This is a genomic window from Niabella sp. CPT15-335-S11, from assembly GCF_058792415.1.
The window spans coordinates 946,666-1,004,336 of record NZ_JBYTEI010000001.1; the positions used below are offsets into that span (position 1 = coordinate 946,666).

At 43.4% G+C, this 57,671-nt stretch carries 46 protein-coding genes, 1 tRNA gene and 1 CRISPR repeat array (2 of these 48 only partly in view); of the genes, 20 read left to right on the top strand and 27 right to left on the bottom strand.

What is annotated here, in order from left to right:
• The 4 genes from AC3WS5_RS03770 to AC3WS5_RS03785 form a co-directional block, all read left to right on the top strand.
• Nucleotides 1-826 carry the 3' portion of a TlpA family protein disulfide reductase gene (locus AC3WS5_RS03770; protein WP_492465889.1) on the top strand. Its footprint begins 329 nt before the window's first position, so the window shows 826 of its 1,155 coding nt (coding positions 330-1,155); the start codon falls outside the window, past its left edge; it ends in the stop codon at nt 824-826.
• 411 nt (nt 827-1,237) lie between these two features.
• Nucleotides 1,238-1,360, top strand: coding sequence for a hypothetical protein (locus AC3WS5_RS03775; protein WP_492465891.1), 123 nt, complete (start codon nt 1,238-1,240; stop codon nt 1,358-1,360).
• Nucleotides 1,361-1,480: 120 nt separating this feature from the next.
• On the top strand, nt 1,481-1,756 hold the full coding sequence (locus tag AC3WS5_RS03780; RefSeq protein WP_492465892.1) for a hypothetical protein: 276 nt from the start codon (nt 1,481-1,483) through the stop codon (nt 1,754-1,756).
• Nucleotides 1,753-2,505, top strand: a complete 753-nt coding sequence (locus AC3WS5_RS03785; protein WP_492465893.1) for an ATPase — start codon at nt 1,753-1,755, stop codon at nt 2,503-2,505. Before AC3WS5_RS03780 ends, AC3WS5_RS03785 begins: the two co-directional genes overlap by 4 nt.
• A 931-nt stretch (nt 2,506-3,436) precedes the next feature.
• Here AC3WS5_RS03785 and AC3WS5_RS03790 read toward each other — a convergent pair.
• Nucleotides 3,437-3,622 carry a hypothetical protein gene (locus AC3WS5_RS03790; protein ID WP_492465894.1) on the bottom strand — a complete coding sequence of 62 codons (186 nt, stop codon included), beginning with the start codon at nt 3,620-3,622 and terminating at the stop codon, nt 3,437-3,439.
• 593 nt (nt 3,623-4,215) lie between these two features.
• Here AC3WS5_RS03790 and AC3WS5_RS03795 point away from each other — a divergent pair.
• Genes AC3WS5_RS03795 through AC3WS5_RS03805 form a run of 3 tightly spaced genes read left to right on the top strand, consistent with a single transcriptional unit; the run spans nt 4,216 to nt 9,447 of the window.
• Entirely contained in the window at nt 4,216-4,815 is a 600-nt protein-coding gene (locus AC3WS5_RS03795; protein ID WP_492465896.1) for a TlpA family protein disulfide reductase, read from the top strand.
• Between the two features lie 19 nt (nt 4,816-4,834).
• Nucleotides 4,835-8,041 (top strand): SusC/RagA family TonB-linked outer membrane protein, encoded by a 3,207-nt coding sequence (locus AC3WS5_RS03800; protein ID WP_492465898.1) that lies wholly within the window; start codon nt 4,835-4,837, stop codon nt 8,039-8,041.
• Nucleotides 8,042-8,058: 17 nt separating this feature from the next.
• Complete coding sequence (locus AC3WS5_RS03805) at nt 8,059-9,447, top strand: RagB/SusD family nutrient uptake outer membrane protein (protein WP_492465899.1); 1,389 nt, start codon at nt 8,059-8,061, stop codon at nt 9,445-9,447.
• A 54-nt stretch (nt 9,448-9,501) separates the two neighbouring features.
• Here AC3WS5_RS03805 and AC3WS5_RS03810 read toward each other — a convergent pair whose 3' ends face one another.
• From AC3WS5_RS03810 to AC3WS5_RS03820, 3 genes are all read right to left on the bottom strand, one after another.
• The gene (locus AC3WS5_RS03810; protein WP_492465901.1) at nt 9,502-9,897 is read right to left on the bottom strand and encodes a hypothetical protein; all 396 of its coding nucleotides are present in this window, start codon (nt 9,895-9,897) and stop codon (nt 9,502-9,504) included.
• Between the two features lie 12 nt (nt 9,898-9,909).
• Nucleotides 9,910-10,071, bottom strand: coding sequence for a hypothetical protein (locus AC3WS5_RS03815; RefSeq protein ID WP_492465902.1), 162 nt, complete (start codon nt 10,069-10,071; stop codon nt 9,910-9,912).
• A gap of 359 nt (nt 10,072-10,430) precedes the next feature.
• Complete coding sequence (locus tag AC3WS5_RS03820) at nt 10,431-11,378, bottom strand: AraC family transcriptional regulator (RefSeq protein WP_492465903.1); 948 nt, start codon at nt 11,376-11,378, stop codon at nt 10,431-10,433.
• Nucleotides 11,379-11,778: 400 nt separating this feature from the next.
• Between AC3WS5_RS03820 and AC3WS5_RS03825 the strand changes: the two genes are divergently transcribed.
• The gene (locus AC3WS5_RS03825; RefSeq protein WP_492465905.1) at nt 11,779-12,858 is read left to right on the top strand and encodes a helix-turn-helix domain-containing protein; all 1,080 of its coding nucleotides are present in this window, start codon (nt 11,779-11,781) and stop codon (nt 12,856-12,858) included.
• A 31-nt stretch (nt 12,859-12,889) separates the two neighbouring features.
• The gene (locus tag AC3WS5_RS03830; protein ID WP_492465906.1) at nt 12,890-13,405 is read left to right on the top strand and encodes a PIN domain-containing protein; all 516 of its coding nucleotides are present in this window, start codon (nt 12,890-12,892) and stop codon (nt 13,403-13,405) included.
• Nucleotides 13,406-13,461: 56 nt separating this feature from the next.
• Nucleotides 13,462-19,159: a CRISPR direct-repeat array (repeat unit 30 nt; unit sequence ATTTCAATTCCTGTATGGTGCGATTAAAAG).
• Nucleotides 19,160-19,365: 206 nt separating this feature from the next.
• Here AC3WS5_RS03830 and cas2 read toward each other — a convergent pair.
• The 9 genes from cas2 to cas6 form a co-directional block, all read right to left on the bottom strand.
• Nucleotides 19,366-19,629, bottom strand: coding sequence for a CRISPR-associated endonuclease Cas2 (gene cas2, locus AC3WS5_RS03835; RefSeq protein WP_492465907.1), 264 nt, complete (start codon nt 19,627-19,629; stop codon nt 19,366-19,368).
• 1 nt (nt 19,630) lies between these two features.
• The gene (gene cas1b / locus AC3WS5_RS03840) at nt 19,631-20,635 is read right to left on the bottom strand and encodes a type I-B CRISPR-associated endonuclease Cas1b (protein WP_492465908.1); all 1,005 of its coding nucleotides are present in this window, start codon (nt 20,633-20,635) and stop codon (nt 19,631-19,633) included.
• Nucleotides 20,632-20,901: a hypothetical protein gene (locus AC3WS5_RS03845; RefSeq protein ID WP_492465909.1), complete on the bottom strand. Its 270-nt coding sequence runs from the start codon at nt 20,899-20,901 to the stop codon at nt 20,632-20,634. Before AC3WS5_RS03845 ends, cas1b begins: the two co-directional genes overlap by 4 nt.
• A 5-nt stretch (nt 20,902-20,906) precedes the next feature.
• A complete protein-coding gene (gene cas4, locus AC3WS5_RS03850) occupies nt 20,907-21,434 on the bottom strand; it encodes a CRISPR-associated protein Cas4 (RefSeq protein WP_492465910.1) in 528 nt (175 codons plus the stop codon).
• Nucleotides 21,431-24,208, bottom strand: a complete 2,778-nt coding sequence (gene cas3, locus AC3WS5_RS03855) for a CRISPR-associated helicase Cas3' (RefSeq protein WP_492465911.1) — start codon at nt 24,206-24,208, stop codon at nt 21,431-21,433. Before cas3 ends, cas4 begins: the two co-directional genes overlap by 4 nt.
• A complete protein-coding gene (cas5b, locus tag AC3WS5_RS03860) occupies nt 24,192-24,962 on the bottom strand; it encodes a type I-B CRISPR-associated protein Cas5b (protein WP_492465913.1) in 771 nt (256 codons plus the stop codon). The genes cas3 and cas5b overlap by 17 nt, the downstream gene beginning before the upstream one ends.
• Before the next feature lie 10 nt (nt 24,963-24,972).
• The gene (locus tag AC3WS5_RS03865) at nt 24,973-25,884 is read right to left on the bottom strand and encodes a type I CRISPR-associated protein Cas7 (RefSeq protein WP_492465914.1); all 912 of its coding nucleotides are present in this window, start codon (nt 25,882-25,884) and stop codon (nt 24,973-24,975) included.
• A gap of 6 nt (nt 25,885-25,890) precedes the next feature.
• The gene (locus tag AC3WS5_RS03870) at nt 25,891-27,834 is read right to left on the bottom strand and encodes a hypothetical protein (protein WP_492465915.1); all 1,944 of its coding nucleotides are present in this window, start codon (nt 27,832-27,834) and stop codon (nt 25,891-25,893) included.
• Between the two features lie 362 nt (nt 27,835-28,196).
• Nucleotides 28,197-28,973, bottom strand: a complete 777-nt coding sequence (cas6, locus tag AC3WS5_RS03875) for a CRISPR-associated endoribonuclease Cas6 (RefSeq protein WP_492465916.1) — start codon at nt 28,971-28,973, stop codon at nt 28,197-28,199.
• A 553-nt stretch (nt 28,974-29,526) separates the two neighbouring features.
• Here cas6 and AC3WS5_RS03880 point away from each other — a divergent pair.
• A complete protein-coding gene (locus AC3WS5_RS03880; protein WP_492465917.1) occupies nt 29,527-29,823 on the top strand; it encodes a hypothetical protein in 297 nt (98 codons plus the stop codon).
• 94 nt (nt 29,824-29,917) lie between these two features.
• On the opposite strand, the gene AC3WS5_RS03885 is transcribed toward AC3WS5_RS03880, so the two are convergent.
• A tRNA-Ile gene (locus tag AC3WS5_RS03885) sits at nt 29,918-29,991 on the bottom strand.
• Nucleotides 29,992-30,228: 237 nt separating this feature from the next.
• Here AC3WS5_RS03885 and AC3WS5_RS03890 point away from each other — a divergent pair.
• Together AC3WS5_RS03890 and AC3WS5_RS03895 are read left to right on the top strand one after the other, a co-directional pair.
• Complete coding sequence (locus tag AC3WS5_RS03890) at nt 30,229-30,990, top strand: outer membrane beta-barrel protein (RefSeq protein WP_492465918.1); 762 nt, start codon at nt 30,229-30,231, stop codon at nt 30,988-30,990.
• Between the two features lie 440 nt (nt 30,991-31,430).
• Complete coding sequence (locus tag AC3WS5_RS03895) at nt 31,431-33,881, top strand: glycoside hydrolase family 95 protein (RefSeq protein WP_492465919.1); 2,451 nt, start codon at nt 31,431-31,433, stop codon at nt 33,879-33,881.
• Between the two features lie 58 nt (nt 33,882-33,939).
• On the opposite strand, the gene AC3WS5_RS03900 is transcribed toward AC3WS5_RS03895, so the two are convergent.
• From AC3WS5_RS03900 to AC3WS5_RS03910, 3 genes are all read right to left on the bottom strand, one after another.
• Entirely contained in the window at nt 33,940-35,016 is a 1,077-nt protein-coding gene (locus tag AC3WS5_RS03900) for an ABC transporter permease (RefSeq protein ID WP_492465920.1), read from the bottom strand.
• 86 nt (nt 35,017-35,102) lie between these two features.
• On the bottom strand, nt 35,103-36,272 hold the full coding sequence (locus AC3WS5_RS03905; RefSeq protein WP_492465921.1) for a glycosyltransferase: 1,170 nt from the start codon (nt 36,270-36,272) through the stop codon (nt 35,103-35,105).
• Nucleotides 36,273-36,384: 112 nt separating this feature from the next.
• On the bottom strand, nt 36,385-37,203 hold the full coding sequence (locus tag AC3WS5_RS03910) for an alpha/beta fold hydrolase (RefSeq protein WP_492465922.1): 819 nt from the start codon (nt 37,201-37,203) through the stop codon (nt 36,385-36,387).
• A 164-nt stretch (nt 37,204-37,367) separates the two neighbouring features.
• Here AC3WS5_RS03910 and AC3WS5_RS03915 point away from each other — a divergent pair, with 164 nt between their 5' ends.
• Nucleotides 37,368-37,808: a MarR family winged helix-turn-helix transcriptional regulator gene (locus AC3WS5_RS03915; protein WP_492465923.1), complete on the top strand. Its 441-nt coding sequence runs from the start codon at nt 37,368-37,370 to the stop codon at nt 37,806-37,808.
• A gap of 101 nt (nt 37,809-37,909) precedes the next feature.
• Complete coding sequence (locus tag AC3WS5_RS03920; RefSeq protein WP_492465924.1) at nt 37,910-39,709, top strand: acyl-CoA dehydrogenase FadE; 1,800 nt, start codon at nt 37,910-37,912, stop codon at nt 39,707-39,709.
• 66 nt (nt 39,710-39,775) lie between these two features.
• Here AC3WS5_RS03920 and AC3WS5_RS03925 read toward each other — a convergent pair whose 3' ends face one another.
• A complete protein-coding gene (locus tag AC3WS5_RS03925; protein WP_492465925.1) occupies nt 39,776-40,162 on the bottom strand; it encodes a c-type cytochrome in 387 nt (128 codons plus the stop codon).
• A gap of 273 nt (nt 40,163-40,435) precedes the next feature.
• Here AC3WS5_RS03925 and AC3WS5_RS03930 point away from each other — a divergent pair, with 273 nt between their 5' ends.
• Entirely contained in the window at nt 40,436-41,464 is a 1,029-nt protein-coding gene (locus tag AC3WS5_RS03930; protein WP_492465926.1) for a 2-oxoacid:ferredoxin oxidoreductase subunit beta, read from the top strand.
• A gap of 59 nt (nt 41,465-41,523) precedes the next feature.
• A complete protein-coding gene (locus AC3WS5_RS03935) occupies nt 41,524-42,135 on the top strand; it encodes an L-threonylcarbamoyladenylate synthase (protein WP_492465927.1) in 612 nt (203 codons plus the stop codon).
• 111 nt (nt 42,136-42,246) lie between these two features.
• Here AC3WS5_RS03935 and AC3WS5_RS03940 read toward each other — a convergent pair whose 3' ends face one another.
• The 4 genes from AC3WS5_RS03940 to AC3WS5_RS03955 form a co-directional block, all read right to left on the bottom strand.
• A complete protein-coding gene (locus tag AC3WS5_RS03940; RefSeq protein WP_492465928.1) occupies nt 42,247-43,023 on the bottom strand; it encodes a glycoside hydrolase family 25 protein in 777 nt (258 codons plus the stop codon).
• Nucleotides 43,024-43,086: 63 nt separating this feature from the next.
• Entirely contained in the window at nt 43,087-43,710 is a 624-nt protein-coding gene (locus AC3WS5_RS03945) for a transposase (RefSeq protein ID WP_492465930.1), read from the bottom strand.
• A 198-nt stretch (nt 43,711-43,908) separates the two neighbouring features.
• On the bottom strand, nt 43,909-46,260 hold the full coding sequence (locus AC3WS5_RS03950; RefSeq protein ID WP_492465931.1) for an ATP-dependent helicase: 2,352 nt from the start codon (nt 46,258-46,260) through the stop codon (nt 43,909-43,911).
• Between the two features lie 24 nt (nt 46,261-46,284).
• Nucleotides 46,285-47,232: a UDP-3-O-(3-hydroxymyristoyl)glucosamine N-acyltransferase gene (locus tag AC3WS5_RS03955; protein ID WP_492465932.1), complete on the bottom strand. Its 948-nt coding sequence runs from the start codon at nt 47,230-47,232 to the stop codon at nt 46,285-46,287.
• 637 nt (nt 47,233-47,869) lie between these two features.
• On the opposite strand from AC3WS5_RS03955, the gene AC3WS5_RS03960 reads away from it, so the two are divergent.
• Nucleotides 47,870-48,745 carry a YicC/YloC family endoribonuclease gene (locus AC3WS5_RS03960; protein WP_492465933.1) on the top strand — a complete coding sequence of 292 codons (876 nt, stop codon included), beginning with the start codon at nt 47,870-47,872 and terminating at the stop codon, nt 48,743-48,745.
• A gap of 22 nt (nt 48,746-48,767) precedes the next feature.
• Complete coding sequence (locus tag AC3WS5_RS03965) at nt 48,768-49,418, top strand: tetratricopeptide repeat protein (RefSeq protein ID WP_492465934.1); 651 nt, start codon at nt 48,768-48,770, stop codon at nt 49,416-49,418.
• A 6-nt stretch (nt 49,419-49,424) separates the two neighbouring features.
• On the opposite strand, the gene AC3WS5_RS03970 is transcribed toward AC3WS5_RS03965, so the two are convergent.
• From AC3WS5_RS03970 to gnd, 5 genes are all read right to left on the bottom strand, one after another.
• Entirely contained in the window at nt 49,425-50,825 is a 1,401-nt protein-coding gene (locus AC3WS5_RS03970; RefSeq protein ID WP_492465935.1) for an Ig-like domain-containing domain, read from the bottom strand.
• A 97-nt stretch (nt 50,826-50,922) separates the two neighbouring features.
• Nucleotides 50,923-51,114, bottom strand: coding sequence for a hypothetical protein (locus AC3WS5_RS03975; protein ID WP_492465937.1), 192 nt, complete (start codon nt 51,112-51,114; stop codon nt 50,923-50,925).
• 75 nt (nt 51,115-51,189) lie between these two features.
• A complete protein-coding gene (gene pgl / locus AC3WS5_RS03980; RefSeq protein WP_492465938.1) occupies nt 51,190-51,930 on the bottom strand; it encodes a 6-phosphogluconolactonase in 741 nt (246 codons plus the stop codon).
• A complete protein-coding gene (gene zwf, locus AC3WS5_RS03985; RefSeq protein ID WP_492465939.1) occupies nt 51,881-53,458 on the bottom strand; it encodes a glucose-6-phosphate dehydrogenase in 1,578 nt (525 codons plus the stop codon). The genes pgl and zwf overlap by 50 nt, the downstream gene beginning before the upstream one ends.
• 2 nt (nt 53,459-53,460) lie before the next feature.
• The gene (gene gnd, locus AC3WS5_RS03990; RefSeq protein WP_492465940.1) at nt 53,461-54,948 is read right to left on the bottom strand and encodes an NADP-dependent phosphogluconate dehydrogenase; all 1,488 of its coding nucleotides are present in this window, start codon (nt 54,946-54,948) and stop codon (nt 53,461-53,463) included.
• A 119-nt stretch (nt 54,949-55,067) separates the two neighbouring features.
• Between gnd and AC3WS5_RS03995 the strand changes: the two genes are divergently transcribed.
• Both AC3WS5_RS03995 and AC3WS5_RS04000 read left to right on the top strand, forming a co-directional pair.
• Nucleotides 55,068-56,186: an N-acetylmuramoyl-L-alanine amidase gene (locus AC3WS5_RS03995; RefSeq protein ID WP_492465941.1), complete on the top strand. Its 1,119-nt coding sequence runs from the start codon at nt 55,068-55,070 to the stop codon at nt 56,184-56,186.
• An 813-nt stretch (nt 56,187-56,999) separates the two neighbouring features.
• Nucleotides 57,000-57,671 carry the start of a M13 family metallopeptidase gene (locus AC3WS5_RS04000; protein ID WP_492465942.1) on the top strand. It continues 1,374 nt past the right edge of the window, so 672 of the gene's 2,046 nt are visible here — the first part of the coding sequence; it begins with the start codon at nt 57,000-57,002; its stop codon lies beyond the right edge, outside the window.

A 57,671-nucleotide genomic window follows, 5' to 3' on the forward strand; every position in this document is an offset into this window, starting at 1 on the left:
TGAAGAGTTTGGATATTTGTCCGCCTTTCTCAACTCGTTATTGACTCTAAGGGGGGCGTTGCCGCTAGTAAGTTCAGATACTTCAGTAAAAAAGTCTCTATCTGACACGCTTATTTCCAATAAACAGTATTATTCGTTGTCCTTGACTCTAGTAAATAAGACCCTGGATGGGTTAGGGAGATTTATCCCCACTACAGTTAGCAGGAGCTTCGTGTACAAACTCATTATAGATAAACAAACACTGTTACCGTTTCAGATGATTCAAACAAATGATGCTGAACCTAAAGACTACATGGTTTCTACATTTACTGATATCAGAAACGAACGTCAAAAACATTTAACCGCCTCTTGGAACTATTCGTATTATGCGCGGGAATATCAGGCGATGGAGGAACGTAAATTGTCGGTTATTGATTTAGGTGAAACAGCGCCAGGATGGACCTTAAAATTGTATAGTGGAAACGAGCGCCTTTCGCTGGCAGATTTGAAGGGTCAGGTTGTCTTGTTGGATTTTTGGATGAGGGAATGTGTACCATGTATTGTTGCTATTCCCAAGCTAAACAGGCTCAGGGAAAATTATAAGGGTGAGGATTTCTGCATCTTAGGAGTAAACGGGACAGACGCAAGAGAAACGATAACTGCGGTTTATCGAAAACACAAACCGGACTACGAAACACTGATTGACGAAGGTGGCAAAATTACCTCCCTATATGGCGTTGATAAATTTCCCAGTGCAGTGCTTATCGATAAAAAGGGAAAAGTTGTGTACGCCGGGACGAATGATTTTGAGGCCATTGAAAGGATTTTAAGGACCTCCTTAAAATAGCTGGGAAGAGTATGCTTAAATGACTGGATCCTGTAGTTCCTGTTGGTCCCCGTGAGGATCTATTAATTTCTTCCCCGATATCTGGATCTATATTGTGGAGCATTTTGCCGGTAGAACCAATTATCATTATATCACCGGCATTATATTCCAGGGGCATCACAAGATTGCGATTCTTTAGATATTGTTTGAAGTGGGAATTTTCGAGAACAAATGGCCCACAAAAAGCTCTTGCAATTGCAATTAAAAAGCTCCTGTAACTAATAGTGTCCTCGATAAAAAAAAGACGTACCCCAAACTTCCTCTTTTAGATAACTGATTGAATAATAATCAAAATTTGTTTGAAAAGTAGCGTAAAGAAGTCCTCTATTCAAAGATATTGGTAGTGGCGGGAAGGCTTCAAAAAGGGGACTGGTGACCCATGTCATTGCAGAAACCTGCTATAATGGCTCCAGTCTGCGGCACCAGCTTGTACACCCCGAAACGGCACCCCATACCGGTGAACAGTATATCTCCAAAGGGGTGAACTTCAGGTAATATACTTTATTTGATTACTGCCATGATCCTATTTGTCTTCAAATTCGTCAACCTTGTAGCTTACATGGTTGTTAAACTAATTGTCATAAATTTTGTAAATTTGGGTAATATTCACGAACAATGAAACCCGATAGAACAACTAAAAGGAAAGGGCGGCCATCCCGGAGGAAAAATGACCATCTGAATGAAGAAGCGATTTTAATGCAGTCTGCACTCAAAGCTTCCTCAAAAGCATTCCGTAGCTCTAAGGCTTTGGGCCTAACGGTTCAGGTGATCAAGAATGGGGATATCATTTCTATTACTCCAGACGACAAGCGAACCGTATTAAGATCAATAGCTAAATCTAAAAATACATTACCCGGATTGAAAAAAGGGATGATTCTGAATAAAAAATGAGCCATCAGCCACGCCTTAGAGTCTTTGCCGGACCTAACGGTTCCGGGAAATCAACCCTTCTTGACGATTTTTCCAAAAACTACCCGACTGGCCATGTCTTAAATGCGGATTTATTTGAAGATCAGCTATCACAAAAAGGATATATAGACCTGGCTGATTTCAATTTAAATTTAACTCAGCATGATCTGAACACATTTCTTGCCACACATCAGGCGCAGTCCCTGCTAAATAGAGCGCAGATGGATAAGTATTTCATTGATATTGCAATTGCAGAAAATATCATCGTAGACCGTTCGAAGTCAACACATAGCTATGAAGGCGCATTAATATCTTCGTTTTTAAGGGATCAGCTAATGAAAGTCAGACAGGATTTTTCTTTTGAAACTGTAATGAGTTATAAACCGAAAATCGATGAGCTGCGTGATGCGGGAAAGATGGGCTACAAAGTATATTTATACTTCATTTGCATAGATGATCCTTCTGTAAATATTTCCAGGGTTGAAAACAGGGTTCAAAAGGGCGGGCATAATGTAGATAGTAGTAAAATTGTTAGTCGGTATGGAAGTACGCTCAATAACCTCATGGCGGCCATTGAAGTATGTAACAAATGCTATCTTTTTGACAATTCAGATGAAAAATACAGGTGGATTGCAAACATTTGCGAAAACAAGAAACTGGAATTACTGATCGAACCTGAGGACCTGCCCAATTGGTTTTCTGATTATGTGCTGCCGCACTATAAAGCGTAGTGAAGCGAAATTTGAATATCAAACAGGCATGCACAGCCTATGTACAAAAGAATAGATTATTACTCCTGCCAAAGGAATTTAGAAAAAAGCATGACTATTGCGAGCACGTTATAATGGAGGTTGAAGGATTAATTACCGATGGCACCTTTAAAGGGCTGAAGCGCCAGACTGTATGGTGCGATTAAAAGCGTGTCGGGGTCAGAAACTTCAACATAGCACTTTCCATATTTCAATTCCTGTATGGCGCGATTAAAGAGATACGATAAGACTTCGGGGTAAGTAGTCCAAGTTTCTTACTTAGAAACCTAATCAAGGCAGCAAAGTTTGATCAGGTTTTGTTTTTCATGTACGATTTGGATTCATTTTGTAGCATCCGCCATTTGTCAACCGGGGCCAAATACCTGCTTGAAACAAAACCGTTATTGGCAGCAGTAGTTTATTTTATTATTATTCCTGATCGTATTTTTTTATACTTTTTATAGTACCCTGGTGTGGAAAGTGTCTTACTAATCGGTACGGCACTCTTATTTGGGGAGCAGGGGGTGGCACTAATGTGATGGACTCTGCTTTAAAACGAAATTGTCTCCCCAAATCAAAAAGTCTACGCTGAATCCGTTAATCCCAATAAAAGCGTTCTCAATCCTGCCAGGGCTTTCCACACCACTATGGGTCCGCCGTGATTATTTATCACAGTTATTTTCGACCGTAAACAAGAGCCAGAATGGAATCATGTCACGTTTCTTAAGCAGAATTCGAAACTTCGTTGAAGACAGATACAACCATTATATCCTTTTCCTTTACGCTTATGTCACCAAATAAAAAAGTAACAATTCATGTCTCAACCAACCAGTACCAAAGTTGAAAATTGACAATCGTCCTTACATCCATTTAGAGTAATCAAGTAAGCTTCGGCTTGATTCGACGGTATTGATTACATATTATCCTCGAATACAAACTTGTATCCGAATAACTGTTTGTCGGTTAACTTATAGGTTTTGACTAGTTCAATCAGCGTGCTCATCCTAAAATCCACTTCTCCTCTTTCAATTTTGCGCAATTTACTATTGTCAAGATTGGAAGAATAGGAGAACTGCAAAAGATTTACTTCCTTCAACACCTTTATTCGTCGATGCTTTAAGAACGCGCCAAATTCTTTTAATAACCTATTTTTTTCGGAGTCTTGCATTAAACTATAAAGGTCCAGGTAGATTAAAAAAATATTTGGTCGAATAAAACCAATTGATTATATTTGTTTCATAGAAAGCTAAATTACCTAACAGTAATTCATTAAGAGTCTTACTAACGAAGCGTAATAAATCTCATAATTAGGGCAGGACGATTGGTAAAAGGTACATATTTTCATAGTGCGACCCTGGTTATCTGTACTGTGCTTTACTACGATGCCGTTAGTTGGTGAGTTGAGCATCACGTCTCTTTCTCGTCATGAAGACTCATCAAAGCCCTGACGATGAGTGCCAAAACATCATATTATTCTTTTCTTGCCAATGCAATAGCATACTGGGTTCTTTATGCCTGCAAACCCCGGTTACCGGAATAGGTTTCCGCCGGGGTAACGGAGATGTCTTGCTAACCCAGACGCCCGTTCCTTCCGGCATCTCCCAGGGCAAAGTGTACCCTCTAAACCATATAAGGACACCTATGCCCTGCTCTTAGCTAAATCACATTACAAAACGAATCAATTCTTTAAGTATGAAAAAATTAACGCTGTTGGGCGTAATGGCAGTGCTATGCGCCTGTGGGAACACTTTTTGCCAAAATAACGCCATCGATCTAAGAAATATTAAAGCTCCCCTTTTTGTTGATGAATGGGTCCGACAGGATATGCCACTGGGCAAATTTATCAACCACAAAAGCGGTTCAGCTAGTTTGGCTGATTTTAAAGACAAGGTGGTAGTTTTTGCCTTTTGGTTTACAACCTGTACCCCCTGTATTGCACAGTTTCCAAAGGAAGACTCTCTGCAAAGGCAGTTCGATAAAGATATTCAGCTAATTATGGTCACGTACGAGTCGGAACAGCAGGTGAGGTCCTTCATACAAAGTTGGGAGCTTAAAAATAAAAAGAGTTTCAACTTGCCCATTATTGTCGAGGACACATTGTTGCGCAAAAGCTTTCACAGACTGTATAGTCCTCACTACGTTTGGATATTACCAGGAGGCAAAATTGCAGGTCAAACCGGTCACTATCTTTTAAGTGCAGGGTCTATTGAAGTCCTCTTGCCAGAAGCTATTAAAATGAAGAGTCATATGAAAACTTGGGAGGCGGAGAAGGAAAATAAAACAACTCTATAACCAATGAAAATACGCTTTTATGTTACGTATAATTATTTTAAATATTATGCTATGTATGTTGGTGAATTTAAACGCACAACGTACCTTGACGATAACGGGGAAGGTCAAAGATTCCTTAACGGGGGCGCTTGTTCGTGGCGTTACCATTAGTGATCCAACGCAGAAATTCATAGTGCAAACGGAGGATAACGGCGGGTTTGTCATAACTGTATCGCCAACTGACACCCTCCTGATCAGTCATATTAATTACTTAGGTAAAATTGTAATAGCTAACCAACTGCAACATCAGAGCATTATTTTATTGCTTCCTAAAAGTATCGAGTTACAGGAGATCACGATCAATACCGGCTACCAACAATTAAAGCCAAACGAAGTGAATGGATCTTATTCGGTCATTGATAATAGAACTCTTAACCTTCAAACAACTACCAATATTCTTGACCGGCTAAATGGAGTAACAAGCAGCCTTTTAGTAAATATGGGTAAAAAGAATAATAATCCGCAAAATAGTACCAAAATCAGTATACGAGGGTTAAGCACCATAAATGGTCCATTGGACCCACTCATAGTTGTAGATAACTTTATTTATGAGGGAGACATCAATAATATCAACCCCAATGATGTCGAAAATATCACTGTGTTGAAGGATGCTGCCGCAGCGAGCATTTGGGGAGCAAGGGCCGGTAACGGGGTAATAGTGATTACGACAAAAAAAGGAAGGTTTAACCAGCGATTGCAGGTGGGAGTTACCAGTTCTGTTACTATAGCAGAGAAACCGAATTTGTTTCATTCACGGCAAATTTCCAGCTCTGATTTCATAGACTTCGAGCAGGCCCTCTTCAACCGAGGCTTTTTCAAACGACTTTTAAACAGTGAACTTTACCCGGCAGTATCACCAGGTGTACTGATTTTTGATATGCGCAAGCGTGGAGTTATTACTTACGAAGATTCCGCGAAACTAATAGATGCACTCAAGCAGAACGATAGCAGGAGGCAGTTTGATAAGTATTATTATCAACCAGGGTTCACACAACAACATGGGCTGAACTTGAGGGGAGGGAACAAAGATATTGCCTGGTTTATATCGGGGGCATATGACAAGTCCATCTCCAGTTTGAAAGGGGTTAACGATAGAATAAATTTAAGTTTCAAGAATTTCTACAGGCCACTACAGAATTTGAATTTAAACGTTGGAGTGTATTATACGACTAATAGCAGCCGCACGGGCTTTGCAGAGTACAGTGAACTTTCTACTATTTCCGGAAGGTATATTCCTTACTTAAGCCTTACGGGCCCAAATGGGGAATCAATACCTGTAGTCAAGGGTTACAATTCAAATTTTAAGGATACGGTAGGCAGCCGTTATTTATTGAATTGGAACTACTACCCACTTGAAGACTATAAACATAACAATACGCAAACTAAAAGGGAGGAACTTCTTGCTAACATTGGTCTGAATTGGCAAGTTTTAAGCTACCTGGGTGTTCAAATGCAGTTGCAGTATCAGCGGCAAAATAATGTGGCAAGCAACCTTGCAGACACATCTAGTTATTATAGCCGCGACTTGATTAACACATTTACGGATTTAAGCAATGTGCCGCGAATCATAACCCGTGCCGTGCCGATCGGCGGTATACTTAGGCGGGAATACATTTCATTGAATTCCTATAACGCACGGGGACAGATCAATTTCGGCCGGACATTCATACGTAATCATGTTGCAACAGCAATAGCTGGAATTGAATTGCGGGCGGCACATTCCGCCTCAGATAACGTGATTATGTATGGGTATAATCGGGACCCACTGGCTTATTCAGCGAGTATGGATTATATTAGTTCCTTTCCAATGATATTCCCAGGGTATTTCCAAAACATACAAGGGCCCTCCCAAGTTACAGCCTTTGATAATCGTTTTGTTTCACTTTTTGCAAACGGATCGTACAGCTTCAAAGGACTATATTCTATCTCGGGAAGCTTGCGAAAAGACGGCTCTAACATTTTTGGCGCTAACACCAACGACAAATGGAAGCCCCTTTGGTCAGCTGGTTTCGGCTGGAATTTAGCAAAAGAACCCTTCTACGATGTCTCATGGCTTCCTTGGTTACGGCTTTCTGTGACTTATGGTGTCAGTGGAAATGTGGATGCAAGTAAAACGGCAAAGCCGGTTGCAACTGCTTATGTACAAGACGTTACCGGCCTGCCTGCCCAAGCGATCAGGGTTATTAATAACCCTGAGCTCAGTTGGGAGAAGTCATACCAAACTAATTTAAAACTTGATTTCGGCATGCTGGAACAGCGAATAACCGGTTCATTAGAGTATTACATGAAGAGAGGAGTTGATTTGTATGGACCTATGGTTTATGATTATACTTCGTGGGGAGTGTCCGGCACTATAACAGCGAATGCATCGAGCATGAAGGGCCGAGGAGTGGATATTTCATTACACTCTGAAAACGTCAATACAGCTGTAAAATGGTCAACAGATTTTCTATGTAGTTACAATAGCAGCAAAACGACAAAATATTATTCAGATAACATCAACCCGATGGCTATCCTGGGTAGCGGGGCAGGAATTCGGCCAATCATCGGCTTGCCTTTATATGCTATTGGAGCCTTTCGTTGGGGCGGTCTGGACGCAAGTGGTAACCCTAGAGGATATTTGAGTGATACTTTAAGTACCGACTACATTGCCTTGGCAGATGCACTGATGCGTAATCCCGATCAGACGGGATTCAAATTTATCGGTACTTCAAGTCCTAAATATTTTGGCTCATTGTTAAATACTTTCCGATTCAAGAACTTTAGTGTTTCTGCTAATTTCAATTTTCGAGTTGGTTATTATTTATTGAAGCCTTCACTTTCATATATGAGCCTTGCCAATTCAGGCATTTCTGGGATTGATTATGACAAACGCTGGCAACAACCCGGCGATGAAAGCAAAACTACTGTACCCTCATACGTGTATCCAGTGCGCGCCTATCGAGATGCTTTTTATAATAGTTCAGAGATCAATGTAATAAAAGGGGATCACTTAAGGCTGCAATTTGTCAATTTGACTTATGACTTTAAATGGAAAAAATATCCTTCGAGTTCCTTGCAACTATTCATCAATTGTGCTAACCTAGGGATTATTTGGCGTGCCAATAACGACCATATAGACCCCGATTTTGTAAGCGCAATTCCAGCTCCAAGAACCAACACCATAGGCATAAGGGCTAATTTTTAACTTCAAAATGTTCACAAATGAGACCGAACTTTAAATATTTATTGCTATTTCTTTCTGTAATTTCGTTTATATCCTGCAAGAAATTTCTTGATAAAAAGCAAAATGCAATGCTTGTTGTTCCAACGACCCTTGCCGATCAGCAGGCTTTATTGGACAATATTGGCCAAATCAACGAAAGTAGGAGTCCGAGTCAGGGACAGTCTTCAACCGATGAGTTCTTTTTGAGTAATAAACAGTATGATGTAATAGAAACTGTGAAGCCCGGAAGCCGCAATATTTACATTTGGAAGCAACAACCGGTACGAGGTTCAAGTAACGACTGGGCTGCGGCCTACACGCCTATCTATATTGCAAATTTGGTAATTGAAAATCTAGGAAACATAACTGAGAATTTACAAAATAAGGGAGACAGGGACCAAATTAAAGGGCAGGCACTTTTTGTTCGTGCCTACTATTATTTGACTTTGCTTTGGAATTATTCGAAAGCATATGATGCAGCTACCGCGGACAAAGACTGGGGCATCGCACTTCGTATGAGCTCCAATTTCAACGTTTTATCGAAGCGGTCGATGAATCTTGAGTGTTACAGTCAAGTTATCAACGATGTGAAGATTGCAATACCGCTGCTGCCCCCCCATTCCCACACTGTTACTCGAGCTTCGCGAACAGCAGGTTATGGGCTTTTGGCGCGATGCTATTTATCTATGAGAGATTATCCAAACGCGCTGCTTTATGCAGACTCTTGTCTTCAACTCAAGTCAGATCTTATGAACTATAATAGCTCAGACAGTTATAAACGTAGTATAAATGACCGAGCACCCTTTGTACGCTTCAACAAGGAAATTCTGTTCTATTCTTGCATGAATAGTTTCAATCTATTACATTACACAGCATCATTTAGTAGAGTGGACACATCACTTTATCGATCATATGACAGTAAGGATTTAAGACAGAAGGCTTTCTTTTTTATAAGTGCAGATAAGTATCCTTCTTTTAAAGGCACATATAACAGTGATTCCTATAATATTTTTTTCACTGGGATTACGACAGCCGAAGTTTCACTTATGAAGGCTGAGTGCTTAGTCCGCGCGGGATTTGTCCCCGAAGGGCTAAATGAATTGGGAAAACTATTAGTAAACCGATATGTAAATGGGGACTATAAAAGCCCGGTGGGACTACCACAGGAGGAAGCTCTTAAACTCGTGCTATCAGAGCGCAGGAAAGAGTTGATAATGCGTGGAATTCGGTGGATGGATATAAAGAGGTTGAATAAAGAAAACAGGAACATCATTTTGGAAAGAGTTATTAATGGGCAATCTTATTCATTAAAGCCCAATGATCCTTTCTACGCACTTCCCTTGCCGGACGATATAGTGGAAATTACTGGTATGCCTCAGAATGATTAAAAAAAGAAGGCTCTTGAAATGGAGCCTTCTCTTCAGATACCTCAAATTATGCCTTTATTGACTCTTGTTTGATACGTAGCTGGTGCCAGACCCCGCTGCTGTGCTCGCAACATATGACTCGCTGGAGGAACCACCAGTTGTTATATTAATTGCTGGCTTAAGGGTGTTTCCGGCTCCGACATAAGTGGAGTTGTTCGGTACAAAAATTCTACAAGCCTTAGAATCAATATCATCGCATCTATCGCTGTTGGCAACATTTGTCCAGTTTTCAACATCTTTGACATTTAAATCCAGATAAGGATGCTGAGGATCCGAAGCCGGCGGTGTATAGACGAATGTTAACATTTCAAGCGGTTTGTCGGATTTCTTCTCAAAACTGCTGGCTCCAATGACCAGCGCTGTGGCAGTAACTATAGCAGCTACTACCATCATGGTTGTTTTTTTAACCATTTTGTATTACATTTATAGTGAAAAAATGGTACTGCCTAAGGCAGTACATGACTTTGCGAGGGTATGCTGTTCAAATTGTAACAGCATACCCTTTCTTCGCAAGTGGCTTGCCTGCCGGGCTAACTTCAGATCCCGGCCAAGCAGATAATGATTATTATGAGTTTTTCTTATCATGATTTTTGTTTTTGTGTTTAGGTAATGGGATAGCATCAGGCATTTCTTTTCCCCAACGCTTCCAGGGTTGTTCTTCCCTGTGCGCTACAGTAATGTAAATGGATAAAGGCGCCGGCTGCCTTTGCTTTTAGAGACTAAATTTCCAGGTCTTTGAGTGTTTTTAAAGGGCCCTCACTTCGCTAGTCCTGACCTTTCGTGTTATTTCCTGTCCCGGTTATTTATCGTCTTTCGTTTTGCGGATGCTGATATAAAGATACAGCGCCAAAAAGCCGAAGTCAATCAAAAAAGGGACGATTTTCAGCCATTTTAGACCAAAACCATTCCCTTTTTTTAACAAACCGGATTACATGAGACTGGGTTCAGCTTTTTTGAGCTTTAAGAAATTTGTCATAAGCATACCAAAATGTATGTCGGTTCTTATAGCCAACGGCGAAATACACGTCCTTTACAGGTAGATTTTCCTGAGTGAGCAGCCTGTGTGCGTGTTTCATCCGCAACCTGGTGGCAAAAGCAGAAGGTGAGCAGCCAAAGGCGGCTTCAAATCGCTTGGACAAAGTTTTTGTACTTATATAGAGTTGCACGGCTAATTGGCCGTGTGAAAAGTCCTGTGAGGTATATTGTTCCAGTATGTGTTTAAGTGCATCAAACGCCAGGGCGTGTTGCCTCGAAAGGGCGTTTTCATAACCCTGAAGCAGATAGGCGAGGGCCTGGAGCAGTAAGCCCTCCAGAATGACAGGATTTGCCGGTTGAAGCCGGCTTTGCTTATCAAACCACCGATATAGATCCTGGTTCATAAAAATCTTTGGTACCTGGTAACGGGCCAGCAGATCGCTTTTCAGCCAAGAAATTAGATTTGCCAGGTATGGAAAGGCTTCACGATGTTGACTCATCCAGCTATCGGGAATCATGATAAAGAAACAGAGATGGCGCCCTTTTGGATAGAAAGCGGTGTAATTGCCGGGAGGATCCTGCACTAGGTGATGATGACCTTCGCTAACCTGCAGAAAGGGCTTACCATCCTCTGCGGCCTGTATTTTCAGTTGGCCCTGAAGTACGTAAAACAGGAAAGTGGCAGACTCGGGTAGATGGTAGTTTACCGTGACTGGCCGGGCGGTTTCCAACCAGAGCAGTTCCAGGTAATGGGGCGCATGGTAAAGTTGCTGCTGAACAAGCAATCCGTTTTTAAGCGTGTAAAGGATTGTGTTTTGCGCGGAATGGAGTTTTGGGCAGCGATCAGGTAGTGCTCCATCAGAAAGGAGTTGTTTTTCCGGGGGCCGGGCGAGTAGCAGTGTGTAAAAATATTTCATACGCAAGTCGATTTAGCAGAGAGTATATACATATTACACAAATACCAAAGATTTGTTGAGGTTTTTTGAAATTATGTGTTTTTTGTATAAGAAAAGGCAGATTTTCTTGAATAAATCGCATGAAGATGTGGGTGGCCGGACTGATCTGCTACAGTCAAAAGTTGCTTTTATCAGGAAATTTAACCCTGGTGGCAAAAAGACATTTTGTATAACACAGTTACGAAATGGCCACATAACAACAAAGTCATAACTTTAATTTGTCTACTTGAGAAAAGACTTTTACCTTCGCAGTACGAAAAAAAACAAGAGGGCGCGACTTCTCCAATTTATTTGATTCCCGTAAGCTGTAATATGCTTAGACTTTTGATATCGATTTTGTTACTATCTTGAATGATTCATTATGAGCAGTATTGTAAACTTATTTGCTATCCACTTTAAGTCGGCTCGCCTGCTCAATGGTTTTTCTTTGCAAGATCTGGCGGATGTGCTTAAAGCGAACGGCCATCCACTTAGCAAACAATCGTTACACCGTTACGAAAAAGGCGAGGTGATACCGGATAGCGAAATTACCGGGTGGCTGAGCGAGGCGCTGAACGTGCGCCCCGATTTTTTTACCCGTACTACCAACGTCGAAATTGGGGAGGTGGAATACCGCAAGTTGAAGAGCCTTGCTTCAAAAGAAGATGACCGTATTATTGAGCAAACCCGTGAATACCTCGGCCGGTACCTGGAGCTGGAAGAAATACTGGCATTACCTGTGAACTTTAAAAACCCGCTTCAGGAGTTTAGAGAGATAAAAGAATGTAAAGATGTAAATGAGGCAGCGGATAAGCTGCGCACTACCTGGAAGCTAGGTTTTGGTCCTATTTATAACATAGTCGAACTGTTGGAGGACAAGCATATAAAGGTTGTGCCACTAGATGCGGAAATGGGCTTTGATGGATTGCAGACTACCGTAAATAAGACTATTCCGGTGGTTGCATATAACAGCCGTAAAATTGTGAAACCTGATCGCATCCGTTTTACCCTGCTGCACGAGCTTGGACATTTGCTATTAAAATTTGATGAGGAGCTTACCAATAAGCAGATCGAAACTCTTTGTCACCAGTTTGCGGGAGCTGTGTTGTTGCCGGAAAATGCTATTAAACAGGAGCTGGGTAGCCACCGCAACCGCCTGTATATGCAGGAGCTGGGGCACATAAAGTCCCAGTACGGTATATCTATGCAAGCCATCGTCATGCGCGCAAAAGTTTGTGGCATTATAAACGAGCATTATTCAAAACAGTTCTTTTTTATGATGAACAACAATGGGTGGAAAGTGGATGAGCCTGTGGATTATACCGGTGAAGAAAAATCAAACCGGTTTGACCAGTTGTTACTGCGCGCATTGGCAGAAGAACAAATATCCATGAGTAAAGCGGCGGCGTTAAAAAATCAGAAACTGGCAGATTTCAAGAAGGATTTTTTGATGGTATTTTAATGTTAACTTTGGGCTTGCGAATTGTTCTGCCATGAAGAAAGTTGCCATAACCGATGCCTGCATATTTATTGACCTCTGTGAGCTGCAACTGGTTACACATTTTTTTGCCCTGAAGCTGGAAGTACATACGACCATTGATGTGATGAATGAAATGATTACAGAACAACGGCAGCTGTTACAAGTGTATTGTTCCACCAGTCGGCTTACCATTCATATTGCTGCGGAAGTGGATAAAGAAACCATTCGTTCCAACAATTACCCACAGTCACTCTCTGAAAGTGATTGTTCCGTGCTATACTTTGCAGAAAAAAATAATGCGATTATTTTAAGCAGCGACAAAGTAGTACGCAACACCGCCAAAAGGCGCTCCATCGACTATCACGGAATGCTTTGGATTTTTGACTGTTTGGTAGAGAGCGAGTTGTTAAGTTTGAAAGAAGCATCTGCCAAACTTCAACGATTAATTCAAACCAATATTGTGTTTCAAAATAACCGGGAGTTGGTGACGGAAATGGAAAAGCGGTTGAAGAAGTGGGCAGGTGAATAGCTTATCTTAATGTCCAATTGCCATTGGGCCTTTTTATAATTCGTAACATTAGATCATTTTCAATTCCTGTATGGTGCGATTAAAAGACGGGTCAAGGTGCATTTGCTGCCGCCATAAATAAATTTCAATTCCTGTATGGTGCGATTAAAAGCCGTGGCGTCCTGAACATCGGCTAATACCCAATTATTTCAATTCCTGTATGGTGCGATTAAAAGGCGAATGTCCGCGATGCGGTGCTGGATAACTTTCTATTTCAATTCCTGTATGGTGCGATTAAAAGGAGATTGCGCGGATCGAGGGCGCGGAGGAAATATTATTTCAATTCCTGTATGGTGCGATTAAAAGAAAGAAAGCGACGGCAAGGATTTCGACACAGTGGAATTTCAATTCCTGTATGGTGCGATTAAAAGTTCGTGGAGCATCCCCTGAATTGTCTCTCCAGTTCCATTTCAATTCCTGTATGGTGCGATTAAAAGTAAAAGCAGGCATCGGGTTTGAAATAGAAAAAAGATTTCAATTCCTGTATGGTGCGATTAAAAGATTCAGGTAGCTGATATCAATATCAACATTTATGCACCATTTCAATTCCTGTATGGTGCGATTAAAAGGGCCAACCCGTCCAACTGCTCCCGCTCTCCCCGCTATTTCAATTCCTGTATGGTGCGATTAAAAGGCAGCGTTATAAGCCTGGTCATTCGCATCCGCCTGATTTCAATTCCTGTATGGTGCGATTAAAAGATAGCCTCCCAGCCTCCCATCCAGTTTGGGTTAATGATTTCAATTCCTGTATGGTGCGATTAAAAGTTGCCCGTTCTTTCGTGATAGGCTTATCTGTTTGCTATTTCAATTCCTGTATGGTGCGATTAAAAGTAGCGGTACGCACATCTGAACCCGTCAAAGGACTATTTCAATTCCTGTATGGTGCGATTAAAAGGTTAACATTCACCGAAAGTTTCGGCTCCAGTAAATATTTCAATTCCTGTACGGTGCGATTAAAAGAGGCATAAAGGAAACCGAATATTCGGAAATAGTATATTTCAATTCCTGTATGGTGCGATTAAAAGCTTTAACGGTGCTGCCGATCGCCGTCATTGCTGCATTTCAATTCCTGTATGGTGCGATTAAAAGATCGGGAACGTATTCGCTGTCCGTAATACTATCGGATTTCAATTCCTGTATGGTGCGATTAAAAGACTGATGGCCGGATTCAGAAAATAAAAAGATATTAATTTCAATTCCTGTATGGTGCGATTAAAAGCTGCGGCCTCCCAGCGATTCCCCGTCCGCGGTCTTCAATTTCAATTCCTGTATGGTGCGATTAAAAGAATCGTCTGCATTAGGTCGCTCTCTAATGGCTCATATTTCAATTCCTGTATGGTGCGATTAAAAGTCCCTGACGGTCTCCGGTCAGCACCAGCATCAACGGATTTCAATTCCTGTATGGTGCGATTAAAAGAAAGCAGCTCATGCGGATTTCAATGCCCAAACCTAATTTCAATTCCTGTATGGTGCGATTAAAAGAGATAATTGCCACGTTCTTTGGCATAACAATCGAATTTCAATTCCTGTATGGTGCGATTAAAAGGCAATGGCTGGGCATGGTGTTGCGGTTAATGTCGGATTTCAATTCCTGTATGGTGCGATTAAAAGTTTACGGCTGCTCCGGCTTTGAATAAGAGTTTCATATTTCAATTCCTGTATGGTGCGATTAAAAGGCAAATCTTTACTAACAAATAAAACTACTAGCAAATTTCAATTCCTGTATGGTGCGATTAAAAGCATCTTTAGGAATAGGATAACCATATTTCTGGATAATTTCAATTCCTGTATGGTGCGATTAAAAGTTTAGGTTTATTAACAGGAGAGGCAGTCACAGAATGATTTCAATTCCTGTATGGTGCGATTAAAAGTTACGCAAGATTACATTACCCTCCTTCATCGCTTTGATTTCAATTCCTGTATGGTGCGATTAAAAGTTTAATAACCAACTAAAACAATCATGTATGTCTCTATTTCAATTCCTGTATGGTGCGATTAAAAGCTTTTGAAGAGGTAGATGAACTGATCGTTTATTAATTTCAATTCCTGTATGGTGCGATTAAAAGGCCATCAGGGCGCACAATAACGTTTCGTTTAGTCCATTTCAATTCCTGTATGGTGCGATTAAAAGTATAATAAAAAATCCATATATTTTTTTTTATAAATTTCAATTCCTGTATGGTGCGATTAAAAGTATAATAAAAAACCCATATATTTTTTTTTATAAATTTCAATTCCTGTATGGTGCGATTAAAAGTGGAATCTGGGCTGACGGCAGGCCGGATTTAACGCTATTTCAATTCCTGTATGGTGCGATTAAAAGGCCTTTATGTCAGGTATTGCAAATTTACCAATTGCATTTCAATTCCTGTATGGTGCGATTAAAAGCGGCTTTAGCCTGACCTGTTGTAGTTCTTTGAATTAGATTTCAATTCCTGTATGGTGCGATTAAAAGAGGAAGATCAAGCCGAGTGATTTGGGGATTTTGGATTTCAATTCCTGTATGGTGCGATTAAAAGACGCACCGGCGCAGTTGGACGTGGAATTAAACAGATTTCAATTCCTGTATGGTGCGATTAAAAGAAAGTTTCTGCGGAGTCCAGAACGTCATACCCTTTATTTCAATTCCTGTATGGTGCGATTAAAAGCCTCGCCACCCCTTTTCCGTCAACACCACCTGCAAATTTCAATTCCTGTATGGTGCGATTAAAAGTGCTAAGTCTGCTTTGCTCATATCTTATTTTCTCTTATTTCAATTCCTGTATGGTGCGATTAAAAGTGTAACATGCCTGGTTTCTGTAAATGTCGCAAACGAATTTCAATTCCTGTATGGTGCGATTAAAAGATAGATGTGCTTCATATCGTAACCCTTTATATGGAATTTCAATTCCTGTATGGTGCGATTAAAAGACCCTATTGTTCTTAATGGATATGGCGGATTTGTATTTCAATTCCTGTATGGTGCGATTAAAAGGTTATTTGCTTTCATGTTAAAAATTTTTAATGTAATTTCAATTCCTGTATGGTGCGATTAAAAGGGATAAATGGGATGAAATAAATGCGCGCCAGAATAATTTCAATTCCTGTATGGTGCGATTAAAAGAGTCAAAGCCAACCTTAATGCACAGGTCAAATTGGATTTCAATTCCTGTATGGTGCGATTAAAAGGGCATAGGCATTGCGGGAATCATGAGCTTAGCTATATTTCAATTCCTGTATGGTGCGATTAAAAGTATTTTTGTCGACGAAATTTTAAAACAATTAAATAAATTTCAATTCCTGTATGGTGCGATTAAAAGTTCTGCCTCCCCTGAACTCTGCTTGGTTTTCAACAAATTTCAATTCCTGTATGGTGCGATTAAAAGCAAACGGCCGATGTGTGCTTGGGTTGACCCAAGCACATTTCAATTCCTGTATGGTGCGATTAAAAGTGTTAATGTCGATAAACTGTATGCCGCCGATCCCCATTTCAATTCCTGTATGGTGCGATTAAAAGGGACGGGGTGGCGGATATGGTGATTTTGCAGGAAAATTTCAATTCCTGTATGGTGCGATTAAAAGATCCGGTGTCGGAGGTCGAGGTAGATTTCGAGGCATATTTCAATTCCTGTATGGTGCGATTAAAAGTTTCGGATCATTCCTGATGAAAGCAAGCGTAAAGGAATTTCAATTCCTGTATGGTGCGATTAAAAGGAAAATACTGGATGCGCACGAGACAGGGAAAGCATATTTCAATTCCTGTATGGTGCGATTAAAAGCCACGGAGCCGAAATAGAATATTTCCCCGGATTTGATTTCAATTCCTGTATGGTGCGATTAAAAGACGAGCCGTGCCGATAAAGTTCCCAGCCGGAAAATAATTTCAATTCCTGTATGGTGCGATTAAAAGAGGAAATGGACAAGCTGGAGGACGCGATATTGAAATTTCAATTCCTGTATGGTGCGATTAAAAGGTAGAGAAACACCAACCATTAATAAGGTATTCCAATTTCAATTCCTGTATGGTGCGATTAAAAGAACCGGGGACGCGGGCAAACCAGCACCCGGAGCCGAATTTCAATTCCTGTATGGTGCGATTAAAAGCGGATAATTCAGAGCGGTTGGCGGGATTGAAACAGAATTTCAATTCCTGTATGGTGCGATTAAAAGGCCGCAGTGGCCGGAACAGATCCCCGTATTTCGTATTTCAATTCCTGTATGGTGCGATTAAAAGACGCCGCCGAGAAACTTAGGGATAATGGGGCCGAGGATTTCAATTCCTGTATGGTGCGATTAAAAGTTATGAACATCAGCCTTACCATAGAACGGAAAAACATTTCAATTCCTGTATGGTGCGATTAAAAGACGCGAGGTTATGCTCAAGAAGAACGGAAGCATCCGATTTCAATTCCTGTATGGTGCGATTAAAAGCATTAAGGAAGCAATAGAGGCGGTGGACGAGACTTAATTTCAATTCCTGTATGGTGCGATTAAAAGTGGAAAAAGTAAAAGTTCGAAATTGGATGAATCGATTTCAATTCCTGTATGGTGCGATTAAAAGTGGAAGGTCCTAAAAGTTAGATGCACTAATTTTCTATTTCAATTCCTGTATGGTGCGATTAAAAGTATTATGGAAAAAAAATATATTATTATGCTGCTGGATTTCAATTCCTGTATGGTGCGATTAAAAGCTCCGTTTTAAAATAGTTAGAACCAGCAAGAACAATTTCAATTCCTGTATGGTGCGATTAAAAGTGTCTAAAGGTCTTGGTCTTGGTTATGTTTCACGATTTCAATTCCTGTATGGTGCGATTAAAAGAATCGGTGGCGACGAAAATAAATAATACACAATAATTTCAATTCCTGTATGGTGCGATTAAAAGTGGGTACCCGAATGCGACACTTAAACCGGCGTTGAAATTTCAATTCCTGTATGGTGCGATTAAAAGTCCGATTATCCGTCCCCATCATCGACACCCTGACAGAATTTCAATTCCTGTATGGTGCGATTAAAAGCTGGTCATCCGGATTGTTCATGCTATCGCAAAATATTTCAATTCCTGTATGGTGCGATTAAAAGATCTTCTGGATAAATTGTTTCAGCTTTCATCTTCTTATTTCAATTCCTGTATGGTGCGATTAAAAGTCCAGGCTATTGACGGCAGCGCAGGCATTCTATAAATTTCAATTCCTGTATGGTGCGATTAAAAGTTCCTTGAGGGTCTTTCTACTGGTATGGCTATCGTATTTCAATTCCTGTATGGTGCGATTAAAAGGTCGATCCCCGCGTTTAAGGCGCACACCAATATTTAATTTCAATTCCTGTATGGTGCGATTAAAAGGAGCTACACCGGTCGAAATCTTGCAAGGCGATACTAATTTCAATTCCTGTATGGTGCGATTAAAAGATCACGATGGAAGGCCACACGCCTACCGAAGCCTTATTTCAATTCCTGTATGGTGCGATTAAAAGTTTATGCGCCTGATGTGAACGGGACGGCTGATTTGGATTTCAATTCCTGTATGGTGCGATTAAAAGTCACGCCATTGCATGAGTTGGGTTAGGGCTAATATATTTCAATTCCTGTATGGTGCGATTAAAAGGCTAAAATATGCAGTATGACAAAGATTATACACAAATTTCAATTCCTGTATGGTGCGATTAAAAGCCCCACTAAGAATAGCGGGGAATTAATTTCTAAGCCAATTTCAATTCCTGTATGGTGCGATTAAAAGCCGTTTTAAAAACGGGTAAAAAAGCCCTGAATTCAGGGCTTTTCATGTGTAAATTTAAGAAAAAATACGTACAAAAGTTGTCGATGCCCATTTGTAAGATCTAAAGCGGACATCGACAACGTTATATTTGATTGATTATGAGCTGATTTTATTTTCCAATATGTCAAAGAACTGCCCTCGCAGCCAGATTCCAACCACACCGACGATCAAATGAAGTTGTTTAATTCATTTTTCTCCTTGCCAACCACCTGCTTCTCCAGCCATTTTTCTTCCCGGCTTTTGAATACGATCAGGCTATCGTAGTCGGGGTCCATTATTTTCTTCGCGCGGTGAATGAGTTCCTTCAGCTTCACCTCCGTTATCTCCCCTTCAAAAACACTATTTTGAATCCAATTCAGGTACTGTCTGCACAATTTAAGCATTTTTCCCACGCGTTTCTGCTCTATATCATATACAAGGATCGCATACATATTACCACCAGGATTTAAAGGGATGATACTCTTCCAGCCCCAGAATATGCTTGACCAGCTTGTAACACTCCAGCTTTACCAGATGCTTGTAGCTCACGTTACGGCCGAGATTACGGTGCTTGATCGTTTCGTTTAGTCGTTCTTCCCAAGCTCTCACGACTGTTTTCTTCGCGTTATCTTTTAACAGGCACCTGTTCAGGTTTTTGTCAAAATCGTGCTGGTTAATCATTTTCTTGTTCAACAAAGTAAAAAGCGTCCTGTCAACCAGGATTGGTTTAAATATTTCAGCAAGATCCAAAGCCAACGAAAATCGGCGCTCTCCAGGTTCATGCAGATAGCTGATTGTCGGGTTTAGCTGCGTGTGATAAATCATATCCAGACAAAGCGAATAACACATCATATTCATGAATGATATAAGCGCATTGACTTCATTGGATGGCGGCCGCTTGGTTCGGTTACCCATTTCAAAATCGTTGATGATAAGATCAAACGCCTCATAATAGCTCATCCTGATATTTCCCTCAACGCCCATCACCGCATCCACTTCGTCATAGGTTGGGAGGGTAGCGGCCAGTTGTTCAATATTTTCAATCTGGTACGAGGTGTCCTTGCCGCGGTTGGCGTAATAACGGAGATTCTTGACCATATTGAACGCGGCACCCTCGACAAATTTTCGGGCCAGCACTATGCGCTTTTTTTTGCTGGTATAGTGATTTACCTGGTGAATAACAACCCTCCCACTGAGCAGGTACTCTTTGGGCATAAAGCTGCCCGTGTAATGTTCGTAGTAATCGAAGAAATGCACACTGATCTGTTCCTTCCCAAGAAAGTTATAGAGAGCACTGTTGGCGTCCAGCGCACCGAAACAATACAGGTTGTCCACACCCTCCACCGGAATATATTTTGGTTGCCCCTCATTACCATCCTCATCCACAGGTGTGAACTTGAGGGTATTGTCTTTGCGGCTCATCCGGCCGGGATTGAACAGGTAGTACGGCTTTTTCATATACTGGCACCCGTTTTCTGTGAATGTATAGTTTGTTGCGCGGACAGGTTTGGTAAATCCAATTGCCAATTCAATCGGTTGTCCGGAACATATTTTTCCACCAGCGAGCGGCCACCATACCAAAACAATTGTATACTTGGACGATGGATGAAATAGGAAGCTGTGTCTTTTGGGCACAGCCCCATAAAGTTCACACCGCGTAAACCGGAGTCCGAATTTTCTGGTTTGCCGGATTCAACCGGGTATTTATCTTTGAATTTATCCATTGGATCTATTCGTTTATATAGCACAGTTCATAATAGCTACAGCTTTTGCAGATCTTGGCGTTGATCCTTGGCGGGCACTCTTCTGAGTGAATCAATGATTGAATTTTTGAAACGGTTTCTTTCAGGAACTGCCTGTCTGCCTCGCTCAGCATTATCTCCTCAGTTTTTCTCAGCCTGGGATATTCCAGGATAGCTTTGGCGCCTTCGACTCCGTTCATTTCCAGTAACCAGATATAGAATTTTACCTGCCAGTTGTGAGCTTCTTCTACCTTATCGCTTCGTTTGGTCTCGTGAACGATTCGGTTTGTGGCATCGTAAAAATCTATTTTCCCAAACAGTTCAATTTCATTGTAAGTAGCGGAGATGTCTATTTCGTTGTATTTTTCTGCCCGTTGGGGATAGCTGGTGTCGTGGAGTAATTTGCCGTCATAAACGATATCCGAAGTGTGCTCCATCCGAATTCCATTGGCATGAAGCCAACATTCCCGTGGGCAGACTGTATATAGATTTATGAGTGTGGCGTTGATAGTCATAAAAACTGAGTTTCGTTACTATTGAAATCATCGTCCCGCATCCCGGTTTCTGTATTGTAGAAATCGCTCCACTGGTCAATGTAAATGTACCCAAACTCACTTTTTTCCCCGTCTGAGAAATGTATGATTTGTCGTTTTATCTTTTCAGTTGCGAAAAGTGAAAAAACGTACTTTGACATAATTCCTTGTAAGATTTTCTCGCTCGTTTTTTGCCGGATGTATTCCTGCTTGTTGTGGATTAAATTTAAGTAGATGTCAAACACTTTTTCTCCCTCTATCTCATTGTTTTCGTTTGGAAATACGTAGTACTCACTCAAAAAACCCAATTCCGTTAGGTTAAAATTCCCTTCCTTTTCTCCACCCACTACGCCACCTGTCTCCAGAGGAATGTTTACCGGTACAAAACAGGAAATATTGGTTTCTTGGATTAGCTTAAATTCTTCGTGTACCGACTTGAATTTTAATCCATTTATCTTGCCTTCATAATCACTGAAATTAACCGCCATGGATTTGCTGTTCCAATCATTTCTTTGATTCATTACGAGATCGTATAGTCTATCAAAATCCTTTGTTTGGAGAATTTCTCCGTACGCTTCAGTCGAAATGTGGTCTTTGGTTAGCTTTAGACGGGGGTCGTCCCCATATATAAATGCTTCTTTATTAAAATTAAACAAGAACAAAGTGCAATTTCGCTTATTGACGTTCCGGTTAATTCTTCCTGCAAGCTGTTCGTCACTGTCTAAAAGCGAGCGGTCTTTGAACCCCAAGTCCATGTCAATATCGACTCCCGCTTCAACTACCTGGGTGGTTATCAAGAGCACCTTTTTTCTTCGGTTGGATTTGTTTTTCAGGAAATTGATAATCTGTCGTCTTCTGTGTTCGAGGATAGTGCCGGATAGCACAAATATTTCGTCGAAAAAGCCTGTTTTCTGGATTATTCGATGAAACTCTGTAGTCGTCTTCTTAAATATGAACTCAATGATCGTATAGACGCTTTCTGCCGGTTTGGCATCGCCAAAATCTTTTGCGGCATAAGCCTTAGATTCGCGAATTAGCCTATCCGCTAATTCTTCTAAGGTCAGGTCTTTCCTGTCAAATAAATCAAAATTGAACAAAACACGTCCGGCAAAGTTCGGATTATTAAAGTATAGTTCTTTTGCTCGGGGCAATAGATAAACAAAGTCCTGCACTTTGTCTTTAATGACCGTTAGCTTGTTTAATTTTGGCAGTGTTGCTGACATCAATATAAATTTAATATTGAACTTATCTGCAAATTGCGTTATAAAATAGATTATCTTGTCCCAATGCTGGGGATTGTATGATTGCAGTTCGTCGATTATAACTATAGAATTAGCTAAGCGATGTAACAAATAGTTAGTTTCCTTCTCATTCGTCTTTAAAATGTCGAAGAAGCGGATGTGAGAAAGGAAGACGAATGGGAAATTGGCAAAGAGGTGGTTGATGTAGTTTAGCTTTTCGCCTCCATATTGATCATCTTCAGTGGTATTATTTGCTTTCATGCTTGCCTTCGAGTGGAGCTCGATCATTTCGTCATCGTTCAAGCCTAATGTCTCTTTGAGTGATTTATAGGTTTGCGTAATCAAAGTGGTAAAAGGAAATACATAGAAGACCTTATTGAACTCCCCCTGGTATATTTTCAGTAGTTCTGTCGCCGCCAATGCCGATAAATTGGTTTTACCACCTCCAGTAGGGGCTTCGATGTAGAAAAGGTTGCTTTCGTGGTGATTACGGATATTGCGTATAATCTCTATGGCCATTTCTTGCCGGAGTATATTCAAGTTGTTTCCGCTGACCGAACGCGGATTTTGAAGCTTATAACCGTCGATTTGTCGATAGACCAGTTTATTGTAATTTTTTTTTCCTTCGGACTTATTGTGCCATTCTTCGCGACTCGCGAGATCATGAATTTCGTCAATTCTATTTTTTGTGAGAACGCCAAAATGTTCTAGCGGGAATTGATTCATATATTCATTAGTAGCGAGGTAGTCGGATGCTGTAAGTAATGAGAAATTTAATCGGCAGAGTGCATAGAATGAATATGAATGTTGGGTACTTAGTATTTTGTTTTCGATTAAAGTCTTGTGTTCCCCGATTAATTGGATAACTTTCGGGTCGATGCTGAAGCCAAATGTTTTTAGATATTTCGACAGGAACTTTTTGACGTCTTCGAAATTATGTCGTACCTTGAAATCGGTAAACGCGGTTGTATCCAGGTTGTCATCGTGAAATTGTCGGCTATGATGTTTGAAAATAGAGTAGGAAAGGTATATGCATGCGGTTATTAATAAAGGGTTCGATTTGTGTACGTATGCAATCTCATTTAAATGCTTACTAAGATAAAGGTACGCGCTTAATGAGGAGTGGGTTGATCCAATTGGACTATGCGAAATGAGCTGATGTTTAAACAAGGGATTTAACATCTTCTCGGATTGAAAGCGCTCGTTTACCTTTCCATAATCATGAAATACGATTGCACTTACGAAGAGTTCCTTAATGTAATTGTGTGTTTCAATCGAACCCTTTTTGTCGATGTCTCGAATCAGATTGTCGATAACTGTTTCCAATCCATGGTCATTCACCAATTTCAGAAAATATCGGTTTACCAGTGTAATATGCTCCTCCAAGGTTTCCTTGGGGATGCCTTGATTAATCTTTGGCAAATGGGCAAAATAAATGTCTGCCTGTTCTAGGAGTCCATTTAAAGCGGGGAGTTCATTTATAATGCTGGTGACCGTCTTAAAGTAATTGGACATAGGCATCAAATTCTTCAAGAAAAATCAAGTTTTCGAGCAAATGTGCATTAGTTATCTTATAATTGGAGAAAGCAAACTCCATAATATCGTATTGCATCAATGCGAGGTCGAAATCTTTTGGTAGCCTTTCGAAGTAAAGGAAACTTATCTCGCCAAGATCAAGGCTCAAGAGATCAGGAAACACTGTTTCCGTATTTCCCTTAAGTAGGATATCTTTCTGAAAGACTGTCTTGATTTTGATACTTTCGTAGGGGAGAATTTCCTTGTGAACGTAGCTGTACTCCTTGACGGAATCTTGACTCCACCAAGCCGCGAATTCATTCTTACCCAGGTAGGGAATGTATTCCGATTCTCCTTGTTTAATGGAACGGTATAGCTGGGCATGTTCAGCTTGCTGGAGATCTAAGAGCAAGTAAATTCTATAGTCTGGGTTGATTAGAGTCAGTTCCTCTGTCAGAAAATTATTGCTCTTGTTAGCGTAACCTACCGTGTTAGAATATTTAATATTGGTCTTACTATAGTTTCCTTTATCGTGGTTCAACGGCTCTACGCCAATTCTTACACCTTTCAACTTTTCGTAGTATTCTGGCAATTTCCCTTTTTCTCGATATCCCTCTAACCCAACTATTGCACCCAAAATGCCCAGTACTGCAGGACGATGGATAATGTTATAAGAAAGATTGATTGTGTTATTGGTGTCCGGTTTCCTAAAAAAGGCGAAGTCTGCCTTTAGATCAAATGATATTAATTTCATCTGCTAATTGTTATAGTTCATAGAAAATAGCGTCTTTCGGTTGATTTAACACTTTTGTATTTGATTTATTGTAATATATTTCTATTATTTCTATCTCGCTTTTGACGTGAGTTTCCGCTAATAAATCGCTTACTTTGGACAAGTCTATTTCCTTTTCCTCATTGATTTCGATCAGGCTTACGAAAGATGGTAAGACTGCTTTGGATTCAGGCTTTAGCTGCACCCATAACAATAATTCGTTTTCTGTTCCTGCTTTGGCGGCAGAATCATAGTAAGTAGCTCCTTTTCTTAGTCCCTCTTTGAGTTTAGCGATATCATTTTGTGACAAACCTTCTACATCAACACGCGCTACATCTTCATCGATGTTTTTTGGATTTACGGAAAAGTGGTGAACGTAATGGCCTTCCTGTAAGCGCGATTGAGTTCCTAATGTGGTCATTGTGCTGTCGGCGCTTGCTTCGTTCGAGTTCTTGAAAGGCGACATGATTTGTTCTGAATAAATAACATTGTCGACAAACTTGTTTAGTCCGTGGGTGATCTGGCAGGTTCCATGGATGGAGATATTGGTCTTTCCAGCGTAGGTGCCACCGAACAGCCTCACATCCAGACATTTCAGGATATTCCCGAGTACTTCAAGCCTCAATTTGGTCTTTTCCTTTTCCTGGAAATCACCAAAATGAAAAGCATAAGTTTCGTCTAAGGTACGAGGCGACATCTCTTCATTTAGGGACTTAAAGTAGAATACTTTTTCTGATAGTTGATTTCTCCAATAGTTTCTAATCGAGTATTTCAAAGCTTTGTCGGTAGCGTAGATGGTCCCATTTGGCAGTTTGCGTGGCTGTCCCGAGAAGTCTGCGTTATAGTTTGAATTTATTGATTTGATGATAGCTGCACCGTAAACGCGGTTGTTAAATGTTGTCATAGTGATTTAGTTTTTAGAATTTGAACTGAATAATTGATTTTTCGCGAAAACGCCCGATAGAATCTGGGGTAGTAGATGTTTGAGATTTGAATCGGTTTCATAACTTAAAATAAACGCTGCGACTTTTTCGAAGTTTTTGGAGAAATTCTGGTGTTTGTAGCGGCCGAAGTCATTCGCTATTGCCTTTTTAAATTCACTGCACTTTGATTGTTGCAGATACGGCTCCAGAAGGTTGTAACTGTTGTCTTCCGACTTGCTTTTGCTTAGAATATACTCAATCACCTGCCCCGCAGCAAAAGCAAATTTTTCGTCTGTAATATCAGTCAACGAATCTTCCGCGATAATGGCGGAGACAAAGTCCTGATATTCTTTTAGTTTGTTTACCATGTCTTCTTTTCGTTTAGGATTAAAATTATCAAATAAACTATACCAAATATTGAGCTTCTCTTTAATTCCGTATTCATTTATGTTGCTAACATCGTCTAAAATGCTATTGAATACCATTTCATAAAAGACATTATCGTCAATGGTGTTTTTTTGTGACTTGTAAATGAAGTCGTATACAGCTTTCCGGTATTTTGAAAAGGAAGAGAATGTTCTGTTTAGCTTTGCATAGTCTTCCTTGTTCAATTCGCCGAAATAATCAACACGGAGATATTTATTTTGAATCAGAGGTTTAAAAACCTGTTGTTCGAGCTCGAAAATTGTTTTCATGAGTGAGTAGTGCTTATCGGTATTCTTTCCTTTTTCTTTTATTGAGAAAAGATTTTGAATGAGTAAAGGTTGCTTGAGTTTATATTCAAATCTTGAAACGTAGTCGAAATCCTTGAATACAATACCTTCCTTGGAGTTTTGCCAGAAAAGTAAGTAGTAATTGGCAATGTCCATTTTGTTATCTTCTACCAGCTTCTGAATGATCTCTTTGTATCCGAATTTAAAGCCGCTGTCTTTGAAGATACTAATGACTTTGTCTTGAATAATTTCTTGCTCGTAGATGAAAATGGGTAGCGGGCAAGGCAAGATTTTGTTTGGGAATATATTTTTCAAATCGTTCAACAGCTTTGCATCTACATTTGATATTCTTCCGGTTATGTCAAAACTGGCTGTTTGATGCATCAAGAAGGGCATATTGCTGTTGAATCCGTTCATAAAATTGCTCGTCCCGTATATCAGGCCTTCGTTATTCGCTGGAGTATTGTATTTGTCTGTATTAAAAAGTTTATCGTCCAAATACTTTTTGTGAACTTGCTTGTACAAATCAAGGGGAACATCAAGATAAAATATAATGTAGCTGCTATCTTCTAGTGGCTTGACTTTTAAGAGCGCTAGTTCTGCTTGGGTGATTTTATCTTTTAGTGTTTCCTTTTGTATCCTATCTTTAGTGCCTTGGAATTCATTTTTAAGCTGTTCGTATTTCTCCAGCAGATTATTTCTTGACCCAGTTTGTTCATTGTCAATTCTTGTTAACATTTGTGAGAAATGATTATTTGTGAAGAAGTTTGCGAAAAATAGGTATTTTTCGCTTTCGCCCTCGTTTTCGAAAAGTGTAAATGCCTTCGAAAAATATTCTCCAAAACGCTGGTAAATGGCTTTTTTATTACTCTTATTTTCTTCAAATTTTGCACCTCCCTTCAAATGTTCTCTTTTGAAACCAACGGCAAAGGGTGAACAAGTGTGAATCGCTTTGGTCGGTAAATCGAAGCACTTGTTTGTATCAATGCACCAGGCATTTTGATGTAAGAGTTTACAGTGGCTCAGGAAACTGGAAGTCTGATCTTTTTGATTTTTGGAGTATTGTTCATACTGAAAGTGTTCGGAGTCAATTTTGGCTTCGCCATCTTCGGTTACTAAACTCTTGATTGAAATATGTAGGCCCTCTTTGGGTTTAGAGCCTAGATTTTTAAACTCTTCGTCAATTCTGCTGGTGAAATTTATTAGTTCCCTTATCATTTTCGAATCATTTTATTAAATAAATGTATGTTGCCACGTCTGAAAAATCATCGGCCATATAATTCTGGGCCGATGATTTTTCAGCTTCACATTTCTCAGATGAAAAACATAATAGATAAAACTTTCAAGATTCATTTGACTTCCGTCGCTTGCTTTGTAAAATTTGTTTTCTATTGCCCGAAGATTTTAACAAAGATAAGTAAATATCTCATACTAAAGCTAATTGGTGAAAAATTATGTATTTACACACATAATTTTCTCTATTTTTGAGCGCCAGTATTCCCACTTTTAACAATCGAACAATCTTGAATTGAAATTAATAAAGCTAATTGGTTGGGGTACTGGCTTTTATGCTTAAAAAATTATCGATGCTCGAGATATCCGCAGCCTTGAGCATTGTACAAACCGCACCCCGAATTACACAACAGCTCCACGAATCGTTTTTCTCCCATCACATTTAATCCTAGATTGGTAAATCCCCGGATTTTGGTCTCTGCCGGGGTTCCCGCCTTAATAGTCATTAGTCTTGATTTGGTTTGGATGCTAACATCTTGAAGTTCAACGGATAAAACTGCATCTGCCAAATCTGTATCGGGTTCCACGGACTTAATCTTTTCCTTCCAGTTGTAAATCAGGCATTCGACAAATCTTTTATCGTCGGGTGACAAGAAATGATAATTACCTCTTTCGTTTTTCAATCCGGCGACACAGGCTGACGCAGTTTTTAACAGTAGCTCAATTATTTCATTGTCTAGTTTACCAGCAAATGAACTGGGCAAAGCCTCAATAGTCTGGACGGTAAATGCAGCCTTGGTTTTTCGATCGGCGATTTCAACCCTCTGCGACATGAAAAGCCCTTTAATGAAGTTCTGGGACGCTTGGGGTAGGTGAAAGGAGATTTCAAAAGATATTGTATCACTAAGGGCAACCAGACGGTCCCCCTCTATCTTAAACCTGCCTCTTAAATCCGAGAAGCAAAACAATTTAAAACCCTTCCCATATCCACGCTCATGCAAAAACGCAGCATATTCCTCGCTCGCCCGGTTGATGATCTTATAGATCGCAGCAGACAAAGGGTACTGATAATTGATAGGGATTATCTCGTTTTTGTCAGAGGTTATGGTAATCAAAAATCGCATTGCTCAAAATAGAATTTTCCAGGTGCAACAAACAGGCTCACCCTTAAAAAAATTGGCGGATATCTATGGTCTTACACGGGTCGCAGCAGTTAACTCATCACGAAAATCCAAATGGCAACCATTTTTTCCGGGCTCACAGTTGCGTAAAGTTAAGAGATGGATTTAATAAAATAAATTTTTTTTTAATGGTTCGCCACTGATCCCTTTTTCCCGGCCCGTGATCATGAATAAGATCATGATTTGTATCAATTTTTGAACTGCTCTGCTTAATTAATGCGAATATCTGCATAAAACAAATTTATATTAGTTTATAACCTCAGTTCCGCCGAAAGGATCGACATTTATTTGGCTGGTGCGGCTTCTGTCTTCGGACGAATTCTTAGATCGAAAACTATTCTATCGCTTCTGTTTCTTTTGGATGTTGTAAACTCTGGTGATGCCTGGCCGCCGGCAGGCGGGTTGACCCACTATTCTATGGGTTTGACTCACCCGCCTGCGGGTAAAAAAAAGTAAGATCTGGATGAGGTAACTTTTTGTATCTTCGATACATACCGTGAAACCTAATTTCAAATACTTTAATAGCGAGGCCAAATCCCCATTTCCGCGTGATGACGTGCGTTCTAATTTCTGGTACGGCGAAAGCGTGATGAACAATACGGTTACAGACTTTGATTCCTGGGTCGAGTACGGGAAGGAGATAGTAAAGCGCCTGCGTGATGAAGGAGATGAAACCCGCCTGCGGCGCGCCGAAATACATCCCCCGGAGGAGTTCGGTATCATTGTCTACATTGAAACGCTGTTCTGCAAATGGGATCCTTACGACACGATGGAATGGATTTATGAATACTAACCCAAATTGGGTATATGCGGAGGCTTTGTCGGTATGTTTGCAAGTTGTACGACAAAAAAAGCAGCCACTTTATGGTGACTGCTTGAACTTCTCGTGGTCCCACCAGGGCTTGAACCTGGGACCCTCTGATTATGAGTCAGATGCTCTAACCAACTGAGCTATAGGACCGGTGACTACCGGATTCACACGAACATCGCCCGCAGAATCCAAATCGTCAAACTGCACAGAAAAACTGTGCCCCGTTTAAGGGACGGCAAAATTAAAGAAAATACAAATGCCCGGACCATTTTTTCAGGCTAATTTGAGCCATAAACCCACATTTTCGCCTGGTTATGAAAGGATAATGCCCGCATTAACCTATTTTTAACCGAAAGAAAAATATATTTGCGCCTGTTAAACTCTATTATGAAGAAAATATTTCTCTTAGCGGCTGTTTTTTATCTATCGGGAAACCTGTACGCACAGGTGGATTCACTGCCACATGAACCAACAACAACCGCACCCAAAACACCAAAAGCTCATAAGAAACAATATAACCTGTCTAACCGGGCTAAAGACCATTTCCTGATCCAGCTTGGCGGACTCAACTGGATGGGAAAGCCGGATAGCATCCATACAAAAGGATTGCCCAGGACGATCAACGCTTATTTTATGTTCGATTTTCCTTTTAAAACCACGCCACAAATCAGCGCCGCGATCGGCCTCGGCGTAGGCTCCGACAGAATGTTTTTCGACAGCGCCTTCGTAGACGTAAAAGGAACAGGCCAGTTACTCAAATTCAATAAAAACCCCTACGGCAATAATACCACCTTCAAAAAAACCAGCCTGAACACTTCCTACCTGGAAGTTCCGGTTGAACTGCGCTTTACCGGCGATCCGGAAAACGCCGATGCCAGCTTCAAATTCGCCTTGGGTGTGAAAGTGGGGACGATGATCAAAGCCGGAACCCGTAACCGTAACCTGCGCGGTAGCCCATACGCCACCGATTACCTGATGAAAGAAGCCAGCAAAAAATATTTTAATACAACCCGTATCGCCGGAACAGCACGGATAGGATACGGTCACTTTACCATTTTCGGATCCTACCAGTTCACCACCCTGCTCAAAGAAGGCGCCGGCGCACACCTGCACCCCGTTTCAATTGGGCTGTCCTTTGGCGGACTATAACAGATTAAATAATTTCAAGAGAATCAGAGGCGGTTTTGATAAACTGGCCTCTTTTTTTTGCCGCTGGTTTCCGTGGGCTTGGATTCTCCCGCAACACTATTCTCTGGTCGGTGTATTGTTGAAAACGGCCAGGGGCGAGACTTTCAGCCGCCTTGCAGTATGAACAAACAATGTAAGCTGATTCAAACGCATCCACGCGGCAAATGACGGGAAAAGAGGGGTTCAAATGCATTTATGGGTTACCTTGCGCAACAGATCTGACAACCATTCACGATATATGCACTGAAAATTAATCAGGATACCAGCTATGCCGTTTTTCGTCACTTATTCCTTTCATATGTACAGGCAGAAACCCCTGCCGCCCAAAACGTACAGGGGATAGCATATAGAAAACCGTAAAGCTTAACAAAAAAAGTATTTGATCCGCTTAAATAATTCTTATGACGATTCAGAAAATTAGTTTTTGTATTGGCGTTTTATTTCTGTCGGTAGTAGCGATAGCGCAAAAGCCCGATCTGGAAATCCGGTTCAACGCATCCGCCTCCAATTTTACTGAGTCGCTGCCGCTGGGAAACGGCAGGCTGGGAGCGATGATGTTTGGGGACACCAAAAAGGAGCGGATCGCACTGAATGAAATATCGCTATGGTCGGGCGGACCACAAGACGCCGATATGGATAGCGCCCATTATTACCTGAAGCCTATCCAGCAACTACTGCTGGATGGCAAAAACCGCGAAGCGCAGGCCCTGCTGATGAAACATTTTGTGGCAAAGGGCAGGGGCTCCGGCTTCGGCGCCGGTGCAAAGGATAAATTCGGGTGCTACCAAACCGCGGGAGATCTGCTGATTGAATGGGACGATCAGGCAAAGATCTCTAACTACCAACGGATCCTAAACCTGGAACAGGCCACAGCCACCACAAAGTATAAAAGAGATAACAACCAGATCACCGAAGAAGCTTTCACGGATTTTGTGCGTGATATCATCTGGGTAAGGCTCAAAAGTGAAAAGCCCGGGAAGCTGAACCTAAACTTATCTCTATACCGCAAAGAAAATGTGCTGTCGAATGAGGTCCGCAACGGCACAATCGTCCTGTACGGTCAACTTCCCTCCGGCGCCGATAAAGGCATGCGCTATGCCGTTACCGCAAAACCGGTTCGCTGTGACGGTAGGATATCAACGAATGGTGATGTTTTAAACATTTCAAATGCCTCCGAATGTGTGATAGCCCTGGCCATCCGCACCGATTATAATTATCTCAAAGGCGGATTGAATCTGGCAACCGACCCCGTAAAACAATCCATACAGGATATTTTCAAAGCAGGCGCACATTATAATAACGCCCGGACCGCCTCAACAGCGGCCTACCTCAGATACTTCGACCGCTGCCGGTGGAAGGCGCCTTATGCCCAACCATCTACCGCAAACCTGACCACCCAGGAACGGCTGGTGAACTACGCCAAAGGCGGTGATGACAACCAGTTGCCCATCCTGTATTTCAATTTTGGCAGGTACCTGATCATCAGCTCCTCCAGACCCGGACTGCTTCCCGCCAACCTGCAGGGCCTCTGGGCCGTGGAATATCAGACACCCTGGAACGGCGACTATCACCTCAATATCAATATCCAGATGAACTACTGGCTGACCGATCCTACGAACTTGTCTGACCTCGCTCAACCTCTATATCAATTTTCCAAAAACCTGGTACCCAACGGATCCACAACTGCCCGGAAATACTATGGCGCGGAAGGCTGGGTGGCGCATGTAGTCTGCAACCCCTGGTTTTTTACTTCCCCGGGTGAAGGTGCGAACTGGGGTTCTTCACTGACCGGCGGTGCCTGGCTGGCCACGCATATCTGGACAAGATACCAGTTCACCAAAGACGAAAATTTCCTGCGGGAGTATTACCCCGTCATGAAACAGGCCGCTGTTTTCTTGAAGTCAATTCTAATTCAGGAACGCCAGCACGGGTGGCTGGTAACCGCACCTTCCAATTCCCCTGAAAATACCTATATCATGCCAGACGGCTTCAAAGGCAATACCTGCATGGGTCCCACCATGGATATGCAGATCTGCCGTAATATCTTCAGCGCTTGCATCGACGCGGCTAAGATCCTAAATACCGATGAAACCTTTGCGCAACAGTTGATACCAGTCAGAGACAAACTGGCGCCCAACCAGATCAGCCCCAGCAACGGCGGCATCCAGGAATGGCTGCAGGACTGGCCCAGCGCTGAGCCTCAGCATAGACATGTATCACACCTGTTTGGTCTGCACCCTTACGACGAGATCAATCCCTGGGATACGCCCGATCTGATGCAAGCTGCCAAAAAAACACTGGAGCTGCGGGGCGACGGCGGAACGGGCTGGAGCAAGGCCTGGAAAGTATGTTTCTGGGCGAGACTGGGAGATGGAGATCACGCCTTCAAAATGCTGCGCGGGCTGCTGCTGCCGGTAAAAAATGATGGCAAGACCATCTACACAACCGGAGGTGGATCTTATTCAAACTTATTTGACGCCCATCCGCCTTTCCAGATCGATGGCAATTTTGGCGCCACCGCCGGTATCACCGAAATGCTGCTGCAAAGCCACGGGAAAGATGAAATCATCCGATTCTTACCAGCCCTGCCAGTTTCAAAAGATTGGGCCAACGGAAGTATTAAGGGATTGATAGCACGCGGCAACCGACAGGTAGATATGGAATGGAGCCAGGGTAAGCTGAAGCGCGCTGTAGTTACTCCCCGGCTAAACGGAAACCTGAAAATATTGTTGCCATCAGGTATGCGTGTGCTCAATGCAAAGGGTCAGAAGATTCGTTACAACCTAGATGAAAAAACGAGAGTCGCTACGATTGCAGGCGTGGGTGACAGTAAAATTTTGATCAGTTTATAGTTTGCCGATAACACCATCGAGGTTATTCTATCAAAGCACCGGTAAAATTCCGATCAGCTTATAGTTTACCTCTGACGCTAAGCGCATCCCTTAATCCGTTGCCCAGCAAGTTAAAGGCCAGCACCAGGATCATGATGGCAATGCCGGGAGCCAGCGCCAGCATAGGGTTTTGGGTGATGATAAAATTGTAGTTTTCCTTGATCATCAATCCCCAACTAGGCTGAGGGGGTTGCACGCCCAGCCCCAGGAAACTAAGACCGGCTTCAATGACAATCGCAGAGGCGAAGTTAGCTGCCGATATCACCAGTACCGGCCCCAGGATATTCGGCCAGATATGATGTACGATGATCCGCGCGTGACTAAAGCCCAGCGCCCGCGTGGCTTCAATATATTCCAGTTCGCGTACAGCCAGTACCTGCCCGCGGACAAGCCTGGCCACATTCACCCACATGGTTAGACCCACTGCCACGAAAACCTGCCAGAAACCTTTACCCAGCGTCAGCGTGATGGCGAAAACCAGGAGCAGGGTAGGGATGCTCCAGATGACGTTGATGAACCACATGATGATATTATCGGTACGTCCGCCAAAATAACCCGCCAGTGAACCCAGCAACAGACCAATACTGATCGATATCAATACCGTGATCATGCCCACACTCAAGCTGATGCGAGTGCCCGCCAGCAACCGGCTCAGTATGTCCCTGCCAAATTTATCGGTGCCAAGCCAGAATTTTTCTGTCGCGACCGGATGAGGCGCCAGTTGATTTTTGTGAAAACCAACACGCTCGCCAACCCCCTCATCAATGAATTTATCAGCAATGATACTATCGCCTTTCTCGCGAAAACTGTTTACGGGAATAAAATCGAATTCGTCGGGTTTGCCTGATATCAGTCGTTTGAAAAAACCGGACTTTGCGGGGGTAAATTCTTTTTTGGCTAAAAGGAATGTCTGGGAGAATCCAGGTTTCTGACCGCCAATTTCTAGAATAATCCGGTTGGCGTAGGGTGATGGATCCTGAGCGATGAAATAGCAGAAGACGGCCACCAGCAACGACAGCAGTATCACGACCAGTCCGGCCATGGCGCCTCTGTTCTTTTTAAGCCGCCGCCAGGCAGCATTTTCAAAAAATTTCATCGCGTCAAAAAATTAGTCACCTGCTATTTTACCTTCGATTTAGACAAAGATTAAAAAACGTAATTAGTCCAAAAATTAATCACCTGCTATTTCACTTTTCTTCCCTTCCATTCGTAGGTTCCGAAAGTTCCCAGAAAACCGGCCAGGATGGTATAGCCAATATGCAAAGGCTGAAATAGGAAGAAATATTTTAATGTGGACCGTCTCCCATAAAAGTTGCTGACCTGGATCATGAACGGCAGTTCTGCAACTGTTTTCGCGACCCACAGGATCAACAGAAAATAAAAATATTGAATATCGATGAAAGAAGCAATGGCGAGCAAAAGAAAGGAGAAGTTGAAAAGATAAACCAGCAGCAGCACGGCGAAGATTTTTTTATCGTCATAGCTTGTTGCTTTGCTGGCCCAGCGGATGCGCTGGTTGAAAAATTCCCGCCAGGTGGCAGCGGCTGATGTTTCAACGATAGCCGGTTTTGATTTCAGGTAAAGCACCCGGTCCGGGTACCGCAACCTCACCTTATGCATCAGCAGCATATCATCGCCGGAGGCGATGTGGTCGATACCGTTGAAACCGCCCACTTCCTGGAATACATCTTTTCGGTAGGCGATATTGGCGCCGTTGCACATACTATGAAACTTTTGAGAGACCGATGCTGCCGTGATGCCCTGAAGCGACAGAAAATCAAGTTCCTGGAAAGTAAAGAGCAGGTTGTTTTTCGCGGACGTTGTGCTGCCGGCAGGAACGAATACAACCGGAGCGGCGACAAACACCGGATCGTTTGCGCTGATAAATGCTGCGTAACCGGCGATCCATCCCGGGGATACCGTGCAATCCGCATCGGTGCAGAGGATCCATTCGTAATTAGCTGCGGCAATGCCTGTCTCGATAGCTTTCTTTTTGTACGCAATGCCCTGATCGTCCTGAGCCGGGATGACTCTTAACCAATCCGTTGGATGCGCCGTCTGGTCAGCCGTAAAGCGCCGGACGATATCCGCGGTCGAGTCTGTGGAATGGTCGTCCACGATGATTACTTCAAAGTGGGTACCGGGATAAGTTTGCCGGGAGATGGATGTCAGCAGGTTACCAATGTTTTTTTCTTCATTCCTGGCGGGGACAATTACGGAGATCCGGGGCGAATTTCCGGCCTGTACTTCAGAAGGTACAAAGACCTGCAATTTCTGCCAGCCGCGATGGTAAAAGAAAATAACCGCTGAGTAACTCAGCAAAAGAATGATACAGATAACGATAAGGATCATGGTGACGCAAAACTAATGTTTTAGGGGATGCTAGATATTAGATATTAGACGCTAGATTTTAGATGTTAGACATTGAGCCCCATACATATATAAATATAGCGTAACGTAGATTTCAACTTATCACACTTAACGCTTTAACAATATCTCCCGCATATTTCTTGCTTAACATCTGATGTCCGCATTCGAACAGGGAAATCTGGCACCAGGATTCAATACCTTTGGAAAACTTTAAACCATCCTTTGGGTGAAAAATGCTATCGTTTTTTCCAAAAAACAATTTGACCGGTACTTTATTTTCACTAATCAGTGATTTTATTTGATAGATGTGGGGTTTAAACGACTTGTAGGCTGGCCAGCCCTGTGAGAGAAGCTGGCGATAATCGTTCCGCTGCAGGCAATCAATGGTGAATTTTGCCAGGTTCTTTTTAATACCGGCGCGTTGAAGCAGCCTGGCCATACCCAGGAACAAGCCCGGTGACTGCACCGTATGTTGAAAAATCCTGTAGCCCGCCTTCGTATAGATAGCCAGCCAATACCAGAAATTTACTTTTAATCCATCAGGAGCTATGAGAACCAACCTGTCGATGGATTCGGGGACCGCCTGGAACAAAGAAAGAGCGATCCTGGCGCCAAAACTGAAACCAATGAGTGAAAATTTTACTGCCTCCTTAACCTTTTCCTTGTCGATGATCAGTTGCACGATCGAAACCAGATCAGCAGGTGTAATTTCAGAGCCTTCCTTCCAAACAGTTTCCCCGTGAAATGGTAGGTCGGGCGCAATAAAAGTATACCCATCAGCATAAGATTCAAGAAAACTGAAGGAAGTCGATTTCCCCCCAAAACCATGAAAGCAAAAAACAAGCTTTTCGCCATGGCCCATCCGGATATAGCCGATGCTTGAATGTTTATATGGAATAGAGAGTCTGGTCAACCGTATTTTTTAATCTGCCGAATGCTACTTTGGAACTCATTACCCGAACCTGCTAGTTTGCAAGGCTCATCAGCAACAGGATTCAAAAACCCCATCAGCAACTGTAAATTAACTTGAATTTTTCAAAATTAATACTAATTTCGATTAGTTGTTAAAACAACAGTATGTTAAACAACCAACTGAAGAGAGGTGAGCTTCACAGCTTTATCACCGGTGTGGCCAATACCGCCATTGCGCGCCGCCTGCAGAAGAAGTTCAACCAGGCCGGGCTGAACCTGACGACCGAGCAGTGGAGCGTGCTCTACCACCTCTGGAAACAGGATGGCATCAGCCAGCAAGACCTTTGTCTGGCCACGTTCAGAGACAGGCCGAGCATGACACGATTAGTGGACAACCTGGAGAAAGCGGGGCTTGCCAGAAGAACGGCCTCAAGCAGCGACCGGAGAAAGAAGCTGATCTATCTCACGGAAAAAGCCTGGAACCTGCAGGATATCTGTCACGAAATAGCGGCGAAGACAGTGGAAGAAGCATTGGAAGGGGTTAGCAATGATCAGATCGATATTTGTAAGGAAGTGCTGAAGAAAGTCTATGAGAACCTGAAGTAGCCAGGACATTAGCATGTAGTTCGTATAAAATCAACATAAACATTAACCTTCCGCTGCCACCGTACCCACGGGTGGTCGAAGCGGGACAAAGCCACGATACTATGGGCCACACTTTGAAAGGAGCCGAATGGCTCATCAACAAAACCCTCCCCGCGGATATCTTTACGCCGGAACAGTTTGATGAAGAACAATTAATGATCAGGGATATGTGTAACCAGTTCCTGGACCTGGAGATCATGCCCATCCTCGACCGCATCGACAGTCTGGAAGACGGCCTGATGAAATCGCTGATGCAGAAAGCCGGTGAGCAGGGTTTACTCGCCACCTCATTCCCCGAACAATACGGCGGGATGGGGAAGGACTTCATCACATCGACCCTGGTCAATGAATACCTGGGCTCGGGTCATTCCTTTGCTGTGGCTATTGCCGCACATACAGGGATCGGTACGCTCCCCATCCTTTACTTCGGAACCCCGGAACAAAAAGAAAAATATATTCCCAGGCTCCTGACCGGCGAATGGATTGGATCATATGGACTTACCGAACCAAACGCGGGTAGCGATGCACTCAGCGGAAAAACCTCAGCCAGGTTAAGTGAAGACGGAAAGTATTACCTCCTGAACGGACAAAAATGCTGGATCACCAACGGAGGATTTGCCGATGTCTATACCGTGTTTGCAAAAATTGAAGGAGAGGGCCTGGATGCCGACCACAAAGGATTTACAGGTTTTATTGTAGAACGGGATACTGAGGGGTTTACCCGCGGGCCGGAAGAAAAGAAGATGGGTATCAAGGGGTCGTCTACTGTACAACTTTATTTTCAGGATGCAAAAGTGCCCGTGGAAAATCTGCTGGGAGAAATAGGTAAGGGGCATCGCATCGCGTTTAATATCCTGAACATCGGCCGGCTTAAATTATGTGCGGCTACGTTGGGCGGTACCAGGCGGGCCCTGGACACATCCATCGAATATGCCAAAATCCGCGAACAGTTTAAACAACCGATCGCCAACTTCGGTGCGATAAAGCATAAACTCGCACAAATGGCCATCGGCCTGTTTGCCTGCGAATCGGCCCTATACCGCACGGCAGGCTTGATCCGCGACTTTGAGCAGGAATTGCAGACTGCAGGCAAACCATTTAATGAGTCACTCCTCGGTGCGGCCGAAGAATACGCGGTTGAATGCGCGATGTTGAAAGTCTTCGGAAGCGAAACGCTGGATTTTGCCGTGGATGAAGGCGTGCAGATCCACGGTGGCAACGGTTACAGTGCAGAGTACAATATCAGCCGGGCTTATCGCGATAGCCGTGTCAACCGGATCTATGAAGGTACCAATGAAATCAACCGTCTGCTGATCCTGGACATGACGCTGAAGAGAGCCATGCAGGGCCGGCTAAACCTGATGGGACCCGCGATGGAAGTGCAGAAAGAACTGATGAGCGTACCTGACCTGTCTTCGGATAGTGGAGATGAAACCGCCTACGGACCTGAACGGAAGCTGGTTGCCAATCTGAAGAAGGCGATCCTCATGGTTGCCGGCGCCGCCGTCCAGAAATTCATGACGCAGATAGAAAAGGAACAGGAAGTGCTGATGAATATCGCTGATATGGCTATCGCAGTTTTTCATGCCGAAAGCATGTTGTTGCGTACCATCAAGGCTAAGGATCAAAATGATGGCAAGACTGTTGTCTTTGAAGATATGATGCGCAGCTTCCTGTACGATGGCGTGGATAAGGTCGGTAAATACGGTAAGGATGCCGTCAATGCTTTTGCGGAAGGTGATGAACAGCGTATGATGCTGCTGGGCTTGCGCCGCTTCACGAAAGCTGAGCCTTTTAATATCCGGGATGCCAGGAGGCGGATAGCAGATAAAATAATCCAGGACGGACGTTATAGTTTTTAATGGGTGATGAACTTTTCAAAAGCCCCAAACCAGCTCCTGCAAAGGGCTTGCGAGCTAGTTACGCGGTTATAGGGGAACCGCATCACCCTTATGGCAGGTGCCGCATTTCACGACGATAAGATAGGCAGGATGGATTTTCGGATCCGTATTGAAATAGCTCTTATTGATGTCGATCGTCATCCGGATCATTTTCCGGGCCTCTTCTTTTACAGGATTTTCATCTGAAGCGTAATCCAAAACTTCCTTGTTGTTTTTATCGGGAACATGGCAAAAATCGCAGCTGACGCCCAGGGCCTTGGTGTAGGATTGCATGATGCTGTCCAGTTTTTCATCCGATATGTCCTGGGGTAAAACCTTCAGGTTCCTTTTTTTAGACATGCTTGAATGAGCTGAGCCTGCGGCAACGAAGAGGATAATGACCAGGAGGGTGAGTATGATTTTCCGGAAACGCATGGGATCGTCTTGAAATCCAAAGTTAAAAATTATTAACGGTAAAATGAAGGTATTTAAATGATTGTGAAGAATTCCGGATTTCTGTAAGTATAAATAATCGTCATATTAACGAATAGATTAACTTTGTAGACTATTAAACTGTGAAATGAACTATCCATAAAAGTTTTCAGGCAGATTTGTATCGATCGCGATGAACCGCGAAGCGCTCGTGAGCGCTAAAACAGATGACAAATAATGCGGACAAAATTTTCTATGGTAAATGAAAACAAAATAATGAAAGAAGTATTAACCCCAAGTCTAACCCAGAAGGACTTTGTAACAGACCAGGAAGTGCGCTGGTGCCCGGGTTGTGGCGACTATTCAATTTTGGCTCAGGTACAACGGGTTATGCCCGGATTTGGGATCCCCAGGGAGAACATCGTTTTTATATCCGGAATTGGCTGCAGCAGCCGTTTCCCCTATTATATGAATACCTATGGTATGCACTCGATCCACGGTCGCGCGACGGCGATTGCATCCGGACTGAAAGCATCCAGACCGGAACTCAGTGTGTGGGTGGTAACCGGAGACGGAGACAGTCTGAGTATCGGTGGTAATCATACGATTCACCTGCTAAGAAGAAATCTGGATATCAACGTATTACTTTTCAATAACCAGATCTACGGATTGACCAAGGGACAATATTCACCAACTTCCGAAGCGAACAAAGTGACCAAGTCAACCCCGTTTGGAAGTATCGACCATCCGTTTAACCCTGCTTCACTGGCGCTGGGTGCAGACGGGACCTTCGTGGCGCGGTCGATTGATAGGGATCCTAAGCACCTGCAGGCCATGCTGATCCGCGCGCAACAACATCGCGGAACGTCCTTCCTTGAAATTTATCAGAATTGCAATATCTTTAATGACGGCGCTTTCGAATCGTTTACGGAAAAAGGTTCAAAACCGGATGAGACCCTGTTCCTGGAACAAGGCAAACCGCTGGTGTTCGGAAAACAAAAGGAAAAAGGACTCCGGCTGGACGGTTTCAAACCTCGTGTTGTAAGTCTGGAAGAAGGTTATAGCCTGGATGATTTGTGGATACATGATGAGACGGATATTTACAAGGCACAGATCTTAACCCGTATTCATGACAATCCGGATATTGCCGGACATTTACCGCGTCCGTTTGGCGTTTTTTATGAGACTCAGAGACCCTGTTATGAAGAAATGATGGAGCTGCAACTGGAAGATGCAGTGGCTCGTAAAAAACCAAATCTGAATGCCTTGTTGCAAGGCAGGGAAGTTTGGACCATCCAGGATTAATCGGTAAATTGCTTCCTGGTAATCGGGCGCATTATTTGCGTTGGGCTTTAAGCTATACTATGTTGCTGCAGATTCATCCCAAAGACCCGCAGCCCAGGCTGATCAAGACTGTGGCCGACACACTTCGGAACGGTGGTATCATCATTTACCCGACTGATACCCTGTACGGATTGGGTTGCGATATTTTTCAGACAAAGGCCGTGGAGAAGATCTGCCGGATCAAACAAATCGATCCCAGGAAAGCGAGGTTGTCTTTTATTTGCAGTGATCTGAGTCATCTCAGCGATTTCGCGAGACAAATGTCTACCCCCACATTCAGAATACTGAAAGAATATCTTCCCGGACCTTATACCTTTATTTTGCAGGCGAGCAAGCAGGTTCCCAAAATCCTTCATAACAAGAAAGATACCATTGGGCTGAGGATCCCGAATAATAATATAACGATGGCACTTGTTAAAGAGCTGGGGCATCCCGTGCTTAGTACATCGCTACCAGGAGAATATGTAGAAGATTATACCGATCCTGAAATCATTCATGAAAAATATGAGCACCTGGTGGATCTGGTTGTGGACGGCGGCATAGGCGGAACCACCCCTTCTACAATCATCGATTGTACCACCGGTGAATGTGAACTGACCCGCCAGGGCGCAGGCGAATGGCCGGGCGACTGATATTCTAAAACCTGGGGTTTCATGCATCAGTAGCGCGAACAAGCATTAATAACAAATATTATAATAATTCTATCTAATATCTAATATCTAACGTCTAGCGTCTAGATTTATTCACTTCATCAGCAAATTCCTGAACGCAGTAGAATCGCCGTTGAACACATTAAAATCCACACTGCCTTTGATGCCATCCACATTACCTTTGTCGTTATGCTGCCAAAACAGCCAGGGGCGGCTGATTCGGGGTTTGTGCTTTTCATAATAATGAGCTACCCAAAGCGGGTATTCGTCAAAATCTTTTCCCAGGTATTTTTGGTAGAAATCCGCGTGTGTGTAAATAATCGGCCTGACTCCGTAGTATCCTTCGATCAGTTCCAGCCAGGCCCTGACTTTTGCTTTCAATACGATGAGGGGAACCTGGTTGGTCTGTTCTACGTCAAGTACAGGTGGAAGATCACCGGTTACAAGTCTCACGTTCGAAATGAACTGCCTGGCCTGTTGGTTGGCATCCAGCGAAGGAATAAAATAATGATAAGCGCCCCGAGGAATCCCATTTGATTTTGCGAGCCGGAAATTCCTTTTGAAAGTAGGATCGATCAGGGTCTCGCCCTCTGTGGCTTTGATGAAAGCGAAGCCGATCCGCTTTCCCTGCACTTCCATTTCTTTCACCAGCTTCCAGTTGATATTCTGCTGATACCTGGAGACGTCGATACCGTGAATGTCGTATGCCACCGGAAGGTCGATACCAAAGGCTTCAAAGCGTACAAACACTTCCTGTTGCTCTTTATATCGTTCCAGCAGGAAATAGACCAGTCCGGCCAAAAAAACCAGGATCCCGACTTTTACGAGAAGGTCCTTTAATTTCCAGTTCTTCTTTTTACGACGGCGCATAGAACAAACCCCGGTTTACCGGGGTCACAAATATAACTATAACGGATAGCCTGAAATGACACATTACTTGTAATGCTTGACCTTAAAACTACTCTTCCTGTTTTTTATCGCATCAATCTCCTGTTCTATCGGACTGAGTTTAATAATTTTCACAAGCCCCTCTGCACCGTCGTAATCCCTTGCAGAACTGTACAGGTAGTCTTCCGGGAACTGCACGATTCGTTCTTTGACGGGAAAGGAATGAATCAATTCAATTTGTTCAGCGATCAGATCCGGCCGCCTCATATCCAGTATTAACGGGTTTGCCATCGGTTTCCAACAATTAATATTACGGGCCGTCCGAAGTAATCCGGTGTATTTGTTAAACCTTTCCACTAACCAGGATTTCTTCTCTTCAGGTTCCGCTTCAATGGCATCTATAATTTTTTCGGTTGTAAATTGTTTGAACTGAGCACGTAGATCAGTCAGCTGTACATCTTTCGCAGTGCGGCATACGAGGTACAGCCTGTTTGGCATCAGGCACCAGCCGTAAAGGATCAATCCTTTGGAAGCAATAAAGTGGTTCAGCGTGTGCACGATGATCTGTTTGTAGACCGCCCGTACAAAAAGATCCACCAGACCGGATGTTTCAAGGGTCAGTACATAGCAACTAAGCTCATTGAAAGATATTACATTCAGGTTCTTCATTCTCCTCAGGAACTTCGCTTTTCAATATAAGCTAAAGTCAAATGTTCCTATACAAATTGTGTTCCAATTATCCGCGAGAACGTTGTACCAACGGTAGTTTGCAGTCTCGCGGTGAATGTTAATTTTTAACCATTTGATTTTCAAAGGCACTGAAAGCAAGAAAAATTAAAAATATTTTAGCAATTTTCAGCTTGATGTTTACTCAACAATCCTTAACCGTGCATAATTCAAAAGGATCTTTTTTTCACCGTTTAGTTCAAACCGGATCAGGGCCATGGGATTGTGTGCAGCGCCTTCGACGCTTAATACTTCTCCGAACCCGAATTTCTGGTGTTCAACTTTCTGGCCAACAGCAATTTCAGCGGGATCACTGGGCGAGAAATCCGGGCCTGCAACGTGTTCTACCACTTTCCTTTCAGGTTTTGGAGAAAGATAGGCCGGCGTATTTGAGTTTTTTCCTGGTGGGGGACCATATTTTTTTTCGGCGTCGGTGACCTTATTGCGCGATGATCCCCAACTGCCGGACATGCGTTCAAATGCTGAGCCCCGAAGACCGGCGGAAGGAGTATTTCTGGCCCCTCCACCTGCGTACTGCTGATCCAGAAACTCCGGTGGCAGCTCAGAAATGAATCTGCTCGGTTCATTCCGCACCAGTGAACCAAACTTATACCGCGTGTTGGCATAGGAAATCCATAATTTCTTTTTGGCCCTCGTTATTACCACATAAAATAACCGACGCTCTTCTTCCAGTTCTTCGCGGGTATTAATACTCATTGCGTTGGGGAATAGCATTTCTTCCAGACCTGCAGCAAACACGCATGAGAACTCTAGTCCTTTCGCGGCATGGATGGTCATCATCTTCACGGTATCGGCTTCCGGGTCTTTTTCATCTGCATCCGTCAGCAGGGTAATCTGTTGCAAATAGGCCCCCAATCCTTTATCGATCAGTTCTCCTTCCTCGTTATCCGGGCTCTCCACCCATTCTTTGATAGAGTTCAGTAGCTCCTGTATATTTTCATAGCGTTGTAATCCTTCTGTGCTTTTATCGTTGAACAGCTCCTTTACCAGGTTGGTTTGTTTCCCTACATGCACCGCAACATCGTATGCATTCTGTTTTTCCAGCATGCTTGAGAAACTCCGGATCATGGTTACAAACTGGTTGATCACTTCCGTAGTTCCCGATCTGAATCCAAACTGATTTGCCTGCATCAGCACTTCCCACATGGTGAGGTTATGCGTATTAGCCATCAGCGTGAGCCGGTCAATGGTGGTCTTCCCGATACCGCGCGCCGGATAGTTTATAATACGTTTCAGCGCTTCTTCATCTTTTGGATTGATGATAACGCGCAGGTAAGCAACCAGGTCCTTCACCTCTTTGCGCTGGTAGAAACTGATGCCTCCGTAGATGGTATAAGGAATTCCCATGCGCCGTAAAGATTCCTCAAATGCCCGGCTCTGGGCATTGGTGCGGTATAAAATGGCGAAGTCCCGGTTTAAAAAATGGTTCCTTAATTTTTGTTCCTGGATGGTGTCTGCCACAAACCTGCCCTCATCATTGTCTGAAGCGGTCTGCACAACCTGGATCTTTTCACCTTCGGCATTTTCAGTAAACAACACTTTGGGGATCTGTCCCTTGTTGTTTTCAATAACCTTATTGGCGATATGTATGATATTTTTAGTACTTCTGTAGTTTTGTTCAAGCTTGACCACTGTCACGTTATCGTAATCTTTTTGAAACTGCAGGATATTCTGAATGGTGGCGCCTCTGAAACTGTAGATACTCTGTGCGTCATCTCCCACCACGCACACATTTTCGTGCATCGCACCCAGCAGCTTAATGATCTCGTACTGAGCGGGGTTTGTATCCTGGTACTCATCTATTAAAATGTACCTGAATTTATGCTGGTACTTACTGAGCGCATCCGGAAAGTTTTTCAGCAGTTCATAAAACTTCAGCAGGAGGTCGTCAAAGTCCATGGCGCCATTTTTGAAACACCTCTTGCAATAGGCGTCATAGATCTTCGCGATGGCGGGACGGTTACCGCGGATATCTTCCTGCTGAATCTGATAATCGTTCGCGTATTGTTCGGGAGTTACCAGGCTGTTCTTGGCGGAGGATATCCGGTTATAGACTGTATTGGGTTTGTACACCCGGTCGTCCAGTTGCAATTCCTGGATTACCGTTTTTACAACGCTTTTGGCGTCATCCGTATCGTAGATTGTAAAGTGATTGGGGTAACCCAGCCGCGGGGCCTCTGTTCTGAGAATGCGCGCGAATACGCTGTGAAAAGTTCCGATATACAAATTCCTGGCTTCCTGACCACCCAGGATATGCTCCACCCGCTCCTTCATCTCTTTAGCCGCCTTATTGGTAAAGGTGAGTGCCAGTATATTAAATGCGTCCACACCATTTGCCATCAGATGGGCAATCCTTGTAGTGAGAACTTTGGTTTTACCGCTTCCCGCGCCCGCTATGATCATCAGGGGGCCATTGATATGTGTCACTGCCTCACGCTGCCTCTCATTCAATCCTTTTAAATAATCCTGCATGGCCGCAAGGTACGAACCATTTGTTCAATCCTGGCTTTTCAACTTTTTCCAGATCTCAGGAATTCTTTTGATCCATACCAGTTCCTTCAGTTTTTCTTTTGCATCAACGGCAGGTGAGCCAAAATAGGCCTTACCTGCAGCTAGTGAAGAGGGCACACCGCTTTGTGCATTGACAACAGCGCCCTTACCAATCGTGAGCGTTTTGGAAACGCCAACCTGTCCCCATAACACAACTTCATCTTCGATGACTGTTGCCCCGGCCACACCCACCTGCCCGGCAAACAGGCAGTTCTTTCCCACAATGGTGTCGTGCCCGATATGCACCTGGTTGTCAAACTTGGTGCCGGCGCCTATCCGCGTATCGCCGGTAACACCGCGGTCGATGGTGCAGCCTGCACCTATTTCCACATAGTCTTCGATAACCACCCGGCCACAACTCAGCATCTTCTTATAATGTATATCCCGATTGGTCTTTTTGTTATAATAAAACGCGTCACTACCTATCACGGTGCCGCTTTGGATGATCACGTGATCGCCAATAACACAATGATCCAGAATGGTGACCTGCGGATGGATGATACAATCTTTACCTATAGTAACGTGATTGCCAAGGTAGCTGTTGGGCATGATAACAGTTCCCTCGCCGACAACAGCCGTTTCTGCAATGTTTTGCATTGATGGCTGGAAGGGTCTGACGTAACGTATAACCTTTAGAAAGGCTTCAAAGGGATCGTCCACAATGAGCAGGACTTTTTCGTCGGGGACCTCAACTTCTTTATTAATGATGATAAAACTTGCTGCCGACCGCAGACAGGCTTGATAGTATTTAGGATGATCAACAAACACAAGGTCACCCGGCTCTACAACGTGAATTTCATTAATGCCGGTTACAGGTGAGTTGACGTTACCCGCAACGCGTGCACCAATCAGTTCCGCAATTTGCTGAAGCGGAATTGGCTTATCAAAATGCATAGTGGAAATTTTGGACAAACCTACTTAAAAATTTATTTGTTGAAAAGGGAACTCTTTTCTTTCGATGTTCATCAGCCAACACGAGCCTTTAACCAGAAGAAACAAAATTTTTTTTTCGATCAGATGAGTGGTAAATATGCTTCTGAATCAGAAGATCTGATGGCTGGAATATCGTTCAAGAAAAATGAATTCAATAGCGTGATTCTCTGTAATGTAGTGTTCATCCGTATTTCAGCCATATCTATTTTTTTGATAACACGCAATCTTTCCGGAGTGAATGGTTAAACGAACCTACGCAGGATCGAAAAATCGGCTGATGATATCCACAGTTTATTTAAAAATGTTAATAAAAATTATTGTAAATTATTTTTAAGTAGTCAAAATAATAATTAATATTGTGGAAGGAAATTCAAACCTGTTACTTACTAACCCATCTATAATAATAATCCCTTCGGTTTTTTGAAGGGATTTTTTTTATGCAGGATGTTCAGGAACGATCGCATTCAGTCTAAATATACTGTGTAGTTTCAATCAGGATCAGGCCCAGCCCGAAGCCCGGTACGATACAGCGACTTAACGCTATTGCAAAATCCGGTTGAAAATCAATTTCCTACCCTACCTTTACAAAAATAGTTCTATGCTTAAATCCATGACCGGATTTGGCCGGGCAGAAAGAAACATTGGGAAAAAGACGTTTCTGATCGACATAAAGTCTTTGAACGGGAAACAGTTTGATTTGTCATTGCGACTCCCGGCATTACTTAAACCTTTTGAATTTGAGATTCGCAAAATTCTTTCGGGTGGACTGAGCCGCGGTAGTATCGATTGCGCCATCAGCCTGAAAGATACCGGCGAAGCTAAACCGGTAAGTATAAATACGGACCTCGCGAAAGCGTATTATCGATCCCTTTCTGAATTATCACAGGAGCTTGGTATCGATAATTCTAATGCGTTGAATATTCTCATTAAACTCCCGGAAGTAATTACACCAACCAGTGAGGCACTGGAAGATAAGGACTGGGAATCGGTTCAGGAGATGTTGAAAGATGCCATGGATGATCTGAATGCACATCGGGTGGATGAAGGTGAGATCCTTGCCAACGAGTTAATGAAGCGGATAACTAATATCAGGGCGCTTCAGTTGAAGGTTGGCGAACTTGATCCGCTAAGAAAGGAAAAGATTAGGGAAGGATTGCTTAAATTACTGTCAGAACGGGTAGGTAAAGAGAATTATGATGAGAACCGGCTTGAGCAGGAGCTGATCTATTATATTGAGAAGATCGATATTACTGAGGAGCAGGTGAGACTCAAAAACCACTGCGAGTTTTTTGAAGAAGTGCTGAAGGGAGAGACTGATCTGAAAGGCAAAAAGCTTGCTTTTGTATTGCAGGAGATCGGCAGAGAGATCAATACACTTGGATCTAAAGCTTACGACTCATCCATTCAAAAATTTGTGGTGATGATGAAGGATGAATTGGAAAAGGCAAAGGAACAGGTGCTGAATGTATTATAACACGCGACTAAAAAAATTATGAATGAAAGCTTACAATCTTTTGATTAGATACAGGCTTGCGATTGGTCTGGTTGCAATCCTGATCGGAGCATATGTACACTACGCCGCGGGGTTTTGGCCTGCATTTACCTTGTACCTGATCGGACTGATCCTGGTATTCGGGCATTTCTTTTTCGGGCCGTTGCGTTTGATCCAGGAATATATGGAGGATGGCGATCTGGAAGGGGCAGAGAAAGTGCTGAATTCAATCAAGTACCCTGGTTTGTTGTATAAACCGATCCGCTCGGTCTACTATACACTGAAAGGTAATATCGCCATGAGCAAACAGGATTTTGATTCGGCCGAGGTGCTGATGAAGAAAGGGTTGGACCTGGGTATGCCGGTCAAAGAAGCTGAAGGAGCCAGCCTGCTGCAGATGGGCATGTTGTCCATGCAGAAGGGAAATAACCGGCAGGGCGAGAGTTATATCCGGGAAGCCATCAGGAAAGGATTTCCGGATAAGGAAAATGAAGCAACAGCTTATCTGCAAATGTGCAGCATTATGATGAACAAGCGGGAATTCAGGGCGGCCAAAGACTTTTTCAAGAAAGCCAAGGCCTGCAAGCCGACTACCCCCCAGATTGTTGACCAGATCAAACAAATCGAAAAGTATATTTCCAGGATGCCGGGTTAATGCCTCCTATTTTAATTCTTTTACTTCAAACTCAGTCATCCAGTTTGGCTTCACCGTTAATTTGCGTTCAAGAGGCTTAATGATCTCCGGTTGCCGGTGTTCTTTAAAGAACTGACCCGGATCCCATTTTCCATTCCCGTTTTCATCGTACAGGATCTGCATTTCGTACTCGCCCGGCGGATATAATTGCAATTCAAATATATTTGTTTTTAAAGGGAATGAATTCTTGACAATGCCACCCTGCACCAGGAGCAGTACCGGATTTTTAACCGCTCCAAGATTCAGAAAATTGATCTTGACCTGTCCGTAGTCTGCTATAGCCTTGGTCTTAAACCGCAGGGTGTCAGGCTTCAGTAGCTCACGGTTCAGACTGTCCGAAGCAAAGTCTTTTTGCAACAGTAATGCGTATCGGTGTTTTTCATTCCAGCGTATATTCAGCGTTGCCTTCATCCTCGTGCTGTCCAGCTTGATCGAGTAATCCGGAATCTTTGTATAAGTGGAATCATTAGCCAGTACAATCTTAGAAGTATCAAAATTTTTCAAGGGAGAATCAAAAGTCAATGTGAGGGGCTCCAGCAGATCCATCTCCTTGCCCTGCAGATTGGATTTTACCTTGAGGCGTTTTTCTTTTTTGTCAGGTACCGGTATAGGTGGTGTTTTTTCCTCCTCTATGGAGTAGGCCAGTAGCTTGATAGGCTTGGGAGGTTCTCCCGAGACTTTCACAGCCGAATCTGCGAAAGCAAAAACCTGTTGCGGGCTGGTGTACAAATAAGATCCCCCCTCGTCCTTTAGCGCGTACAACCGGTAAGTTCCCGGCGCCAGATGACGGAACAGGAAGATGCCTGAGCTGTCAAGCCGGGCTATATATTTTGGTCTTTCTTTCACAACGGCGCTATCGTCAAGGTTTGAATGCAGCATTACCGTAAGCGTGGAATCGGGTTTACCTGTTTTCGCAGTAACAACGTAGCCGCTGAGTTGCAGAGAATCAAAATAATCTCCGGTGGTGACAATGTATAGCAGGTCTTTGACCCGGTTTCCTTCAGTGATGTCTTTGATAGATTTGGCGAAATTGAAAACGTAGGTTGTATTCGGAATCAGGGTATCTTTCAGGCTGATGGTGACTGTTTTCAGTTTACGGTGCACTTCGGGAAATATCCTGGGAACGGGCGAGATGACCAGGTTCTTATAAGGATCATCAAGGTCAACGTATTCACTGAATGTGAAGGTTATTTTCTTGTCTTTGAAGTGTTTGGTCTCGCCGGGCGGATCTGCACGGACCAACGCGGGAGGTAAAGTATCTTTTGGTCCGCCGGAGGGCGGAACGATACTGGCGCAGCCTGATCCCGAGAGCAGGATGGCCAGGTAAGCGCCGGTCAGGATCAACAGCGTCAGAAAACCTTTATGCATAACGATGCAAACTTAAATGCTTTTAGGTAAAGTTAAATCTGCTTTCTGGTTATGGATCCCATTTTAACATCCGGGCCCACCCCACTTAATCGGGCGGTCAGCGTTGGTACACCCGCACATAATCTATTTCCAGTTTCCAGGGCAGGGAGGCGTCATCCACACCTTTTTGTCCGCCCCAGTTGCCGCCGACGGCAATGTTCCTCTCCTTTATCGACTCCCTTATTTCCATGACTTTCCTGTAGATTGCGACAGCCGATAATGGATATAGTATGAGATACATCAAATTCATATATTAATTATATATTTCATTGGCAATTCACACGCAAAGGTCTATCTAATTTAGATTAGTATGAAAATATTGATTTTAGACGATTCCCATCGCGGCTTCATCCAGCAACCAAAGATTTGCTTCTTTTTTGGTGCTGATTAGCTGAACCGGATAGGGAGCTTTCTGGCTTTTGCCTGAAAATATTTTTTTAATGACCGGCGCTTTTCCCGCGCCCGAAACCAGGAAGTGAATTTTCCTGCTGTTGTTGATCAGCCTGTAGGAAAAACTAATACGCCAGGTATCTTTTGACGCAACCCACACTTCTTTAACAAGCCGTTTCTTTTCAGTAAGGATCGCAGTGCCGGGGAACAGGGAAGCAGTATGACCGTCTTCTCCCATACCCAGTAGCGTCAGATCGAAACGCGGGTTATTGCCGAGTATTTTCCGAACCGTCCGTTCGTATTCCTTCGCGCATTTATCAGGTTTACCCACAGTAGGGACGGGAAAAATATGTTTCGGGGGAACCGGCACTTTGTCCAAAAGCGTTTCCCTCGCCATCCGGTAATTACTATCAGGATGATCCGGCGGTACAAATCTTTCGTCGCCCCAAAAAAATAAAACCTTTTTCCAGTCGATATTCCGGCTGAAGGGTCGCGAGGCGAGCAGGCTATAAAGCAGGCGGGGTGTGTTACCTCCCGACAAAGCAACAGAAAACCTGTCTTTTTCCGAAATTGCTCTGTTGCAAATTTCTACAAAATAATAGGCGGCTGCGCGGCAAAGGGCTTCATCATCCTGCCAGATCAGCTTTACGTTTCTTGCTTTTTGCGGTTTTTCCATTGGACCTTTTTATTTTTTCGGTGACTGATTTAGCCAGGTTCAGGTTGTCGGCAGGCAGCGTTACCCAGGCGGCGCCGTCTGAGGCTGGTAACGCGTCGGCACTCGCCGGACCCCAGCTACCGGCATCGTACTTTTGTAATCCTTTGTTCGATTTGCTCCATTCATTCAGGATTGGCATCACTACTTTCCAGGCCGCCTCTACCTGATCTGCCCGCATAAATTGTGTGGCATCGCCCTCCAGGGCATCCAGCAGCAGCGTTTCATAGGCTTCCGGCGATGGTTCGGAAAATGAATTCCTGTATGTAAAATCCATTTCAACAGGTTTCAGGTGCATATGCATTCCGGGTACTTTCCCTTCAAACAGCAACGAGATTTCCTGCTGAGGTTGTATGCTGATCACTAAACGGTTCGGGGTAACATCACCCTCGAAGATTTTGTGTGGCGAGTCTTTAAACTGAATTACGACCAGCGACGACTGCTTCGCCAGGCATTTGCCCGTTCTTAAATAAAAAGGTATGTCTTTCCACCTGCCGTTATCAATAAATAATTTCATGGCCACATAGGTTTCAGTGTAGGATCCTCTGGCCACGTTCACTTCATCACGGTAGGCAATTTGCTTCCTCCCATCTATCGTTCCCGCACCGTACTGACCTCTGATTACATTTTCAGCAATGAAGGACGGCGTGAATGGCCTGACATTGTCTAGCACCTTGACCTTTTCATTCCGGATGGGTTCTGCCTCGTATTTCCCGGGACATTCCATAGCGATAATCGTCAGGATCTGCATCAGGTGATTCTGAACCATATCGCGCAGCGCACCACTTTTGTCATAATAAGTTCCCCGTGTCCCCACGCTCACGGATTCTGCTACAGAGATTTGTATGTGCTCGATGTATTGCCGGTTCCACAGCGGTTCAAAAATCGTATTAGCAAACCTGAAAGCCAGGATATTCTGCACTACTTCTTTGCCCAGGTAATGATCGATCCGATAGATCTGCTGTTCATTAAACTTTGAGCTGAGTGAGAGATTCAAAGCGCGGGCAGAATCGAGGTCAGTCCCGAAAGGTTTTTCAACAATGATCCGGTCCTTTGCAAGATCTGTGGCCAATTCAAAACTGGCCAGTCCCTGAGAGACGGTGTCTATGAAAGTTGGAGAGATAGCATAATAGAATAGTCTAATACCACGAACTTTCCAGGAAGCATCGTTTTTTTCGAGCACATCTTTCAGCCTGGGAAAAGTATCCGGTACATTAAAATCACCCTGAAAGTAATCGAGGCGGTTTCTGAACTCGGACCAGTGTGCCTGGGTGACTTTCCCGCTGCGGGAAAAAGTATTAATTCCTTCCATCATATGTTTGTCATAGGCTGCCTCAGTCATGCCGTGATAGTCCACTGCGAGGATCTTAAACTGCTCGGGCATATAACCATTGATATAAAGATTGTAAAACGCGGGGATCAGCTTTCGCCACGAAAGATCGCCAAGGCCCCCGAAGATCACAATGTTAGCGGGTAATTTCTTTTCGTTCATTTTTAATTATTTTTATTCCATACTGTATGAAAAATCCCTTTCCGATCGTTCCTTTCGTAAGTGTGCGCGCCAAAATAATCGCGCTGCGCCTGTATCAGATTGGCTGGCAGTCGGGCAGAAACGCGGGCGTCAAAATAATGGAGGGCGCTTCCTATGGCCGACACTGCCAATCCGGCTTCTATTGCAACATTCAAGAACTTTACCAGTTCCGCCCTTCTCTGCTGAAGCAAGGAAATAAATGCCGGTGAACCCAATATATCGATTTTTCCCGACTTTTCATCCCAGGCTTCCAGGAAGTCACCGATCAATGCAGAGCGAATGATACAACCGGCACGCCATACCTTCAACACCTGGTAAATACTCATCTCATAGTTATATTGAAGCGAAGCCTTCTGCAACAATTCGGTTCCCTGCAGGTAGGCGATCACAAATCCAAAGTACAATGCCTCCCTGCAAGTTTCTACCAGCTGTTTCCTGTCTGTCGTTTTCGTCTCTTTCTGATGATCATAAAGTGCAGCGAGGCGGACCCTGTCGTCCTTCAGCGTCGACAAATAACGCATGCTCACGGATATATCAATCGTGGGGACGGGCACTTGTAATTCCAATCCACTTTGCGAGGTCCACAAACCGGTTCCTTTTTGCGCAGCACAATCCTGGATAACATCAATGAGGTCATGTGCCGACAGATCGTCTTTTTGCAGGAAGATTTGCGAAGTGATATCAACCAGGAAAGATTCCAGTTCTGTCTGATTCCAGGCATCGAAAACTTCGGACAATTCGGCGTTACTGAATCCGGCGTTTTTCAGGAGGCCATAAACTTCACTGATCAGTTGCATCAGGGCGTATTCGATGCCATTGTGCACCATTTTTACATAATGTCCCGCGCTGGTATTTCCCATATAATCCACGCAGGATGAACCATCGGACGTCTTAGCAGCGATGGCTTTCAGCATTCCTTCCAGTTTGGCGTAACTTTCCCTTGAACCACCCGGCATCAGGCTGGGACCATTACGGGCTCCTGCTTCACCTCCCGAAACACCCATTCCAACAAAGTGGATGCCCACTTGCTGTAATTGCTTATATCGTCTTTCAGTATCGGTAAAGTGAGCGTTGCCGCCATCGATCAGGATATCGCCCGGAGATAGGTTGGGAGTAAGTTCATCGATGACCAGATCTGTAATATGTCCAGCCGGAACCAGCATGATAATGGTACAGGGATGCCCTAGTTTTTGAATTAAGTCTGCTGAAGTTTCAGTAACGGTACAAGGTCTCTGGCCTGCCTCCTGTAACATTCTGTTTCGCTGATTGACATCCGGGTCGTAGCCATAAAGCTCAAAGCCCTCATCTGCGATATGGAGACTCAGATTTCTTCCCATCGTTCCGAGTCCGATCATTCCGATTTTTGATTTGACGCTCATATTTTTGTCTTGTTGTTTGTCGGATACTTTTCCTGTTACAGCATTAAAGATACCCAGCTTTAATAAAATCATAAAAAATTGTACCGCCTATAACAATTTTGCGCTATTCACCCGGTATTCATTTAGTTTTCGTTACTTTTAATTTCTGGAAACGGCACTATTTAAAGCATTAATCAGAACGGCAGATCAGCATGATGAGGTTTATACTACAAGCATTACCCAGACTGGCATTGTTTTTATTTCTTTTACAAGGATGCGCGCCAGGCGGGCAGCCTACAAAAAGTAATGTCCTTGCGCGGCCACCGGCTGCGGGACACAACGCGCCGGGCGACAGAAGGATGTCGGCGGGCGAAATGAGAAACTACCCGAAACCGGAAGCACGTAAACCGACGCACAGGGAAACGGCCAAAGCGCCACCTCACAGGAATAGGCCCCAGGTCCAACGTCCTCCCGAAACTCCGGCACCCACCGCGCAGGAAGCCCAGGAAGAAAATGCGATGAATAACGCAGCCCCTTCATCCGCAGGATTCACACCACAGTTTTATAGGGCAAGGGCCGACAGTCTGCAAAAGTTTGTGAAACCGGTCTATTTTCGAATGACGGACTCGCTGGTGCAGATCATGACGCGTACCAGTAATCCGAAGAATCCGGCGGTAAATGCTTCCCAATGGTACGCTACGCCTAATTTTAATCTCAGGAAGCCAAACTATGTGATTCTTCATCATACAGCTCAGAACAGCGCCGACCAGACACTTTATACTTTTTCCATTTCCAGGGTCCAGGCCAGCGCCCATTACGTCATAGGGCGCGACGGGATCGTTTACCAATTGCTGAATGATTATATGCGTGCCTGGCATGCAGGTACCGGAAAATGGGGCAGTAACACCGACGTCAATTCAAGCAGTGTCGGTATTGAAATTGATAATAACGGGAACGAACCGTTTTCTGACGCGCAAATCGCCTCGTTGATCAACCTGCTTGCTTTTCTTAAAAAAGAATATGGCATTCCCCAATCCAATTTTATCGGTCATTCTGATATTGCGCCTACCAGGAAGAATGACCCCAGTAAGTACTTTCCCTGGAAGCGACTGGCCGATGCCGGTTTTGGATACTGGTATGATACCGGAAATATGAAAGAGCCGCCTGCTGATTTTAATGCTCTCCTGGCTATGAGGGTCATTGGCTATGATATCAGCAATCAGTCTGCCGCGATCGAAAAATTTAAACTGCACTTCATTCAGTCAGACACCTCACCCAAGTTGACAGACTGGGATAAGAAGGTCCTGTATAATCTTTATATGAAATATTAATTGGGTCGGAGAACGACCCGAAAGGGCATAAAAAAAGCATCGTGTCTTGTTTTAGGTTCGGTTTCCCGGACTTTCACTTACTAACCCGATGCTCTTTTACTAATAGCTTCTGCATTGTTACTGTAGGGCTAACCTGCATTTGGGTCAAAAGCGCATTGCTACACCCTCTTCCGTAATTTAGATCAGCAGAACAATGGGCAAGGCTTCTGCTACTTCGCTGAGGCTTTGTCGAATGCTGCAGTTTATCTTGTCCCAGACACCCCGGCACATTGCTGCACTTCAGTAATCCAGTCTTTGGTAAACCTTGCATCCGGCCCGGCTCCAGCGTCCCGGTAGTAACCGGGTTTAGCTTCAACTTTGAGCCCTTGCAACGCTTTTCAATTCTTGTTTCTGTCGTTGCCATTGCTGACTCAGATAGGAACAATTCTTAATGAACACTGCAATTTTTCAAAGAATCTGCGTATCGCATGTTGAAACGCTTTCATAATAACTTTCGAAACTATTCGGGCGCTTCACTTTTGCATCATGAAGATACTCAATCTGTAACCCCGTTTCCAAATATTTTGGCTTGTTTATACCCACCTGTTATAGACAGAATTATTCACTGAAACGCACAGTTATGCACCTGAATGCACCAAAATGTATAAGGTTATGCACATATTTAATAATGCCCGCATTTGAAAGTCGGGAAGGCGGCATCAGATCCCCGGAACTGTGCACGGTGCAAACGAGGCACATTTGGGGAAATTGATAGACGGTATTGTCTTAACCGGAATAAATAACTAATTTCAGCCCCATTTTAAATGACTAAAAATGACAGACTTTAAGAAATGGATACGGGGTGCTGGGATATTCTTATTGACTATTCTGCTCGTTTTCAATGGATATGCTCAGGAGAGACCCACAAAATTCATCGATTCGGCAAATATGGATCTTTCCGTTAAGCCTGGCAACGATTTCTACGAATATGCCAGCGGGACCTGGATCAAAAAGAATCCTGTTCCCGCTAAAGAGACACGTTGGGGAAGTTTTAACGTTTTAAGAGATTTTAATATCAATGCCGTAAAGGCGATCCTGGAGAAGGCCGCGGCCGACCACTCGGCGCAGGCCGGCTCTGTAGAAAAAAGGGTGGGGGATTTTTACGCAGCAGGAATGGACTCCGCAGGCATTGAAAAATTGGGATATACACCTATAAAAGCTGATCTGGCCAAGATCAAAAACATTCAGAATATTCAGGGAGTACTTCAGGAGATGAACTGGTTGCGCGGTCACGGAATCGCTTCCCCGCTTTATGGTTTTTACGTGGGTCAGGACAGGAAAAATGTGGAAAAGATGATCCCGCAGCTTTCACAGGGTGGGACCTCGCTTCCCGACAGGGATTATTACCTGAATGATGATAAACGTTCTGTTGAAGTAAGGGAAGCTTTTACAAAATATATCACGACGCTGTTCACGCTGGTAGGCACGCCCTCTGCGGATGCGGAG

Bases quoted from the DNA above. Each gene is read 5' to 3' on its own strand.
- AC3WS5_RS03780 (WP_492465892.1), top strand. From the start codon at position 1,481: ATGAAACCCGATAGAACAACTAAAAGGAAAGGGCGGCCATCCCGGAGG.
- AC3WS5_RS03785 (WP_492465893.1), top strand. From the start codon at position 1,753: ATGAGCCATCAGCCACGCCTTAGAGTCTTTGCCGGACCTAACGGTTCC.
- AC3WS5_RS03795 (WP_492465896.1), top strand. From the start codon at position 4,216: ATGAAAAAATTAACGCTGTTGGGCGTAATGGCAGTGCTATGCGCCTGT.
- AC3WS5_RS03800 (WP_492465898.1), top strand. From the start codon at position 4,835: ATGTTACGTATAATTATTTTAAATATTATGCTATGTATGTTGGTGAAT.
- AC3WS5_RS03805 (WP_492465899.1), top strand. From the start codon at position 8,059: ATGAGACCGAACTTTAAATATTTATTGCTATTTCTTTCTGTAATTTCG.
- AC3WS5_RS03810 (WP_492465901.1), bottom strand. From the start codon at position 9,897: ATGGTTAAAAAAACAACCATGATGGTAGTAGCTGCTATAGTTACTGCC.
- AC3WS5_RS03815 (WP_492465902.1), bottom strand. From the start codon at position 10,071: ATGATAAGAAAAACTCATAATAATCATTATCTGCTTGGCCGGGATCTG.
- AC3WS5_RS03820 (WP_492465903.1), bottom strand. From the start codon at position 11,378: ATGAAATATTTTTACACACTGCTACTCGCCCGGCCCCCGGAAAAACAA.
- AC3WS5_RS03825 (WP_492465905.1), top strand. From the start codon at position 11,779: ATGAGCAGTATTGTAAACTTATTTGCTATCCACTTTAAGTCGGCTCGC.
- AC3WS5_RS03830 (WP_492465906.1), top strand. From the start codon at position 12,890: ATGAAGAAAGTTGCCATAACCGATGCCTGCATATTTATTGACCTCTGT.
- cas2 (WP_492465907.1), bottom strand. From the start codon at position 19,629: ATGTATGCGATCCTTGTATATGATATAGAGCAGAAACGCGTGGGAAAA.
- cas1b (WP_492465908.1), bottom strand. From the start codon at position 20,635: ATGAAAAAGCCGTACTACCTGTTCAATCCCGGCCGGATGAGCCGCAAA.
- AC3WS5_RS03845 (WP_492465909.1), bottom strand. From the start codon at position 20,901: ATGGATAAATTCAAAGATAAATACCCGGTTGAATCCGGCAAACCAGAA.
- cas4 (WP_492465910.1), bottom strand. From the start codon at position 21,434: ATGACTATCAACGCCACACTCATAAATCTATATACAGTCTGCCCACGG.
- cas3 (WP_492465911.1), bottom strand. From the start codon at position 24,208: ATGTCCAATTACTTTAAGACGGTCACCAGCATTATAAATGAACTCCCC.
- cas5b (WP_492465913.1), bottom strand. From the start codon at position 24,962: ATGAAATTAATATCATTTGATCTAAAGGCAGACTTCGCCTTTTTTAGG.
- AC3WS5_RS03865 (WP_492465914.1), bottom strand. From the start codon at position 25,884: ATGACAACATTTAACAACCGCGTTTACGGTGCAGCTATCATCAAATCA.
- AC3WS5_RS03870 (WP_492465915.1), bottom strand. From the start codon at position 27,834: ATGATAAGGGAACTAATAAATTTCACCAGCAGAATTGACGAAGAGTTT.
- cas6 (WP_492465916.1), bottom strand. From the start codon at position 28,973: ATGCGATTTTTGATTACCATAACCTCTGACAAAAACGAGATAATCCCT.
- AC3WS5_RS03890 (WP_492465918.1), top strand. From the start codon at position 30,229: ATGAAGAAAATATTTCTCTTAGCGGCTGTTTTTTATCTATCGGGAAAC.
- AC3WS5_RS03895 (WP_492465919.1), top strand. From the start codon at position 31,431: ATGACGATTCAGAAAATTAGTTTTTGTATTGGCGTTTTATTTCTGTCG.
- AC3WS5_RS03900 (WP_492465920.1), bottom strand. From the start codon at position 35,016: ATGAAATTTTTTGAAAATGCTGCCTGGCGGCGGCTTAAAAAGAACAGA.
- AC3WS5_RS03905 (WP_492465921.1), bottom strand. From the start codon at position 36,272: ATGATCCTTATCGTTATCTGTATCATTCTTTTGCTGAGTTACTCAGCG.
- AC3WS5_RS03915 (WP_492465923.1), top strand. From the start codon at position 37,368: ATGTTAAACAACCAACTGAAGAGAGGTGAGCTTCACAGCTTTATCACC.
- AC3WS5_RS03920 (WP_492465924.1), top strand. From the start codon at position 37,910: ATGGGCCACACTTTGAAAGGAGCCGAATGGCTCATCAACAAAACCCTC.
- AC3WS5_RS03925 (WP_492465925.1), bottom strand. From the start codon at position 40,162: ATGCGTTTCCGGAAAATCATACTCACCCTCCTGGTCATTATCCTCTTC.
- AC3WS5_RS03930 (WP_492465926.1), top strand. From the start codon at position 40,436: ATGAAAGAAGTATTAACCCCAAGTCTAACCCAGAAGGACTTTGTAACA.
- AC3WS5_RS03935 (WP_492465927.1), top strand. From the start codon at position 41,524: ATGTTGCTGCAGATTCATCCCAAAGACCCGCAGCCCAGGCTGATCAAG.
- AC3WS5_RS03940 (WP_492465928.1), bottom strand. From the start codon at position 43,023: ATGCGCCGTCGTAAAAAGAAGAACTGGAAATTAAAGGACCTTCTCGTA.
- AC3WS5_RS03945 (WP_492465930.1), bottom strand. From the start codon at position 43,710: ATGAAGAACCTGAATGTAATATCTTTCAATGAGCTTAGTTGCTATGTA.
- AC3WS5_RS03950 (WP_492465931.1), bottom strand. From the start codon at position 46,260: ATGCAGGATTATTTAAAAGGATTGAATGAGAGGCAGCGTGAGGCAGTG.
- AC3WS5_RS03955 (WP_492465932.1), bottom strand. From the start codon at position 47,232: ATGCATTTTGATAAGCCAATTCCGCTTCAGCAAATTGCGGAACTGATT.
- AC3WS5_RS03960 (WP_492465933.1), top strand. From the start codon at position 47,870: ATGCTTAAATCCATGACCGGATTTGGCCGGGCAGAAAGAAACATTGGG.
- AC3WS5_RS03965 (WP_492465934.1), top strand. From the start codon at position 48,768: ATGAAAGCTTACAATCTTTTGATTAGATACAGGCTTGCGATTGGTCTG.
- AC3WS5_RS03970 (WP_492465935.1), bottom strand. From the start codon at position 50,825: ATGCATAAAGGTTTTCTGACGCTGTTGATCCTGACCGGCGCTTACCTG.
- AC3WS5_RS03975 (WP_492465937.1), bottom strand. From the start codon at position 51,114: ATGAATTTGATGTATCTCATACTATATCCATTATCGGCTGTCGCAATC.
- pgl (WP_492465938.1), bottom strand. From the start codon at position 51,930: ATGGAAAAACCGCAAAAAGCAAGAAACGTAAAGCTGATCTGGCAGGAT.
- zwf (WP_492465939.1), bottom strand. From the start codon at position 53,458: ATGAACGAAAAGAAATTACCCGCTAACATTGTGATCTTCGGGGGCCTT.
- gnd (WP_492465940.1), bottom strand. From the start codon at position 54,948: ATGATTTTATTAAAGCTGGGTATCTTTAATGCTGTAACAGGAAAAGTA.
- AC3WS5_RS03995 (WP_492465941.1), top strand. From the start codon at position 55,068: ATGATGAGGTTTATACTACAAGCATTACCCAGACTGGCATTGTTTTTA.